This is a genomic window from Paenibacillus tarimensis (assembly GCF_021532315.1).
Classification (GTDB): domain Bacteria; phylum Bacillota; class Bacilli; order Paenibacillales; family Paenibacillaceae; genus Paenibacillus_I; species Paenibacillus_I tarimensis.
The window spans coordinates 569,277-626,947 of record NZ_JAKGAO010000004.1; the positions used below are offsets into that span (position 1 = coordinate 569,277).

Genomic DNA, 57,671 nt, shown 5'->3' on the forward strand with positions numbered 1-57,671 from the left:
ATATGGTCACCCTTAGTTGTGAGGGTGACATCGATATTGATGCTAGTGAAGTGTTCGAGGATGGTATTCAGCCGGTTGTGTCAGGCTATTCAACGATCATCTTTGATTTTGAACAAATTTATTTTGTTGATTCATCGGGTATCGGGCTTATTATCAAGCTCGTAAACGAATTGCAGGAGGCGGGGAAGACCGTACGTATTGAACGGATCCGTCCTGAAGTGATGGAAGTATTCGAACTCCTGCAGATAGATGAAATACTGGGCAAGGACACGTTTTTGTAACAGCAGAATGAAGCAGTTTGAGCGGTGAAGCTGATTCCCCTTAGGGAAGATAACATACTGGCATCCTCAACATCTTTGTGCCATACAGCTTGGAGAGGAGGTGAAAGCTATGAAATATCGTGTTCTGCGTGTTGTTTATGGTGTGGCTGTTGTTGCAGCATTGGCGCTGGCTACAATTATTCAAAGACCTTGGAACTAATTATCTGAATAGATCATGGGATCGGACCTCTGTCCGATCCCGCTATTTAACCGGTTGGGATGTGATGTCATGTTCTATTTTCTCATAATCGGTTTTCTGATTGCTGCTTTGAAAGGAAATAATCCAATCACAACGCTGCAGCATATTGAATTCAGAGCATCCTATTTACTTTTCATTGGACTCGGTATTCAAATAGCGCTTGCTTATTATACAGCTGCCACGGGAGAATCACTGCCTTATGTACTCGAAGCCGCTTTTATTGTTCTTGTCCTGTCACTCATGATAAATAGGGGGAAGCCCGGCATTAAGCTCGTGCTGGCCGGATGCTCGCTTAATTTGGCTGCCTTGCTCTTTAATGGCGGTAAAATGCCTGTATCTTATAAAGCGCTGCAGATTGCAGATCTTGAACATTTGAGTGATTATTCGTCCGCTTCGCGTCATCAGCATATGGATTCCCAGCATATTCAATGGTTAGGGGACTGGATCCCTTTCTTTACCCCAATTGGAACCAACTATGTATTAAGTCCCGGTGATTTGGTCATTGGGGCTGGATTAATTATTTACATTGTCCGCATTACTAAATGGAGAGTAACTGTGATATGAAAGAGAAAAATGGGTATACGTGGCTGCTGTGTTTATTGGCTCTAGCTTCTTGTGTTTACATTCTCCAAGACATTAATCACGTCCATATTGTGCAAGCGTTGCCCATATTTATGCTCATCATTTTACTGGACCTGTTTCCGGTTAGACTACCCAGCGGTGATGAATATAGTGGTGGTGTCACAGGTTTTTTGATTCTTCTTTTGGCATATGGTCTCGAAACGGCTTACTTTGGAATTGTATTCAGTACATTCTTTTATTATTTGAAAACCTCCGGTTGGAAGCTGCGTCGTATTCCATACTTTCGTATGTCGTGTACGATTGGCATGTATACCGTATGTATATCCGTAACATCGTCTGTGATAAACCATCTAAGCGGTGCTTCGATGTATATTACATCTGCAGTTGGAGCTTTGACCTTCGAGATTGTGAATATACTTCTGCTTGCAGGAATTTTCACCTCGGTTGCGGGAGCCAAATATTTTGAGAATATTCATTTTAAGCTTAAAGAGCTGATCGTCCCGCTAATTTTGTGTACGACGGTCGTGCCGCATTTTATTCATCATCTCGAGACACGTCAACTGGTATTTGAGACGATCTATACGGCTATGTTTTTAACGCTGATTATTTTCTTCTCAAGGGCCTATCTGCATCAGGCTCAGCTTCGGAAGCGGGCGTCAGAAGAGTTTATTAGGCTATGTGAAGTCAGACAGGCCAAACCCTCTCACGGACATGGCTCGAGGCTAGGCGTGTTCGCCGAGTATGTAATAGATAAAACGGGTTATAAAGGCAGCGGCAAAAATGAGCTTGTCATGTCAGCCATCCTGCATGATATCGGAAAAGTGCAAATCCCCCCGCATATACTTACGAAACGAGGAGCCTTATCGCTCTCTGAGGAAAAAGAATACCAGTCTCATAGTGAAAAGGGTGCTGAGACCATCCTGCATATCACTGGGAATAAGAAGGTTGCCGACTGGATTCGTTATCATCATGAACGCTTTGATGGTAAAGGTTACCCATCAGGCCTAAAAGGCAAGGAGATTCCTATAGAATCAAGGATTATCGCGCTGTGCAATCAACTCGACTATGTATTGGCGGAGCCTGTTTCGGATGAAGCAGCCTATCAAAAGCTGCTGCAGCAATCAGGCAGGGTACTTGATCCTGTATTAGTCAGTCAGCTGGAAATAGAAGACATACGGTATTTACGCAGCCGCATCACGTACACAGTTGAGACAGAAGAGGCAGAAGAGCAGGAAGAGTTAGTGGCTGAGAGTGAACGGGGAGGCTTCATTGGAAGTACGAGCCTGATTAGATACAAACCAGATGAAGCGCTGTCCGGCTTGACGGTGCCTGCCTTGGCAGATGAAATCAAACTCCTGGCTGCACGTGCATTCGAGACTAGACAATATTTCTTCGAATTAATGAAAGACAATGGCAGAACCTTTGAGGTGCATTTTCATCCCGAACCCCATGAAGTCAGTATCATCATGTCGGATATCACGCCTGCGATACAATACAGAGACACCATTCATAATAATATTATGCGTTCTTACAAGGATGTAATTGAAACCTTATCGAACAGTAAGGTAGACATCTGCTTATCCAGGGAAGAAATACAAGAACAGCTTGGAACTTATATTGCTTCCATGGAAGTGAAAGAGAAGGGCGATGTGGCCATCAGCCGAACTTTCGTAGCAGAGCATTATCCTGATCAGCAGGATGCCAAGCGATTAATGCATATCAAATTGGCCGTTTCTGAGGGCGTTACGAATTTAATCAAGCATGCAGTTGGCGGCCGCGTATCCTTATATTGCAAAGAGGATCGAATGCAGATCTTGATTACGGACCAAGGTTCTGGAATTCCTCTACATGAACTTCCAAAAACAGTATTGGTATCCGGATACAGCAGCAAGCGATCTCTAGGTAAAGGGTTTGCGCTTATGCATGCATCAACAGATCACGTATCCTTACACACGTATTCAAAGGGAACATCTCTTCTTCTAGAGTTCAATGCTCTAATGAATGGACAAGGGAACGCTTCTTCATACCAACCAGCGGGTTAAGGTTCAAATTCAATATTCTTAGGAAAGGAGGCCGGTAAACAGGTCTCCTTATTTGTTTGTGCGTAAAATTATACTCTACTCGGTACAATGCTAGTTATAAACTTTGGTTTGTAAAAGAAATTGATAAGAACCCCAGTAAATTTTTTTATTAATACTTTATATTCTTCAATAGTGACTTTATTTCCATGAATCAATACTTCGAAAATCGCCCCATATTCGATAATTTTGAAATTTGCATTTCGATATCCATTTCGCAAATAAAAATTCTTGCGCTTAAGCCGTTGTTCATTATTGTCTGATAATTCATCTATTGCTTCGATATTCAATATGATACGATTGTCTGCGTATTTTTGACTGATTTCAGCCAGTATAGTTGTTCCGTAACCTTTTGATTGTACTTCAGGTGAAATAGCCAAATATAACACGAATGTTAAATTTTTATTCGAGATTAGGTAGGCGTATCCAACAAATACATCATCATCGTAAAAGGCATTAAAATCAACAAATTCTTTTCTTGATCTCCATAATAAAAACCATAAAGGAATTCGCTCATTTTCCGGAAATGATATTTTGTATAAATTTTCAATTCTAAATAAGTCTTTTGAGTGTTTTGTTATCGTTTCTGTCCTCATACTTAAGATGAACCTCCTTTAAAGTAGCGCTCCATAGAATTTACAGAAAAAAGACCTAATGATATGGATGATTAGGTCTTTATATAGTAAAAGCTACTTCCTCAATTATGTTACTTTTGTCGGGACAGTTTACCAAAATCCTTAATCGTAGTTGTCAGATATTCTAAGTCAGGAGTATAGTGGTCACCGTTATATTCATACAGGGTTACATCTGCTCCCACCATTTTAAACCTATTATAGGCATTTAGTGTGTTGAAATGTGGTACGATATCATCGTTCTTACCTGAATGGAACATGATTTTTGCTTTAGGAGTCCAACCGCTAATAAGGTTTAGTTGTTCAAGGACACTAGACAATTCCTCGTTATCACCATTCATGATGATTTCTTGTAAAAACGGTAAGTTTATAATTTCGCTTAATTTACTGGAAGGTGGACTAAGTGCATCTAAAGAACTCTTGACTTCGTAATTCCATACCTTTTCTAAGGGTACATCGATGTTACTAAACTTAAGCAAACTATATAATGTCCAATTATAAATACCAGCATTTTCACCCAAATCGTCGCCTTCAAGATCAAGAGTATCGCTTTGGAACATAGATGGCAAATCATACGGTCCAGCTAATGGGGATGTAGCAATAAGATTGAATTCTTTCGAATATTTTTGTTCGATAGCTTTATGAGTTGCTAAAGCAGCTCCTCCTCCTTCAGACCACCCCGTCAAGAATAATTTACTGTCCGTCATAATTTTTAATTTTTTTGTTAGTTCTTTTGTTGCTCTAAGCATATCTACTGAATAGTTTGCTAGTTCGCTTGGTATATTATACGGGTGGTCCAAATGTTTAGAAACATTATACCCGGCATAATCTGGAGCACTCACGACATATCCCTTTGATGCAAAAGTTAGAATCATCATTCTTGTCTCACCAAAATCAGCATCAGGCGTAGCCGCCTGTCCTTGGAATAAGGAAGGTGCATCATTAGATCCTTCGCCACCAGGCATTGGAATAGGTAGCATTGTACCGTGGTGGTATTGCAAGAAAGAAGGTTTTTCTTTACCACTAGGAATCGTTACAAGACCTGATAATACAACGGGTTTTCCATTTTGTACTGACTTGTAAGTAATAGAATAGAGAGAAACATCATAAGCCAAGAGTCGTCTTATATTTTTCTCAGGATTTAATTTATTAATTTGTTTTGTAGTTAAATCATTTACCTTTTTATAGCTGATCAATGACCCTCTTTCATCCTTTGTGGAGATAGGTTGGTTTTTTGAAAGATGAATGCTCTGATATGTTGTTAATTCCGTAGCTGTGTTTTTTTGATCCTGTGCACTTGCAGGAATGCTAACTCCAGCAAGCAGTGTTGATACGGTTAATGTAGATAGTAGTAACTTTTTCATGTGACAAATCTCCTTTTTTAAAAGGCATTGAGAATGCCTTCGGTAATGTTTATAATTACACTATAGAGTCTATACCAGGTATAGAGTAAAGGGGTTTTTATGAAAAACATATTTTCCATTGGTGAGACCGCAAAAATTAATAATGTATCAGTTCAGGCATTACGACATTATGACAAAATCGGATTATTAAAACCTTCATACGTCAACGAAGATAGTGGGTATCGTTACTACAGTCTTGATCAGTTTATCTATTTAGACATCATCAAGTATGCCAAGATTTTTGGCATTCCATTGAAAGAAGTGAGAGATACACTTGTTTCAGGCGATATGCAAGAAATATCAATAAAGGTTAGAACTTATCAAAACATGCTAGAGAAACAGATTGATACATTACTTAGTGTACATAGAAGATTTACAAAGGTTGCAGAACTCATTGAGTACGGTATAAAAGCTGTACAGCAGCAAGAACCGTATCAAAAAAGGATTAGTGAGAGACGTATAATAAAGTTAAAAGATCGTGATGAAGTGATTAACTTTGAGTTGAATAGCAGGAAGATTGAGACAGACATGTCTCAATCTAAATTAGAATTTGCTTTCGAAAGTGGTTATTTCGTTGATATTCCGGAGTTTATCAATCTTGGTAAAGAGTCGTTTACATCAGCATATATGACGATAATGGCAGAGGGAGATATAACAAATTTTATGTCTAACAATGAATATGTCGTTAGTTATATTCCAGAAGGGGAATATGTTTGTCTCACATACAACGAACATAATAAAAAGGAAAGAATAAAAAAGATGCAGGAGTATCTTAACGAAATTCACTTGAAAGAAACTACAGTTATCCTTGTATCTGAACTTTACGATAACTTCGATAACCAATCTCATGAAATACAAGTCTATTTACATCCTTAACAATATACCCAACAACAATCCTAGCTTGGACTGCAAAACGATTGCTGAGCGGGTTCAAACAAAAACAAAAAACCGTTGATGATTAAGTTCCAACGGTTTTGTTTTTTGAAAAACGATTTATGGGCGAAATCAATGGAAAAGGGCAATGTACGGGAAATTGGCGTTTTCTTTTGTGACCACATAATACTTTTGCACAAAATCCGTATTTTGTACATATGTATACATCTCAAGAAACAGGGCTATCCGCCCTGTTGTTGTTGATTTTTCCCCCGTAGTAGCGTGCGTATATAATGTCATACATTATATACGACTTTCTCAAATCTGCAGTTTTTAAGTTTCGTTCTTTCTTATTTTAGATTCTGTGAATTAACCAACATATTCCACCACCGGCGTTCTCATTTATCCTGAGTTATGCAAAGAAGCTCCCGATCGTGCCGGCAGCTTCTTCGTTCCTCGTTAGTTCAATGAAAACGGCAGCCGATCAATGGCCGGCTGCCGCGGTGTTCATTCAGCTATCGTTCCTCGTTAGTTGAACGATAAAATTCAAGGTACCAATCAGTCCGTCTTTCCTTGATTAACCCTATGGCTTCGTCCAATGCCGTTCCTTCAAGTTGCGATAGTAATTTAAAATTTATTTCTCCTGTTCGAATCCAAATCAAAGCAAGGGACTCACCGCAACTCCCTTTAACCATTTCGCTACAAGATGACACATCCGTAGCGACCGTGCATAAAGCTTGAATAACTTCGTCTCCTTCGAAATTACCCAAATCGATTGCAGCATCATCACGTTCATCTTCCCTAGCCATTACATCCAAGAGGACATTTATGAGTTGCTTCACCTTTGATTCCAATTACACGCCTCCTTAGGCGTAATTTCTTTTTTCGCAAATGAGCCGATCCAGACGGCAGCCTTTATTGAGCTATCGTTCTCCGATAGCTTATTCATTTAAGGGTCTAGATGCATTATTTGAGATTTAGCACATACACTTTAACGTATTCCATTAGAAGGTAGGAGAGTGTTTAAATGCCGATTTTAGAAAAATTATCTTTATCCGAGTTGCCCGCATTAGACTCCAGTCCAAACAGCGTAAGAGAAAGGTTTACAAAGTTATACGGATCTAAGCCCGATGGAATTGCGCTTAATAGTGAGACCTATTTTGAGGGTGTGAATCCTGCTATTACGGAGCAATATGGCCATCCTTGTTATAAGACACTCGGTCCCTTTACATACGAGGTAGGGAACGGAAAACCGCCAGAGCAAGCCGTTGTAGGTTATGAATATGCTGTAAATTACGGTAATGACCCTGCTGAAATTACCTTATCTGTAACTGGGAACTGGAATGAAGTGCAATCTTGGTCATCTGCGACTACAACCAGTCTTACTCTCTCCTCCAAGTTTACGATTGAAGGTGTATTTGAATCAGGGGCCGAATTTTCCGTCTCAACCACAGTAGGACAATCAAGTTCAACATCTGTAGAAAGATCTTCTTCAGCTACTGTAACGGTAAGTGTACCCCCTAAAAGCAGAAAAAAAGTGACAATGGTGGGTACGATGAAGCAAGAAATCATGAATTTCCATTCTCCGATAAAAGTACAAGGAATGTTTGGAGCAAACTTCCCTTCCAGAGTAAATGGTCATTACTTTTGGTTTAATGACGCAAGCTCTGTTCTAAATAAAACTTCTGGTGAAATTCGTGGAAGCGTCAAAAATACTGCCGTATTTAACGTACAGACTGAAATTGGAGAATCTGAACCGCTTTGAATCTCTTGCCATGAGGGCGTATAAAAAGCGGATGTAGGAATTTTTTTGTAAATGGGAAACATGTCACCCAAGACGGCTCGCGAGGCTTTGGATTCGCGGGCTATTTTAGTCGTCAGCCTTTGAAAAATAAGTTCTAGACTTGCCCATTAAAAGAAACAGCGGCAGACCAAGACTTGAAAAATAAAGTCTTAGACTGCCGCTGGTGTCATTCAACTATCGCTCCCCGATAACGTAATGATCAAAAATTGATTAAAAGTTTGTCATCTTAAAGCTCCATGGGCAAACAAGCATGTACTCCTTTGACCCCATTTACAATTTGGGTAATTCTAAGATCAATAACAGAACTTCCTAAAGCCATCGCTTCTACACGATTTACTCCATACATCTCTCCCATTAAGTTAAGCATGTCGTTTAACGCCAAAATCGTTGCTTCATTGAGATCTTCATGAAATCCAAATGTAATCCATCTACCTCACCATCGCCTTGAGCAGCGTGACCATCCCCGACAGCAAAAAAATCACCATCTACAGATATAGGTAAATATAATACACTGCCTTTTGTAAGATCCTTACAGTCGATGTTACCACCGCAGTTTCTTGGAGGAAATGTTGAATGAAATCCTCCCTCCTCTGGGGGCATGCCCATCACGCCCATAAATGGTTTCAACTGTACAGAGAAAGTTCTGCCATTCACCGTACATCGGCCGGTCATCGAGTTACGATCTAACTGCCAGTCTAATGTTAGCTCTTCATATTCAGTCAGGTTGGTATTAACATTCTGCCAGTTAGGCCAGTGTCCTGCTGATGTATACCCATAGGATCCAGGTAACATGTCATTAATTCTTACTTCCAAAGCCATGCCTCGCCGTGCTCCGTTTATCATAATGGGACTAATTAATGCATGTCCTGACTTCTCGGGACGATGATAAGGCTTAACACGAACTCCTTGGGATTCATATCCCCACCCAGCGTCAAGTGTCTGAAAACGAACTGTATCTCCATTTCAATAGTTAGAATTGGTGCAACCTCTGTTGAAAAAAAACCAATCAGTGAATCCTGCTCTAAAAAAACCTGATGTATTGTCAATGTAATCGCCTCCATTTGAGAGAAACCAATGACAATTAATTTGACCTAGAACCACAAACCCCTTTTTTATCCAGTTGATATTGTAAGTATCCTGCCCGTCCCTCAGTTTTAAGGGTTTCTCTCACATATACTCACTCATTCGCAGGATTTCACCACCATGGATTAGATATGGAGGCGGAGAAAGCTGGGGGCGAGAGCCGTGGTGTCGACAACTTTAGTCGAATATATTGTTTACATCCTGTCTATCATATAATGTATATTTATGCGGATGCATATTTTTGTACCTGGGCAGCTTATTTTTGTATATAGAAGGTTATTCAAGTATATTCTTGTCCCAAAACAATTATTGTGAAATTAAGCTTTTCAATTCAAGTATGTTCATGTCGCTACACAATTTTTTAGCCTCCTCAACACTCCTGACTCATTCAATACGCCTATCGTACGTTTGCAGTTCAAACGCAACTCGATCTGCAAGTTCTTCTGTAGGCAACTCCAGTAGCGGCTCATCAAAAACAGCTGCGACGCCCCACACTACATCACTCGATTCAAGGAGAATGTGATAGTTTCATCGGGCTGGTAATAAACACGCGTCAAGCGCTTGATGATATTTTAACTTCATATATCCTTTTGGGATAATTATCTCGGACTTATCCATGACAAGATAAGGGGGAAATGCTTTGACTCTATTTATCAAACGTAACATCATAAGGTGCTTAGGCTGTAATGATATATTGGAATCAACACATAGGTATGATTACCGAGCCTGCAGATGTAGGCGTGTATCGGTTGATGGTGGTTTGGACTATTTAAAGCGAGGATTCCCGTCTCCCCCCCCCTGAAGGTTGGTATGAAGAACTGTCTGATTACGATAACTTGGTTGAGAAAGCGAAAACAGTTGAGTAACGAAGCAAGTCGACCCAGCCAGCTTGCTTGACCGCGTCATGAGCCCGTTTTCCCGGGCGGAAACCATAGCTGTACCTTATATGATGTTCCACATCTTATCTTTTTGATGGAGAAAGATACTTCTTTATTTTGTCTCTATTCGAAATGGATTCATTTCCGTCAAGTTTGAACGAGATCTGAGAGATTTCCGCCATGAGTTGCTCTGCTTCAACATTCACCGCGAGGTCTAATCGACTGAACAACATTGATGCAAAGTATAGCTGCTCTAACGCTTCCTGTTCTGATGGATGTATCGAATGGTCATGAGCTAGCCTCGCCTGTAACTAAGCCTTCTTCGACCAACGTCCGCATCATCATCAAGCTCGGCTGCTCTTCATTTACTTCAGGGAAGAAGACGACATAGTCCTTGCGTTCAACTGATACCGCATCACCCCAATATTTCGAAAGCCCTTGAAGGTTCTGCAAAGCTTTCAGTTTACGTTCCGGTACGGATGGGAACTGATCAACGATTTGTTGAATAGAATACCCCTCCGAATATCCGTTGGGATTACCGATGCATAGTGTTGCTACCGGCTCTTTGTTAATCGTACGGTATCGGGTGAATGCCGACACCTTCATCAACTGTGGCAGAAGTTTACGTTCAGCAGGTAAATCTTCCAAACACTCGCGGATGATTTTGAAGTCACCGCAACTTGGACAGTTTATCAGATAAACCTCTGACCTGTCTCTCATTTGTACTGCTTCGTTACCACAAAGCGGACAATTTATCTTCGATGTCAATACCGATCACTCCATTTGTTAAATTCACATGCATTGGCATATGTGAATATTCACCAACAGGAGCCTTAACTCCTGCACCGAAAACACGAATCGACACGAACCCCGTTTGGAGAGAGAAAATATGCGGCTACCCATATTGTATAGCCGCATTCAAAGATTTCTTACCGACTCCATTCATTAAAGGCTTCAGTTATTTCATTTTGCACCGCGGCAATGTCTACAAGTTCTTGTCATAACTCGGCAATGTGCCCATGTTCTTGTCATTGACGCAGGACAAGAACATGGTTACATAAATAAAAAAATCCGCTTAAGTAGCGGAATCGATTGTACGAATGTTCTTGTCATCCGACATGTTGTTGTTGTCTATAGGAGGATCTATTATTTATTTTTTATTTAAGTAGTAATCATGAAGAACGAGTACTCATTCCCGAAGATCAATATGCAATAGGGTTTTCGATCGTAAGCTGAAAAAGCTCCGTTGATCTTAGAAATGTAAGTCCAAACTGTCTCGTAATTTCGATCTTTCTGAGATCGGTTGAGCATGGTCTTCCTCTTTTCATAGTTTTAAGTGTATTGGCGACATTCATTTTCTGTTCGATAGCTAATATATCATTCGTTTTTAGTCCGCTAACAGTATTCAATACCCTTCGACTTTTCCTTTATTTGTTACCCCTTTTCCTTTTTATTGAGCAAATCTGCCCGTTAGCTTAATTTTTCCCCCTTATTCTCACACATGGGCTCATAAAGCAAAAAAGTCGCATTCATCGCGACTTTGAATGGGACAATGTTCTTGACTTCCGGCAAAGGATTTCGGGGGTGTATGAATAGGAGTGTATTTGATCTGGTCCCCAGCCCCAATTTCCTCTTGCGGATCGGACGCAAAAAAACGTACTTTGTTCGCATCCTTGGAACAAAAGACGTTCTTCATTTATCGAAAAATTGCTTCAAATTGCTAAAGCGATTTGTGCTGAAGGTGGTTAGACATTTATACAAAACGCTAGATTTTAGACATATGTCTGGTGTTTACTCTCCAAAGCTTGTTCCTGGAAACAAGGTGTATCGATCTAAATACTGGGTAGATTTCGGTACGATCTTCACCGATTTAATTTTGTTAGTTCCCTCAAATGTGAATTTCCATTTTTCTATTTTGACATTGTAATCATCTTCTGCGGTGACTCGTTGCACAATACGTACAGTTAAAGTATTTTCACTGCGGTCTACAGGTTGCATTTCGACAATGCTGGTCATATTGTAGGTTCCAGTAGGGAAGCTTTCATTGTAAATATCTGTTTTGAATGCCGGTGCGTTTAATGCAAGTACATCTTCCTTCTGTCGATTATCGTAGGCCATAATCCAATTAAATGCTAGATCACGCTGATTTACATAGGATACGCTGCCGGTTTCCGTTTTGAAATTCGGATCGGAATTGACGTAAACTGTTTTACTCTTATTGTTCCATTGAACATTTGCTCCCAGGCCCTCAGATATTGTACGAAGTGGTACATAGACTGTTCCATCAATAATTTTCGGTGCTGTTTTGCTTTGAGTGATATTGCCATGAACAAAGACTTTAGGAGCTACTGTTGCAGCATAAGCACCTGCGCTAAATACGGTTGTGAGCAGGACTCCAGCAAGTCCTATTTTGACATTACGTTTCATTAGTTCTCCTCCAAGCTGTATTTAGATTTTGATATATGTAATTAATAATAGGGCAAAATGGAATAATAATCAAAAAATGCAATTGGGGTGGAGTTACTTCCACCACCAAGTTTCAGAGCATCTGTAGCTTTAGTTTTAGTTTAAGAAAAACCGTACACGGAATTGCTACCCGTCCTCCTTTTTTGGAGTCCAGAGCAGCCCTAATTTCAAAACTCCTTATTCTAGTGAGCTCTATGAACCATCCATTCAAGAACGTGCATCAATTTTACTTTGTTACCGTTTGTCGAGCCCTTTATTAGAAGAATGGTATCCGGCCGAAGCTGTTTAGAAAGTTCTGCTTTTAAATCAGTCATGTTAGTGAAATGTTTAATCTTCTTACGGGCAAAACCGGCTTTCTCCGCTCCGACCCCTATATATCTTGAGTATAGGCCATACGTGTAAAGCTCTATCAGTCCTTTCCGTGCGAGTTTTCGACCCTGTGCCACTTATACTCACTCAGCTCTTCCGGCGTTCCCTCGAGTCTTCCATTCGTGTGTAAGATCATAGGATTATCCCCCTTTTCCCAAAATAAAAAGCCGCTCAAATGAGCAGCTTTATTTCCACATATTGATTCGAATGTATTTGCTAGATAACTTAGTTTTCGATCCTGCTCTCATCCCAAATTACAAAACCTTTGCCGCTATCACCGATCGGCCCTCTGAATTTGACATAGAGTTCTGTTGTTTTATCTGGCAGAACAAGGACATATTAACGTCACTTACCATAAACGCTGCTTCATACTGTGTTTCTCCAAAAATTAAATCATCTTTATTTCGAGTAATACCACTTACATCGTAGCTCGCTGTCATATGTGAAACATTCTTAGGGGATTGTCAATATCCTCGACTACGAACATCGATAATCCACCGGAAGCAGACAAGTTACGTTGTTATCTGTATTTCAGACGCTACAACAAGTTCGATTCTCCGAATTCGATTCTTATCTCTTTCTTGAACGATAAATGTAATTGGTCCATACTGCCACTCTTCGCCTTTCTGCAGTTCGGGATGTCTACTGAATAGCCATCCACCAATGGTGTCCACATCCTCGTCCGTAAGGGGGATTCCTATTAGTTGATTCACTTCGTCAAGTAAGGTATTGCCCTGAACAAGGTATCGGTTATCTCCTATCTTCTCAACTGGTTTTTTCTCATCCGCATCGAACTCATCTCGAATTTCGCCAACAATCTCCTCTAGAATGTCCTCGATCGTGATAAGTCCGGAAGTCCCACCATATTCATCCAGCAGTAATGCGATGTGAACCCGTTGTTGCTGCATTTTTGAAAGCAGAGTTTTGATTGGCATAACTTCTGGTACGGTAAGCAGCGGTTGAATGAGCGATTTCAGATCAAAGTCCGGCTGGTTGTCATAATGTAGAAAGAATTGCTTCGTATTGATAAAGCCAATGATGTGATCCTTGCTCTCGCTTGCAACCGGAAAACGTGTATATTGCTCCTTTTTAATGATCGATATGTTTTCGGACAGCGATTTATCCATATACAGACAGATCATATCTGTGCGGGGCACCATTATCTCTCTAGCCAAGAGCTCATCAAAGGTAAAAATTTTATTCACATAACCGTATTCTGTTTTGTTGATTTTTCCGCTCTCAAAGCTTTCCGATAAAATAATCCGAATCTCTTCCTCGGAATGAGCTTCCTCATGCTCGCTCGCAGGCCGCATGCCTAGCGCTCGGACGAGAAGGTTCGCGGAACCATTGAGTACCCAGATAAACGGATACATAAGCTTGTAGAAGAAAATGATGAGCGGCGCCGTTACTACGCTCACTTGCTCTGCCTTCTGAATCGCAATTGATTTAGGAGCAAGTTCTCCGATAACCACATGCAGAAAAGTGATCAGCGCGAACGCAATGGCGAACGATAAGATATGGCCCGCGTCCTCGGAAATCCCTAAATCATGGAACACCGGGTAGAGCAACTTCTCGACCGTAGGTTCGCCGAGCCAGCCGAGACCCAGTGCGGTAATCGTAATACCGAGTTGACAGGCGGACAAGTACCCATCCAAATTCGATGTCACTTTTTGCACGGCAAGTGCGTTCTTACGGCCTTCGTTAACCATTTGGTCGACACGACTGCCTCGGAGCTTTACAATTGCAAATTCGGTCGCAACGAAAAACGCAGTAAGCACAATTAAGATAACAATCATCACAATGTTTAGTGTCATTTTATCCTCCATTTTTTATCGAACACCTCAGAGAAGAGTTCTTATGAACTTATTATAATACGAAGTTGTCTAAGCTTCAAATCTGGTTTTAGACAGAATATCGCTGAATTCACCCAAAAAATCGATACAACTGGCATGAGTCAATGCCGCCTTATTGTTTTCCTTTTGACATCTGCTCAATAGTCCGATTATTATAGGTTCATAAGAACTCATACGAAATGAGGTAGCTCCCATGGAGACACTAACGTTTACTCGCAAAGATATGGCACAATTGCTTTCATCGCTTAATGGGACCATGAGCGACTCTCCCTTAACTACTATCCAAACTGTTTGGAGAGCCAAGCATCTGAAGGAGCTTGAACAAGGAAATTCAATGTCTGCTTTTATTGCTACCAGTCTCCCGCCGGTTCTAGAACGAATGATTAAATCATCAGATGCTGTTCCTTCGTTTTCGCTGCTCGACATCGTTTCATTAGGCGCACAAATTGAATATACGAATTTCTCCATTTCATCGATCCAAAACTGGGTGAAACGTGATTTTAAAGATATTATCGGGCATCCAGAGGACGGTAAAAAATATTCCCTTCAGCAAGTGGCTTTATTTTTCATAATCGAGGATTTGAGGTCTACGCTCGATTATGAAGCGATCCGCAACTTCTTCCGAATGGTTTTCCCCGAGAACACGCAGCGATTCATCAGTCCCTTGAATTTCTATGCTGCTTATGCAGGCCTATTTGAAGATTTAGACGAGAGGTACAAGAGCTACTCCGGGGCTCGTGCCGATCTAGTCTACAAGTGGGATCAAATGATTCATGAATTAGCCAGGGACTATGTGACTGGTCTTACTGAAAAGACCGATCAGGAAAAGGAGACGATTCAAACCGCTCTGCATGTTGCGTTGATTTCTGTGCATACTTCGTGCTTTCAGGCATTATCGCGTCGATATGTGAATGGCATGGTCTTTTTGCATGATCTCAGGTAATCATGCTTCTATTGCGCAGATTGCATCTATATTTGTGTCGCAGTTAGAGAAAGTGACTATGATTGTGTCGCAAAGAATAAGACACAATCATAGTCACTTTGTTTTGAGAATGCTTATTTTATTTAGATTTGAATGCCACTATATTTGCGTCGCTACACAGTTGTCTAATCATCACGATAAATCCAGACGGCGCGATTCATTCACGAACCCATGCTGTTGTAACAAAGTTTTCACGACTATTATAACTTTCTCCGGAAAAGGCACATCGGTATAACTCGCCTGTAGGGTCAAAATCAAGATTATCATCTGTTTCATCATCTTCTTCTGACATTAATCCAAATACGCTTTTTGTGGTGATGAGCAATCGAAGAAAATCAATAAAGTTACGTGCAATTAACTTAGCAACACCATATCTATAGGAATGCTTTCCCACTATTAATTTGCATAGTCATCCATATTCATCCGTGATAATGCCAATTTGCTCATAATAACGGATCGTTAAAATTGGGAGATCAATATTTTTTGCTACTTCACTTATCTTCATGACCATCTCCCCTTTTTTAGCGCTTGCTTTGAAGTGTAAAAATGAGAGAAACCTGCATGAGCAACTTTACAGCCTACTACCAGAAAACAACGACTTCAATAAACCTGTATTAGCACCAGAGGCAAAGAAAAACTTGCGCCACTGGCCTCCTTCAACCAGACACAAGTCTTGACATCTTCAGCTATAATTGCGGTATTTTTCGACGCTAACAATATTGAATATACGGACGAAATTTATAATAAAGAAGTAGAACTTGGCTACATGCCGCTTTACCAGTAGATACGATTACCACTTGGGCATGAACGGACTTCTTCTAGGATTCCATCGACAGCAATAAACGCGTTTCTTATCCGTTTTTCTTCATTCGGTACTGCCCAGGTGTCATGCCTTCCTGCTTACGGAACAGCCGGATGAAATACGAGGGATGATACCCGACCGACTCGGCGATCTCGTTCACTTTGAGATCGGTCGTGCACAGCAGCTCGCGGCCCCGTTCAAGACGAAGTTCCATCACATAATCGACGAAATTTTTGCCATAGGCCAGCTTGAATGAGCGGCTGAGCGTATAAGGACTGAGGCCAAAACGTTCCGCACAGCTCTCCAGAGAGAAATCTGCCGTATAATCACGTTCGATCTCCTCCTTGACTCGTTCCGCGAGACGATCCGTATACTGCCGCTCGGCGCTGCCAATTTCGCGGCCATAAGGTTCCAATACCTGTTCACGCACAAAGGCGGCCATTGCTTTGGGCTGGCGTATAGTGGCAAGACGTTCATACAGCCCCATACAGTCGATATGCTCGGGTTGAGCGCCGTTCCTCATCATCGTGTGCAGCAGACTGCCGAGCAGATGCAAAGTCAGATTGCGCATTTCCGGCTTCGAGGCCGCTCGGCGTGCCAGCTCATCCATAAATTCATCCGTCAGCTGGGCCGCTTCCTCGATTTGGCCAAGCTTGACACTGCGGAGCAGCTCACGTTCGAGCTCGAATGGATAAGTGCTCTGCTGATCTAGATCCGGCCTCCATTCATCGAGATGCAGAACCCGACAATCTTCGTCCTGCTGAATATGACGCAGCGCAGCTCGCAGAGAATGAAGCAGCTCTGGCACTTCCAGAATTCCGGAAGCACTGCCTATGCACACTAGGGTTTGAAGCCGCAGCACAGAGCGTATCGTACCCGCCAACTCTCCCGCCAGCGCTTTTTCTAGATCCGTCTCGGCTGTACAGCCGTTTTCATCTATGGAATAAGGAATCAGCACGGCAGCGGTCGAATCCTGAAAATTTACAACGATTGCACGTTCTGTATGCTGCTCCACAAATTCATGAGCTACGTTGGCGGCAGCGAACGTCATCAGCAGTTCATCTTCTTCACGGAACTTCGATTCCGGCGGCGATAGCACGCCGACCTGCAGCAAGAAAACTAACATCCGCTCGTCGGGATGGATCGACCATCCGAATCTTTCCATTCGTGACAGCAGTTCTCGCTCGCTCCATGTCTGATAATGACCCTGCATCAGCTGCATCAAAAAGGCGGATCTCAATTCGGGATACGTGTGTTCGAGCCGGGCCTCGGCTTCTCGTTTGGCGTCGGACAGACCGCGCCAACTCGCCTCGATATAGTGAAGCTCGTCGTATGGATGCATGGCATTCTCTATTCCGGTACCGTCAGGTCCGCTTTTGGAACGCTGGCTTATGCGTATTCTTCGGAGCAGCCCGCTCAGGCCTTTTTCTCCACCAGACGTTTCTGCCGTCCCCGCAGCCCTGTCAGCCGAAGGTTGACCGAGCGCCGGTGAAAACTGGCTGCCGAGGATATGTACCAATCGACCTATCGGCCGGTGTAACCGATGCGAAGCCAACCAGGCGAGCAGCAGCGCCAGCAGCATACCGGCCAAACTGACGGCGAGCAGCGAACGTGAGAGCAGCACGACAGGGCGAGTTAGCGCTTCTAAAGGCGACACCGTCACATAAGTCCAATCGACCCCCGGACGCTGCAGTTGGCTATGGGAGACGGAGTAGGTTTTGCCCTGCCATTTGAACAGGTAAGAATCCGGTGTTTCCGAAACCTGCGTTCGAAGCTCTTCACGCAGCGCGGATTCGAAAGTCAGGGTTCGCATCGGATCGTCGGACGGCACATCCGACATGCGGATTAAGGGTGGTCCAGAACTTGCAAATAGAAACGAAGCGCCTTTATCATCGAACAATGCCCGGCGCATTCGTTCTTCAATTTGTTTTCTGTCCATGTTCAACAGGAGAGCTCCATAAGGATCTCCGTAACCGGGCAGCTTCCGGACTAATACGACCTCGCCGTTCTCGGAAGCCGTCCAGCGAAAATCTTCCAGCCAATACAAAGCGGACGGGGCATCAACAATGCTCTGAAACCGCTTACTATCTTCTAAGAACGAAACCTTCCTTAACCCTTCCGTATCCGATAGCAAAAGCGGCTCGTTATGAGCAAGCAGCAGCTTTGCATCTTTCAGCTCCGGATAAGACGCTTTCATCAGTCCCAGAAAGCGATACAGCTCCTGGGTTCTCTGGTATTCCATACGAAGATTTGCTCTTCTCAGATCAGCGTCAAGTCTCGGATCTAGCGCCCAACGGGCCGCGGACTGTTCCACCTGCTCGAACAGTTCGTCCATACTTTCTGCCGAGCGTTTAACGAGTGCCCGGTGGCTGCTCATCACCTCGCGTTCGATATGCTCCGTACCGAGCACATAAGACGAGAAACCGATAACCGCTGTTGGGATGCTTGACATGCACAGTGCCAGGATCAGGCTGTAACGATAAAAGCGTCCTTTTCCTTCCCGGCTTCGACGCGGCAGCCGAAAATTTAGCCAGCTTCGAATATCAGTCACTCCTGTTCCCCCCTGCTCTCTAAATACTATTAACAGTCTACATACGACTAATTTTATTAAAAAAGAGGAACATATACAATGAAGCCCCCGTTTCCGGAGGCTCCCCTGTTTACATGCAGCTTTTGCGTAATAACTCAGCCAGCTGCTTATTGCTCCGCTTGACGGTCGGCATAAGCCTGATTCAGCTCATCCGTAATTTTTTGCAGATCGGAATCGTTTTTCAATTTCTCGACAAAATTGTCCCAGTCCGACAGCGACTGCTTGCCGAGTATAATCTTGGTTTTCATATCCTGAATATTCTTTGCGAGCTCAGGTCCCACCGAAATATTCGTTTCCGAATACAATCCAATCGCTTTGTCAGGAACACTTATTTTTGCACGCTCGTCGATGATCTTTTTGTTCCGCTCAAAAATCTCCAGCGGCATACCGCCCCGATACGCGCGCATATATTTGTCATAATTCATGAAGATTTGACCAAGCGCCTGCGAGCCAACAATATCGGTCTTAGCTTTCTCCGTCGCCATCTTGATTCCGTTCTCTTCCGTATAGTGAACCCCTTCCAGACCGTAGCTGGCCAGCGTTCCGCCTTCTTCCGACGCGCCGTAGTCCATCAGTTCAAGCAGCTTTTTCATTTTTTCTTCCGATACCGTTTTGGGGATCACGAACATTCCGAAGAATCCGCCGTCTTTGTTGGTCCAGCCGTTCATCGAGACAAGCGGCAGAAAATCCGCGTCCGGGTTACTCTTCAAATTCGCTTCCATTGGCTCCCACGCCGCTTCGACGGTGTTAACGGCGGCGCCAGCACGGCCCGTGTTCAGCTGATCCTTGGTCTGGCTCTCTTTCAGTACGGCGAGATCCTCCGAAATCAAGCCTTCAGCATAAGCTTTGCTTAACCATTCCAGAGCATCGCGCATTTCCGGCATCAGGTTAACGTTGACCAGCTTGCCGTCGACATCTTTCCAATCACCAGTATTTTGCGTGAATGCGCTGACGATTGCCCCATAGCTGCCGATATTATTTTGATTGACCAATCCTGTGAATCCGATCGTATCGTCTTTACCATTGCCATCCGGATCGTTTTTCGTAAATGCCTTGAGCACTTCGTAAAATTCGTCTGTCGTTTCCGGAATGTCCATGCCTACATTGTCCAGCCAGTCTTTACGCAGGAACAGGAATGGGCCTCCTTCGACCGGACGTACCCGGGGAATCCCATAATTTTTGCCGTCGGCCTGCTTGGTGTTGATCCAGGACTCTTTCGGAAACCCCGACAGGTTAGGGTAGTCTTGAATATATGGCGTCAGATCCCAGAATGCGCCCTGCTTCACCATCGTACGTACCTGAGCCGAGAAGGGATCGTCGACCAGCATCAGATCAGGAATGTCGCCCGACGCCAGCGTAACGTTTACCTTGTCGCCGTAGCTGTTCGGTGATACCCACGTGATATTGAGATCGGTATTCGTCCTCTTCTCGATCTCTTGAACGATTACATTGTCTTCTCCGGGCGGTTCAGGTGTAAAATACATCGACATGATACTGACCGGCATCGGCTTTCCATCTGCCGGCACGCCGGATTCGGCTTTTTGACTGCTGCAGGCTGCTGTAACCAGGGACAGTGCCATAATGGATACCAATCCCAACTTTACTCCCATTTTCTTTCTCATTTGAATCTCCCCTTTTATTCGGATATATAAATTATTTTGCCTGAACCCTGTGCTTACTCTTTCACCGAACCGACCATCGCGCCTTTAGCGAAATGCTTTTGCAAAAATGGATAGACCATCAGGATCGGAACGGTTGCGATTACAACGGCGGCCATTTTCAACGTTTCCGACGGAATCTGCTGCTCGGCGGTTATCTCGGCCGCTGCCGTTCCTCCCGAAGCCGTCGACGAGTCGATCAGCATGTTTTGCAGTAAGACTTGTAGAGGCTGCTTGTTGAAATCATTGATATAGAGCAGCGCGGTGAAGAAGGTGTTCCAGTACGCTACAGCGTAAAACAGGCCAAATGCGGCCAGTGATGGCAGTGACAGCGGCAGTATGATACGCCACCAGACTCCGATATCGTTGCAGCCGTCGATACGGGCCGCTTCTTCCAGACTGGACGGGATACTGTCGAAGAAACCTTTCATCAATAATACATACCACCCGCTGGTCAGCACCGGCAGTATCAACGACCAGATACTGTTGATCAAATTGAGATCGCGGATTAACAGGTACGGCGGAATAATACCGGGATTAAAAAGCGTGGTCAGCAGAATCAACAGCATCATCACCCGCCGCCCCTGCAGTCGTCTCCGCGACAGGGCATATGAGAGACAGGATGTCACAAATAAGCTGAGTGCCGTGCCGACGGTAGCCAGAAACGCACTGTTGCCCATTGCAAGCATAAAAGAATTGGTGGACAACAAATACCGGTAAGAATCAAGACTCCACTTACTCGGGAATAGCGTCGCTTTGTTGCGAATGAATTCTGCCGGGTCACTGAACGACACGACCAGCACATAATACAAAGGAAACAACGTGACCAGACCGATCACAGTCAGAAAAAATAGATTAGCCGCATTGAATAGACGATCGCTTTTGGACTGGAGCATAAAAAACCCGCGCCTCCTTTCCTTTCTTCACACCGGTTGGAACTTCCTATGAACCTTTTATTAATAAACACCGTCTTCGCCGAATTTCTTGGCCAGCTTGTTCGCTCCGATAACTAGGATCAGACCTACAACCGATTTGAATACGCCGACGGCAGTACTGAAACTGAGTTGGCCTTGCTTGATACCAAGCCGGTACACATAAGTATCGAATACATCTGCTACTTCGGATACGGCGCCGTTCATCATCAGGAAGACTTGTTCGAAGCCGACGTCCATAATATGGCCAATCCGCAATATAAGCAGGATGATGACGACCGAACGGATGCCCGGCAGAGTAATATGCCAGATCTGCCGGAAGCGTCCCGCTCCGTCGATCTTGGCTGCTTCGTTCAACTGCGGATCGATCCCGGCCATCGCGGCAAGGAACAATACCGTACCCCAGCCTGCTTCCTTCCAGATCGACTGGACGGTCAACAGACCCCAGAAGTAATCGGGATTGGTCAGAAAATCGATCTTGTTCAGACCGGCCGCCACCAGAAGCTGATTGATGATGCCTTCGCCGGTAGACAGAAGAAGAAACGTAATACCGACGATAATGACCCAAGACAGAAAATGCGGCAGATAAACGATCGACTGAATCGTTTTACGGAACTTGTTGCCGCGCAGCTCGTTCATCATGACTGATAACAAAATTGGCAGCGGGAAGAAAAAGACCAGTGACAGCAAATTGATCGCCATCGTGTTTCGGAACAAGATCAGAAAGTCGGGATTCGAAAAGAAACGGATGTAATGTTCGAAACCGACCCACGGACTTGCCCACATCCCCTGATAAGGCGAATAATCTTGAAACGAGATCACGATGCCCCACATTGGCACGTACTTAAATAGAATAAAGAACACGATGCCCGGCAGCGCAAGCAGATACAAAAAGCGATCGCGCTTGACGCCTTTCCAGATACTTCGTCTTCGCTCCGCAGCCTGACTCTTCCTGTATGCGCTTTCTATTTTTCTTTGGACGACTGTGTCCATTTGGGAAGCCATATCTCCACACCTCCATCTGCTGGTTTACCTTTCACCCGGATCATCCGTGTTCCGGCATGCTCGGGAGCGGTTAATGTCAGCATAGGGGCTGAGGAAATTTCCGGCAACCGACGCTTTTTGCGGCAATCTATGTAACGAAGAAAAGCGTATCATATGTTGTACGCGCTAACAAAAAACAAGAAGGAAAAGTCCACAAATAAGCTGACCCCCCTGCGAATTTCCGGGCATTGACTTTTCTTGCAAGCGTGATTAATTCGCTTAACCACGCGGATTATGGCACTAGTGTATCCTGCTGAGACATTTCCAAAGGTTAGCTTTCCATAACACAAAAAGCCGCGATCTACGCGGCTATTCCTGAGATAATGTTTCTTGTCATCCTTCTTCATTGACTCAAGGCTTATGTTTCCAATGTCTTTAAATAAGCGGATATGTAGTCCTTACTGTAATGAATATGCCGATTGTCTGCTTCTAGCTTGCTGAGCATGATTCCGCCCTCAAGCGCGGCCATAAGAAAAGAGGCTACGCCATCTTGATCGATGTTGGATTTGAATTCCCCATTCGTTATACCCTCTTGTAAGATGTTCTTGATAAATGTGATGAAGCTGCGCATGCGATCCCGGGTTTTCTCACGCAGTAATGGGTGACCATCATCGTGTTCTATGGCGGCATTCATCAACGGACAGCCTCCTGCAAAAGGAGGCGATTCAACCACGTTGCTGTACAATTCAAACATACTGATCAGTTTTCCCATAGCTGATTGCCGGGCATTGACCGCTGCTGCAAATTGCTTGAATACAGTGTCGGCGGCATATTCAAAGGCTTCCACTGCAATTTCATCTTTGTTGACGAAATGTTTATAGATGCCCCCCTTCTGAATCCCCGTAGCGTTTGTAATTTCAGTGAGAGAGACGCCGGCATAACCTTGCAGGTTAAAAAGCTCGGCTGATTTGCTAATGATGTGTCTGCGGGTTTGCTCGCCTTTTTTCATATCCTCCACCTCCGGCTTGTGTCATTCACTGAAATGGGAGTGATGCTTTGCAGCTTCAATAATCGGAATTAGTTTGATATCGTTTTTTTTCTGAACTTGGTAAGTAAAATGCTCGATCATTTTCTGATTAATCCCAAGGCGCGGGTATTCTCCAATAATCTGCTGGATAAGATCTTTTGGAAAAAGATCGACCCGAAAACCTGCATCAACCATCACCCCTAAATGTACCAGAGCAATCTCGGGCTGTTTTTTTTCCGCTTCGACGGTGGCATGCAGTTCTACCGCTTTTTGTACAATTTCCGCTTTTTCAATTGGATAACCATGTTGAACCAAGAAGTGGCAGGCCGCTTCTCCACCCTCGATTTCAAACGTACGCTCTCTGTCTGCGAAGGGTTCGGTCAAACCCAAATCATGCATGATGGAACCAAGATACAGCAATTCCATATCAATGTTCAGTTCATTTTTTTGAGCGATCATATAGCCGAAAGCATATGTTCTCATCAGATGATTGAATAAGGTTTGGGTTGAAAGCTCTCGCACATAATGAGTGGCATCTTCGGACAACTTGCTGTCTGGAACAATAAACAGGGAATTCATGTATTACTCTCCTTTTGTGTTAAAAATAATACGTCCTTCCTATCCAGCACAAAAAAGATACCGATCGGTATCTCTTTAGATTAGCATAGTTGATGATGGTTGCGAAACCGCAGCTACATCTTCTTAGAATGCCTGCTCAAATTGGCCGTTGCGTCTTGCCATTACCAAAAAAACCTGCGAATATGCAGGCTTTTAACCTCTATTGAATGCGTAATTAAAAAAACCTGCAAATGTGCAGGTTCTTCGGAAGATCTCCTCAGTAACAGAGCGCCCCACGCTAAATACCTGCACAAACGCAGGTATTTAGCTGCATGTGGAGATTTAGCGGGAAAATTCCTGCACTATCGCAGGTTCTCATCATTAGTTACCTTGCTGCGTAGTGCCAGTGAGTACCTCGCTGAATACAGGGCATATGGCTTATCACTCGCCTGCTCCCCCTACCCTGTCGTGCCGTGCTCAACAGAATCCATTAGTCTTCCATCTTTCATACGGATTACACGGTCAGTTGCTGATGCAACGATCGGGTCATGCGTGACGATCACGATGGTCACCTGCTTGTCTGTGTTTATCTTACGCAGTAAGGTTACGATCGCCTCTGATGTCACAGATAATTCGAAACCGTTACGATGCCCCTCGCGAATATGACCGTTATCGTTTAAATCATCACAATTGCCATGACCCTATTTATTCTTCCTCGTATACCGAAGACTGCATCCGGTGCAGCTCAGCATACAATCCGTCTTGACGAATAAGCGTCTCATGTGTGCCTGTCTCCGCGACCTCGCCATGGCGAAGAAGCACGATATGATCCGCCAGCTTAGCGGTGCTAAGACGATGCGAGACGATAATGACGGTTTTGTTCGCTGCAAGCGTCCGCAAGCTTCGGATCATTTCGTATTCGGCATATGGGTCCAGCGCCGAGGTCGGCTCATCGAATAGCAGGATATAAGCCGACTCTTCGCGCATATAAGCTCGCGAAGTTGCGATTCGCTGCCATTCGCCGCCGGAGAGGTTTATTCCGTTGAACAACCGCCCAATCTCGGTTTCATATCCTTCCGGCAGCTTCTCCGCTACGCTGCTGGCTCCCCCGATCTGTGCGGCCTTCCTGATCAAATCCGGTTGCTTCATCTCCGGCAAATGTCCGATGCCGATATTGGAGTTCATATTCATCTCGTAACGTACAAAATCTTGAAAAATCGCTGTTGTGTGTCTTCGTAGTTCATGTATCCGGTAATCCCGAAGCGGATTGCCGTTGTAATAAATGGTGCCGGATACCGGTTCATAGAAACGGAGCAGCAGCTTAAGCAGCGTACTCTTTCCACTTCCGTTCTCCCCGATCAGAACCGTAATATGGCCGGCCGGTATGGTCAGATCTTCAATATGCAGCGTATCTTGGTCCTCACGATAAGCAAATCGCACCCGTTCGAACCGGAAGCCCGACGCTGCTGCCGGAGCGGGTTCTTCGCCCGTTTGCTCTGGCAGCTCAGCATGGAGAAAACCCATGATAGAGCTGATATTATTGATCTCTCTCGCCCCTATCGCAAACACTCCGAATAACTGGGTCACCCCTTCGCGAAGCTGATACAGCGCCCCGATAAACAGCAGTAACTGACCCGGTTGCACCTTCCCGGCCATGGCGTTTCGCACGATAAGGATCAGTGCTAAGCCGCAAATGATTGCTTCGAATAGCCCCCAGGCCATATTGTGCAACGTCCATTTACGCTGATCTACGGCGAGCACGGCGATCAGTTCGCGGGTAGCCGACTCGTATTTTGCTTTGAAATACGGGGTCGCGTTGAACAACTTGATCTCATTCGCCGCTTCATGCTGAAGGGGGAGCCCCATGAAATATTCCGCCCGCCGCCGCAACTCCTGAACCTGCGGCCTGCCCTCGAAGGTGACATTATTGAGCCTTGCTTCGACAAACAGGCGCGGCAGCGCCAGCATTACAAATAGCAGTGGCGCATAAGGAAGCACCGTCCAGATCAGCAGTGATCCTGCGGCGATCTGAACAATCCCCCCCAGCGCATTCGCCGTCATGTCCAGCCAGAGCGTGATGAAATATTCGTTGTACCTCGCGACCTTCAGCTTGGTATGGAAACCCGCCTGCTCGAAAGGAGCAATGTCGGTCAAATCATTCGCCTTCTGCATCAAACGTTCGTCGATGTTCCGTTGAATTTGAGCCGTCAACAGTTTCTTGTGCATTTCCACCAGCGGCTGGATCGCATCGACGACGATCGTCAGCAGAATAAATAGAATCGCGAGCCAATAGATCGGCCCGAATGCGGACAAGAGATTAACATCCCGGATGAGTTCGTCGATGATGAACGTACTAAGCCAAATTAGAAGCGGACCAAGCAGCGCCTCTGCGATTGTCATTGCGAATACGATCGCGCACCGTCTCGGGTCTGAACGATAGATCAGACACAGCCCCCACCACGCCTGATGCAAGGCGCGGAGCTTATTATGCATCCGCTCGGAAAGCGGCTGCTTGCAGCTGGTACATGTGCGCATATTCTCCACCTAACTTCATCAGCTCTGCATGCGAGCCTTCCTCAATTATTCTTCCGTCTTGCAAAACGAGAATCCGATTCGCCATCTTGACCGTGCTGAACCGATGCGAAATCAGAAGAACGGACTTCCCTGCCGTCAGCTGGCGAAACTGTTGAAACAGCTCATATTCCGCTTGAATATCAAGCGCGGCCGCAGGCTCGTCCAGAATGAGGAGGTCTGCGCCGCGATAAATCGCGCGCGCGATGGCCAGTCGCTGCCATTGCCCGCCCGACAAATCCACACCGCCCCACTCCGGTCCCAATAGAGTATGATAACGATGCGGCAGCCGCTCGATAAAATCGTCAGCCTGCGCCTGCGCGGCCGCCGACGCCAACTCTGCTGCGTTCAGGCCGGGATGACCAGTAAGGCAAATGTTCTCCTCCACGCTCACCGCATATTGTCCGTAATCCTGGAAAACCGCCGAAATGCGATCTCGCAATTGTTGAATAGCCAGCTTCTCGACCTCCACGCCATCGACGAGAATCGAACCGCTGGTTGCCTGATAGAAGCGGCAAATCAATTTCACCAGCGTCGTCTTACCGGAGCCGTTCGCGCCGACAAGAGCGACGCACTCCCCTGGCGCAATGGAGAAGCTGATCCCCTCTAGAGCAAACTCCCTTGAAGGCTGTTCGATCTCCGCCTGCTCGTCCGCATCCCATTGATCCTGCCAGCCTTCACCCTCGCATTCCTCATTTGCTGCTTCCTCATCTTCCTCCGCTGCGTCTTGCTCGCATGCTCCATCGTTCTCGCGCGAAGATTCGTATTTGAAATAGACATCCCGAAACTCGATCGCCATCGGTGTCCCTTTAACAGTCTCTACAGGAAGTGCGGGCGCTGCGATGTCCGGCTCCGCCTCAATAAACAGCCGAAAGTCGTCCCCCATGCGCCACAATTCCAATGCATCGGCCCCGTCCTTGGCCGTCTCCCGCAGCGCATGGGATAGCTGAAAGACGGCCAGCAAATACATGGCGATCTCCCCCAGCGTAACGTTCCCGCTCCCGATCCTGTACGCGATCCACATATAACCCAAGCCCGCAACGCCTCCAGACAACAGCCCTGTCATCACGGAGCCGTATGCGAATCGGCGCTGGAGCCGCTGATATCGCGTATAAATCCGGGTGAACATCTCCCTGTACATGCGCTTAAAATAATCGCCCGCGCCAAACAAGCGAATCTCTTTGGCCGCTCTGCGTCCAAGCAGCAGGTCGCGCGCATAGTTCATTCTGCGGCGTTCTTCCGCCGACTGCTTCTCATATTCCCAGTCCATTTGTCCGTATCGGTTCTGCTTCAAGGCAAACGGGATGGTGCTGAGGACGAGCAACAGCGCAAGGATAATGGATAAGTTGCCGATAAGGACGATGATGCCTGCCAAGGAAACAAACCCGGTTACGAAGCTCATGCTAATCGTGATTAACTGGACTGGAAGCCACTCTGACGCATCACGCAGCGCCTCCAGTCGGTTGCGGTACGCCTTCTGATCGAAAAATTTCATGCCCGGCACCGATTCCCAAGCTTGCAGCAACATCAGGTTAATCGTAAGCATGGACCGCTCCGATAAAATTTTTCCCGCCCAGATCTGGAGCGAAGAAAGAATAACCAGCACCACCATACTGCCGGCATAAGCGCCTGCCCAGAACAGGCTGTGGCTCCCATGAGAATCACTGACGGTTAATCCGTCGATGATTTGCTTGGACGCATAGAGCTGCAGGACAGGCGCAAGCCCGCTTAGCAGCATGCAACCAATAAGCGAGAGAACGAGCAGTGGCCCCGATTTCCAGATAAGCGCACCCAGCAGCCTGAACGTCCGCCACTGTTCGGACAGCAAGCTCAGCCGCACTTGATGCCATTTCGTATTCTCCATCTGATTCGTCACGATCGTTCACCATGTTTCCGTCATTATTTGGTGCATCCGATGCGCAGGCCCGGATCGCCTACGGTCTCCAGTTCAGCAAGCAAACGCGGATTGCCCGGCCTTGCTCGTTCCAGGACATAATGTCGCCCCATGGCCATCTCGCGCAGCCAGATTTCCATATCGATAACCATGCGCAGAAATTGATAGGACATGCCCAGATCGTTGTTGCTGTCATCGGATCGGATCAGCGTGCTGACCAGATGGTCCCAGAACTTTTGCTTGTCGATGACCTCCAAGTGATGAAGCTGGATATCTTCGGACCGATCGAAGAGCTGAAGCAAATTTCTTCGCTCGTTCAGCAGACTTTTCCGCGCCATGTGCGCATACGTCGTCTTTGTAACTCGATCATACAGATAACGTGGAAGTATATCCACAAAAGCTTTGCGGAGCAGCATTTTAGTGCCGTAATAAAGCTCGATCTTGGCACGATCGATATCGTAATGCTGTTCCGTTGGAACAGAGAACGAAAGCTCGATAATTCGCTTGTCGAAGAAGGGATGCATATTCTGCATCGACACGCCGACCGCATCCAGGTAACTGGCTCTTGGCCAGGTATAGTCGTAGTGATATCTTCTCCCCCAGCTAGCGAGCGGCTTGCTCTCCTTGTATCTGGTATGCTCCGACTGTTTGGCCTGGCTCTCACGAGCCAAATGCTTCGCCGTGAAATACTCCGGCATAGGATATTCCGTATCTGACCAGGCAAGTTTCGCGTACATAATGTCATTCACGATTGGAACGAGCGGTGCGATCCCATAGGTGAGACCGAGCTTCAGCGCTTTGCCCAGCCGTCGGTCGGACCAACTCCACAGCGCTGATTTGAAAACAGAGAACTTCCGCTGGCGCAGCAGCGAATCCAATACATAGCGCTCTCCCGTAAAGAGAAAGTCGCCGCCTTCGCCCGTGAGGCCTGCATCGGTGTCGAATTCGTTGGCAATGGCATTATAGGTTTCGTTGATCAATACATTCGCTCTAGGGTCAGGCCCATCCAAATACCATAACGGGTCACGGCCCAGCTCTGCGTTGGAAATTTGAAGCGTTTGATCGCCCAATATAATAATGCCCGGTATGCCCAAATCGTTGTAGAGCTTTCTCACCACATCCCGGTCATTGCTTTGCACCATATCCTCGCCTTTGAACGAGATGTTCACATTAATGATTTTATCCGCACGTCCCCCCGCGATCGCCGCAGCGAGCACGTTGGCGGAATCGAGTCCGCCGCTTACCTCGACAATCGTTTTGGAATGGTGCAATCGGTCGTTGACCGATTCGATCATGCGTTCCCGGAACTGGGGAATGGCATCCGCTTGAAGAAGGGGAAGCTGAACCAGATCATTAATTCCCCAATAAGATTGAATCTGAAGCTGCCGTTCTTCCCATCTCGCGATACTTGCGGAAGGAAGCTTCCGAATTTCCTGGAAGAAGGTACTGTCGTCAAAGCTGTTCTCCCCGATCGAATATTGCGTGGTCAAGTAAGAGAGGCAGCGATCAAGATCGATCTCGAATGGCACCGCCTCCGCGTGCAGCAAGGCGCGTAAATCATTCGAAACATACAATTCACCCGTTGGGCTGATCCAATAATAGATCGGCCTTGTTCCATACAAATCATTCGCTATGTATACCTGATTACGGTAGGAATCCCAAGCCACGGTTGTAAAATCGCCGTGACATCCGCGCAGCATTTTACGGGGATCATCGGTCATCTCGCGATGCAGAAGCGCCCGGTCATGCGGCGCCAGCGGCTCCAACAGCTTCGGCTGTGACGGCAGCCTTATCCAACCGTCGAGCGCAATCGGCGCCTGCAGCTGCTCGGCTGACGGCTTTCCGGTTCGACGCGTTTCGTACCGATAGGTGAATTCGGCCATGTGAAAGCGATCGTCATTGTAATTGGCATGACGGGTCATCGTCGGCTGCAGCCAATCGGACAGACAGCTTGTCCAGCAGCTCCAATCCCTCTCCGTCCCGCCATGCAGAGCGGTCCATATTTTCATGGGATCGATAGGGCCCACCTTTCCGCTTGCTCTTTCAATCGAAGGACCTTGGTGATGTGCAGGTCGCCATACTTTTCTTGCGGGTCGAGCATTTGACCGTCAGGCATTCGTACCCAGGCATGAGCGAACAGCTTCTCGTCAATCTTCTTCAGGCCGATCAGCAGTTCCGCATCTACCCCGTTGCAGAACAGAAGCGCTTGCATCGTTACTGCCACCGAAACGCAGGTCGCGACCAGTTGATCTTCCTCATCCATGCTGATGAAAGCGCGTCCGATTTCGTATAACTCCTTGTATGAAGGAGGTGTCGTCTTACGCCGCGCTGCGCTCTCGTACAAGGGGAACAGCTGGATACCCAGCTTGCGGTAAGCAGAGGAGAATTCTTCCTCCTGCAGCATAGCGCGAATCATGGCATGAATGAGCGGCGTATAGCATTCGTTAGGAGCCATTTTGCGAAAAAAATTACTCCTCATACGCGGACACCGAGATCAGGTCTTTCTGCCGCAGATGGGCAATTGCTTCTTGAAGCAGCACTTCTAGCGTCTCGGACGGATGCTCATAAATCTGCCGCCAGCGGGCAAGAATCACCGAAGCGTGCTTAGGCCCATCTCCGAGCTCCTGCCATAGCGCCATCGTCGCCCCTTCCAGTCCGAAGTATGCGCCATTGTTCATATCCAGCAGAACAATTTCGTCCCCTAGATCTGTCGTGTAGACTTCTTCTCTCTGGCCTAATAACATCTTAAACCCTCACCTACCCTAGAATGGGAAATGAGAGAGTGGTTGAATGTCCACTCCCTCGTACATAATAAGTAAATTAGCCCTTCTTGCCTCTGCCGAATTTGCCATCGCCCGGCTTGCTTTTCTTCGCAAGCGTGATATTCATGAACGTGCCGTATTCCTTGACGAGACCCGCTTTCAATGTCATGCTATTCACCACCCTTCCTATGAACTGCCTTGCATTCCTAATATTACCGGAGACGCAGCCGGAAGGTTATCCATGTTTTTGATTCGGGCATGGCTAGGGACAACTCCGATTTCCTCTTAGGCAAACAAGTGAGAACCTCCTAAATGGATCTGGGAGATTCGCGCTTGTTTGCTAGATCTGGGATGGGATGTCTTCAAACAACAGCAGTCCTTTCTTCAAGGCGATCTGGGCGGCCTGTCTGCGGTTTTTCACCTGCAGCTTGCGATTGATGTTCGTAATGTGATTATCGATCGTTTTCTCTTCCACGCACAGAATGCGGCAAATCTCGGCTGTCGTTTTGCCGAGATGAACATAGGAGAGTATCCGCCTCTCTTGGGGCGTTAGCAGCTTTCGAGCTTGCTCCTGCCTTAATTGCTTAAATTGGCTGCGGATCGCTTCCGCGGAAGAAGCGTGGATCGCGGCGCATCCGTTATGAGCATCACGGATGGCTTGGGGAATCGTTTGGTAATCCGTGGACTTCACAATGTAGTTTATCGCTCCGAATAAGTAGGCATCCCAAATCACCTTCTCGTCATCGAGTGAAGAGAGCATCACGATCTTCCGCTCGCGGTTGCCTTCCAGCAGCTCATTAATCGCATGAAGCCCGTCGATGGTATGGTTAAACATAATGTCAAGAAGAATGACGTCCACTTCGAGATGCGGAATCATCTGCAAAGCGACCTCTGGAGAAGGGATCGCAGCCACCAGCAGAATATCAGTCGTTTTGCCGATGATCCACTTGATTCCCTCAACCCAATCCGGATCATCCTCGATCAATAACACCCGGATCGTCAATTTCAATCACTCCCTTGTTATAGATAAATACAGATAAACAGTTGTCCCTACACCTTCCGTGCTGACAATTTCAAGCGCGCCCCCGTGCGCATGCATGATGTTCTCGCAATAAAATAAGCCAAGTCCAAAGTTGCTTCCTCTGCGTTTGGTCGAGAAATAAAGCTGCTTAATATAAGGCAGGTGCTCGCGAGCGATGCCCGGACCGTTGTCGGTAACCGTAATCTTGACCGTGGCGCCCTCCTGCACCAGTTCCACGTCGATTCTACCCCCGCTTTCCTTCATTTCTTCGATCGAATTCTGCAGGATATTGTGCAGCGCCTCCTCGATATGAACGGGGTCGTAAGCGAGCAATAACGTCGTAGGACGATAAGCAGTCTGAATATTAACGTCCGGTGCCTGTTCCCTGCAGGAAGCGACGGCCTGTTCAATCGTCTCTATCAAATCGAGCTTCTGCTTGCGTAATACGATATCCGATGTCATATGATTGACCCGTTTCAGTATCCCCATCGCATGCTCGATTTTCCTGCGCATGACAAGCGCATCCCGTTGAAGGGAATCAAAATCGTGGTCGCTCGCGTAATCGCTTATTTTATCCGCGAATAGACCGAGCACGCCCAAATCGTTTTTTATCGCATGGTGGATATACGAGGTACTCGTCTGAACCGCCTCCTTCAGTAGCGTGAGCTCCCGCGCGGATTGGACAATCGTGAGCTGCGTATCCATTCGGACTAGAAGCTCTTCCCTGCTCAACGGTTTGATCAAATAATCGTTCGCGCCGCTGCGGAAGCCTTCCAGAATTGCGGGCATTTCATTCTTGGTAGTAAGCAAGAGAATGGGCAGCTCGCTCTCGGAGAATGTCTTCCGAATCGCGCGACACACATCGTACCCGGTAATGTCCAACAGCTGGATATCCAGCAGAATGAGGTGGAACTGTTGACTGGCTGCCCGCTCCAGCGCCTCTTTCCCGGTTTCTACTACGGTAAGGTTCCATCTTCTGACTGACAGATACTCCCGTATAACCTGCACATTCACCGGGTCATCTTCGACGATCAGGATTTCGGTCTCCCTTTCAATCGGGGTCGTCCTTCGCTCCTCCAGCGCTGGTGCCGCTTCTTGTCTGTATGCCGGTTCTGCACCCTGCTCGACAAGTGAGCTCGAGCAAGGTTCCGCAGCCGCCGGCAGCGTAAATCTAAAGGTCGTCCCGCTGCCCGGAACGGAGGAGCAGGAGATCGAGCCGCCCTGCAATTCGATCAAATATTTCGTTATGAACAGCCCTAAACCGGTGCCCGCTACCTTCTGTTTGCCTTCATAGCCCGCTTGTTCATAAGCATGAAAGATCCGATCCAAACTTTCCTCCGGAATCCCGATCCCCGAGTCGCGTACGGCAATCTCGATCACATCGCCCTTCTGTCTAGCCTCGATGACAACCTCGCCCTCCGGTGTATATTTAACAGCATTGCCCATCAAATTGTACAGAATCTGCTCCAGCCGCTTATTTTCTGCCATCACCCATAGCGGACTTGAGATATGATCGACAATTTCTACGTTGGCCTTGGCCAAGACTCGGAGCACATCAGCGACTTCACGGACAGTCCGGGAAACATCTACGGGGTGCGGATGCAGCTCGATGCTGCGTTTTCTTAATCGTGTGTAATCCAGCAAATCTTGAATAAGCCCGCTTAGTCGTTTGGCAGAAGATAATATCATTTTGATATTCTGGAAGGTTCGCTCGGAGAGCTGTTCGCCCGCCTTGCCTAGGATGGATTCACACAGACCGATGATGCCGTTTAGCGGTGTGCGTAATTCATGGGACGTACTGGCTAGAAATTCATCTTTAACCTGGTTGATTTGCAGAAGGAATTGATTGTTCTTATGTAAGTCCTCGTTTCGTTTCTTCAACTCATTGTAGTAGAACACGGAGACCATTTCGTTAAAGGCGCGCGTCAGCTGACCGATTTCGTCCTTTCGCCCGGAAACCGCCTCCGTGCGCAGGTCCCCTTCCTTGACCTGATGAATTTTCCTGACCAGTTGTTGCAAGGGGGAGACCAGATATCGTGTCATGAAATAAGTCGCAAGCAAGCCGAGCAAGATGAACGTGATTGAGATGGCGATCGTTCTGTGCTGATTTGCGGTGAACAGACGATGAATTTCGGTTCCGTCCATGTCGACGCCGAGCACCCCGATAAAGGCATTGCGGCTGTCGAACAGCGGCACGAATGTCGAGACGTTGGCCCCCCATTTTTCCGAGTAGGTCAGCCCGCTAACCGTGATTTTTCTATACTTGAAGGCTTCTTCCAGATCCCGGTAATATGTTCGCTCGACATGCGCTGGCAGCGAGACCTCTGATCCTTCATGGTTCAATGGGAAGCCGTCGACGACGTACATGAATTGCCCCTTAGCATTCTCCGCCATTGTAAATAGATAGGTAAGCCCGTAACGCTTCTTGATAATCGAGAGCTGACGCCGTAATTCCTTGTATTCCTGCATCTCCAATACGGCGTTATTGCTTTGGTTGGCGGCTTGTATTGCAGCGGTTAGTTCCGTCACGCGCCTAAGCTTCTCCATATCGATTCGCTTCACAATGGAAAGCGCGATTTGCCTGGTCTGCGCCCCGAGTGTAGCCTCGACGAGCTTATGGGAAGAGGTCGATAGCATGTAAAATAATAATATATTGGACAATATGACGATGACAGACATCATCAGCAGCATTCTTACCTGAAAACTCATCCTACGCAACATCCTTTGCCCAACTTATCAATATATTACAAATCAATTACTCGCGCACTATAACTTCCATTTCCTTCTATAAAACCCCTTTAATGTTCGGTTTCAGCCCTTTCGCATCCCAACAGGAAGTCGGAAGGGCGTTATTTGTTTTTTTTCGAGACACTTCCCATGCTCCGCACCTTGATTTTTCTCAATGAGATCTGTAAAGAAGGAACTGCCTGGCAGTGATGAATACATCTTGTCCGTCGCCAGTAACATACTGTGCGCGCTTGCTTCTGGAACGCCGAATATCTGATGCGCAAGCTTATCCGAGATAATAACGGTCCCTTGTGCCCGCAAGGTTCCGCGAAAACCTGTTAATCCGCTCTCCTCTGCTACATCACGAATCGTGACTGGCACTTCTTGCCCGGTAAACGAGATTACCATCGTATCACCGGCACTGAGACCCAGCCGCCGTGCTTACGGGACCGATACAATCGCTTCTGCTGTTGTTAGGGGATCCGTAGACCATAGCGGCTGCTGCGGTTCTAATCCTAGGGCATGTTGAAAATCAAATCCCAACGCAACGATGCTGCCTTCCCTCGCTTCAGCATCACTCCAGCTGTGCACAGAAACCACCTGAGACATGTAGGGAAGACTGGCAATATTACGGGTTTGAAGTCTCATCTTAACTTTTTTAATCTGAGCCTCGGTGAGCTCTAGTCCGTTACGCGGATAAATCTCTGTACCAATCACACCAAAGTGCTTCTCTTCCCATAGCGATTTACTATAGGTAATGGATGAAATGACAAAATAACAAGAGAAAATCAAAATGACGCCGATTGACCCAATGCATACGGTGAGCAGCGTCTGCCGTAACTGAGCAGAGAAATTCTTGGCTCCCATTTTCCAAAAAATGCCCATCGTTTCACCACTTTCTCACACGACGCCTAATAATCTTCGTCCCTTTAATACAAACACAAATTGCAAATCTAACTACTCAATCAGTCAAGCTAATTCTAGCACAAGTAGTATAATATGGAAATAAAAGAAGGTTCAGCCCGACCTGAATCCGTGATAAACGAGCTCTTCACACTTCCAACAGACACAATTTATGGATAAAGATATTCATGACCTCCTCTTCTTTCAATTGAACATCGTAGAACCTCGTTGGAACGGCAGGAATGTCTTATCCAGGCACGCTTAAGAAGCCCTGCTTTTTACAGGCAAGACGGGAATCTTGAATGATGCTGGCTATGCAAAAGACGTGAATCAAGCAAATGCTTGGTAAATTCGTCGTACGGTGTTAAGCCAGGGGCTATACTGACCGAAGTTAAACGAAGTCTGCCGCGCATGACGGCTTACCCTGGCCGCAATATAGATAATATTCTGAATGACCGTGCGGATGCGGCGGCGTTTCACCTGTCCGCGAATCGGCGCATCGTCTTCACGCAGGCTTTCCTGACCCATGATGCGCAGAAGGTTATACGCGAACAGCCCCGCATGTAAAATCAGATCATTGGTGTCAAATTTACCAGCGGGCAAACGCTCCAGATCTGTTTTGAGTTCGCTATGAAATTTTTCGCTTGTACCGTGATCGCGGTAAAGCTCAATGACACGCCATGGTGAGCAGGTAAGGGATGTCCAGTAGACGTTAACTTCCACTTCCGGGAGCAGGAGCAGCTGTCCGTCACGGTCGATCGTGCGTACAATGACTCGAAACACTTGCCGCAAATTGCAGTCAAAGCCTTTCTGCGGGAAGACGATGGCGCCAACATATTCGGTTTTGCCGGGGCGCTGCTCACAGAGGATTCCCTTGTCTTCAGCGATGCGCAGCCAGCTGTCCTTGGATGCACCTCGCAGATTGACTTTAATGATATAGTCGACATCCGTTTCGGCGTGACTAACCTGCAGATTCTCCAAGCTATCATGGGCGGAATCCATCCGGACGAGAAGGCGTTCACTCGTCATGCGACGGGCGTAATGGATGCTTTCTCGCAGAAAGTCAGCCCCATCCTTCTGGCTGTGTGTACTGCCCTCCCGAAGCTGTACATTTACGCCGTATCCCTCCTGAGCCAGGTAGGCGAAGATCGGCGCATAGCCGAATGTCCCTTTGTAGGTCAGTGAGACACCATCTTTGTTCGTGCCGGAATTGTCAAAAGGGGATACGTCAATATCTAGGGGGATAAGAGTATGCTCGCCAGCGGCGACGCCGGTTACCGGCGCGTTCACGTTACGAATCAGGTGGGCAGATTCCTGCAGCAGAATCTCATTCCAATTGGCGTCCATCGTTTGAGCAGCCGCATCCAGACGCTGACGAAGCGTGGGACTCGATGGCACCTTACGGACACCAAGGCATGTTTGAAAATACAGGGTCTTTGCGGAAGGGCTCAATATGATCAAAATCGCTTTTGCCTTGGCAGAGAAGGCCCAGGTAACTCTTCATAACATCGCCGTTTCCGTGAATCGGATTCTCCATTCCTTTAACAAGGGATCGATTCAGACGCTGGGGAAGTTGAGTATGGGAAAGCAACGCACCGATCGAGGCCAGACCTGCATGCGTCGTTAAGAGAATTTCCTTAGACTGGGTGAACTGGATCTTCATTATTAACACCTCACAGGTGAAAGTAGGTAATCATCGATTACCTTAACTTTTCGCCACCAGAGATGTGATTTCCTTCCAATAGCTTGTTTTTCTAGTAACTCATATCACGGATTCAGGTTATGTGACAGCACGAAGCCTCGTGAGCGACGGCATGAACAGTAGCGTCAGTACAAGTTGCTCAGGGGCAACAGCAGAGCGATCGCGCCGGTCGTTAACGCAAATAGCCGCGATCTACGCGGCCATTACTGAGATAATGTTCTTGTCACCTGACATCTTCCTTCTTGATTTTCCTTTTGTTCGGAGCCCCCTTAAAGGAACAGGTCCAGACCGCCTCATAACTCTAAGTGCAGCAAGGGATGAGCGCGGCCCGACGGGTCAAGCTCCGACCGCCTGACTTGAACAAAACCAAGCTTTTTGTAAAACAAATACGCGCCTTCGTTTTGTTCGTTCACATCGACTTGTAGCTTCTCCCCTTTTAGCTGTTTCACATGATGAAATAACCGGGTTCCAACGCCCTTTCCGTGAAAATCGGGTGCAACGAACAACATTTCAATCTTGGTTCCGTTCAGTCCGATGAACCCGATGGGTATCTCTTTGTACCGTTCTACCCAAATCTCGACTTCTCGCAAGGCTCCGCTTCGAACAATCTCGTCATAGAATTGGATATCTTCCGTCGTAAGAAAAGTGTGAGTATGTATGACTGCCCGCCGCCAAATTTCCACTAAAGCATCATGGTCTTGTTCCCGGTACGGCACGATGTTTGCGTGTAACATGATTCGGTCCTCCTAAAGCGTTTATCCGGCCGTTGGGTTTGTACCTCTTCAGACCATCCGCTCAATATATATCTTAAACTGGTCTACCGTCGTAAACAGCTCGTCGGGATCTAAACTCCGCAGCAGCTCCGCATCGGCGGTTTCTGCCCAGGCGGCGGACGCCACTGAGACACCGGCTGCTCTAGATGCCGTTATATCGCTTGGTGCATCGCCGATATACAAGCATTCCGACGCATCGACCCCAAGCTGGAGCAATACATTTTGAATGCCTTGAACTTTGCGGGGACCCATCGGAGATCCGGTTTCTATGGCCTCAAAATAGGATCGCAGCCTGAACTGCTCCAGCGTTATATCGGTGCTTCGGCTGCCCTTCCCGGTTACCAACGCTAAACGAACATTTCGTTGCTTAGCGTATGCGAGCACCTCCTCGATGCCCTTGAACGGAGCGTTGCACATCGCATGCATTCTTCGATAATGATGCAAGTAACTCTCGATTCCCCTATCGTAATGACTGGGCAGTAACGCTCTTACTGTCCCTTCTTCGGAAGGACCGAATGTATCAATAATTTCTTGGTCGCTCAGCTCTCTGCCAGCTAGCGGTTCGATCGCCATCTTAAAAGCGGCGATGCACAGAGGCAACGTATTTCCGATCGTACCGTCGAGATCAAATATCAGACATCTGATCACATACTTCCCCTCCCATTGAGTCATGCCAACTTACGCTGTTTACTCACCAAAATCTATAACCATTAACATCCGCCAATCCTCCATTAACCCGGTATAGATGCGTAAGTTGCTAAGAAATGATGTTCTAACCGGCGTAATGATTGAACCACTCCATTCTCTGACTGAGTCCTTCCGTGGCCTCATAACGAATTTTAACAAAGGGAGGTACATCGCGACTATTCCTCGTTCGGTTACTTTTGACGGACGAGAGGTATCCGTTCGGGTACTGTCCCTCCCATATGGAATGCCTGAGTATGATTGCACCCTCAAGCGCAGCCATAAGATCGTCTTGCCATTACCAAAAAAAACCTGCGAACATGCAGGTTTTTAACCTCTCTTGGAGGCGTAATTAAAAGAACCTGCAAATGTGCAGGTTCTTCGGAAGATCTCCTCAGTAACAGAGCGCCCCACGCTAAATACCTGCACAAACGCAGGTATTTAGCTGCATGTGGAGATTTAGCGGGAAAATTCCTGCACTATCGCAGGTTCTTATAGTGTTACTGGCTTATCACTCGACTGCTCCCTCTACCCTGTCGTGCTGTGCTCAACAGAATCCATTAGTCTTCCGTCTTTCATACGGATTACACGGTCAGTTGCTGATGCAACGATCGGGTCATGCGTGACGATCACGATGGTCACCTGCTTGTCTGTGTTTATATTGCGCAGCAAGGTTACGATCGCCTCCGATGTCACAGTATCCAACGCTCCAGTAGGCTCATCAGCCCAGATGACGCGAGGATTATGGACAATCGCGCGGGCAATTGCAACCCGCTGGGCTTGTCCTCCGGACAGCTCATGCGGCATAGCCTTCAACTTATCCGTTAGCATGACATCTTCAAGTGCCGCCTTTGCAGCCTTGTGGGCAACTGACGTCTTAGCACCCTGACTAATAAGCGGCAATGCCACATTATCAAGGACATTCAACACGGGAATCAGATTGTACTGCTGATAGACAAAACCCATCGACGTCAATCTGAGCGTGGAGACATCTTTTTCCCTCATTTGGTGTATTGCTTGCTGGTCGAACCAAATCTCACCGCTGTCTGCTGGCTCAATCCCTGACAGCGTATAAAGCAATGTGGACTTGCCGCAACCAGATGGCCCCATAATGCTCACCATTTCGCCCTTATGGATATGTAAATCTACCCCTTGTAAGGCGACTGTGTGGGTAGTCGCTTCCATGCCATAGTTCTTACGAACGCCTTTGGCTGCAATCATTTTCTAGGAACCTCCTTGCCGCATACGCAGCAAACGCTTCATAGTATTGTGCATCTGATACCTGTATGTTCCATCAGTCCCGCTCCACCATGTTACTCTGTCCGACTGGTCTTTATACGTCTTAAACCGGCTGTGCTGAATCGGTTGAACAACCAGATGAAGATCAGCAGCCCGATGATGAGACCGGTCACTTTCAGATAAGGGAACGAGAAATCCACCCCCATCCACGCCAGACGCATCAGCATTTCCGAACCGAGCCTTCCGACTATAACACCGCTAATCAACCCGACGACCCCAATCAGACAACCCTCTACGATAAAAATCTGTCTCAGCGACTTTTGACTTACCCCCATCTGCCATAACATAACCATATGGGGAACCCGCTCCTGTACAGACCGGATTTGAATCACATACATGCCGAGCAAGGCCATTAGCATCATGAATGACATAATATAAGAGAACAGCGTGAATTCAGCTTTAACGATCATCGTAATGATTGCCTGGTCCTCGCCTGGTGTACTCACCGTAACACCAGCTGTTTTGGTGAAATGGTATTTCAGTGTCTTGATGGGATCTGCCGCCGGCACACCTGTATCAGTCAACTGTAACAGCGCATAGCCTTTGGGGTCCCCAGGCCACTTATAAGCGCCGTTAGTACTATATTTATTGTAGAGTTCGTCAGTCACTATAAATACGCTGCCATAGAAACGGTTATCATCACCAATGGCGAACGTTCCCGCTATCGTGACCATTTCCTCTCCAATCAGGTGCTTCTCTTTGCCTCCGCCTTTCAGTAAACGAAGTGGAACCTGGTCGCCTGCTTGATACGTGCCCTTCAATGTATCACTTACGAGAATAACAGATGCTTGATCGCTCAAGGCCTGATATACTTCTGCATCGCTCTGAAATTGCGGCGCACGGGAGGTGAGCGGCAGTTCATAACCTTCCCCTAGCCACTTTCCCCACACCACTTGCGAAAATGCCCATATGTTATCATTTGTAGGAGGGGTTACTTCGTTAAGAGCAAGTGCATTGTCTGAGGATGAAACGAATATTCGGTAGGTATCCATGTAAGCGGCACCTTGAACGATTTCTTGCACTTCACTCATACTTTCCGTGATCTTATTTTTCTCCCGCTCATCGGCATAAGACATATAGGCGCCGGCAGTCATAAAAGAATCTCTCTTGTTAACAGCGGCGTAATCTTCGACATTGGAAGCGAAGCTTATCATCACAATCAGACAGCAGGATAATACCGTAAACAATAACACGATGCCAAAAGAACGACTAAACCGCATGTGCGGATACTGCGTGCCTAACGTAACAGCCAAACGATCCAGCCACCGGTGCGGCAACAAGGAGGATGCCCGTTTCATCCAGGGTACAAAGAGAAACATCAGATAAGCTGTTGCAATAATTCCGACAAGCCAGCTTATAATCGAACCGAATACTTTAGCATCAAGCCTAGTGACATCTGTAACCTTCTCTGTGGCGAAATAATTGAAATAAATGAAGGCCACGATGACAAGGAGAGAACCTAAGATTTTAAGAACACGCTTTCGAGCCGGATTAACACGATTATCCTCTTTGCCCATGAGATGCAGAATGGACGTGCGCTTAATGAAACGCCCGACAAAACAAGCGAGTAGTAAGAAAACGATAAACATAGTGAGCGCAATCCAGATTGTTGCCGTCACATCTACGTGGGGTTGGATTGGATAAGCGTAAGCGGCATACTTCTCCAGTAATTGTTCGATATAAAATAAATTCACGGACAACAGTCCGAAACCGAGCACATTCCCGAGGACGACGCCCGAGATGGTAACGACCGCACACAATAACGCACACTCACTCACGTAGATGACAAAGCACTTGCGGCTGCTGAGTCCAAGCGACCGGAGTACGCCAAGATAAAATTTACGCCTTTCTTTCAGAATATTAAATAACTGCGCTAACAGCAGGATTCCAGCGAACAACGAAACAGCGACAAAGAACAAAAATGGAGGCGTGAAAATACTCTGCACCATCGACATATGGGACAGCGCTTCTTTTTTGATTGGTTTCTCAATGAGATCCGTAAAGAAAGAAGTGCCGGGTAATGAAGAATACATCTTGTCCGTCGCCAGTAACATACTGTGCGCGCTTGCTTCTGGAACGCCGAATATCTGATGCGCAAGCTTATCCGAGATAATAACGGTCCCTTGTGCCCTTATGGTTCCGCGGAAACCTGTTAATCCGCGTTCCTCTGCTACATCACGAATCATGACAGGAACTTCTTGCCCGGCAAACGAGATAACCATCGTATCACCGGCACTGAGACCCAGCCGCTGTGCTAACGGGACTGATACAATCGCTTCTTCTGATGTCAGGGGATCCGCAGACCACAGCGGCTGCTTAGGTTCTATTTCCCGGGCATTCTGAAAATCAAATCCCAACGCAATGATGTTGCCTTCCCTCGCTTCAGCATCACTCCCACTGTGCACAGAAACCACCTGAGACATGTAGGGAAGACTGGCAATATTACGGGTTTGAAGTCTGGTCTTAACCTTCTTAATCTGAGCCTCGGTGAGCTCTAGTCCGTTACGCGGATAAATCTCTGTACCAATCACACCAAAGTGCTTCTCTTCCCATAGCGATTTACTATAGGTAATGGATGAAATGACAAAATAACAAGAGAAAATCAAAATGACGCCGATTGACCCAATGCATACGGTGAGCAGCGTCTGCCGTAACTGAGCAGAGAAATTCTTGGCTCCCATTTTCCAAAAAATGCCCATCGTTTCACCACTTTCTCACACGGACGCCTAATAATCTTCGTCCCCAAATACGAAAACAACTAGTAAATCTAACTACTCAATCAGCCAAGCTAATTCTAGCACAAGTAGTATAATATGGAAATAAAAAGAAGGTTCAGCCCGACTCCTTTGGAGTGTCCCTTCTCTGTTCTCAAGTAGAACTACGTATAATCAGTGAACTCTTGTAGGTTTTGGCTATAGGAGCAGATTGCATCCCCTTCAATCGCCGGGTAAGGCATTCCGTAACATCCCGGACCATTTCGGGAATACAATTGGTTAACGTGGTTAATTCCGGTGTTGTCATCAATCCCACAGGATGGTTATCAAACCCGATGACGGACAGTTCTTGAGGCACAGATATCCCCCACTGCTCTGCTGCTTTCAATAAACCAGTCGCTACAAAGTCACTTCCCGTTATTATTCCATCTGGCCATTGGTCAGAAGTAAATAATTGTTCCCCCAAGGCATAACCATCCTCCATCGTCACCAGGCCCGTATAACATTGTGATTTGGTACACGGAAGACCGAACTGCTCGTGAGCCAGTTGAAATCCGTTCCATCTCTTCTCTTGCAAGGGTGTCAGGTGATCCATACAGAAAACCAGATTACGGCGTCCCTTGGACAGCAAATATGCTGTCGCCTGCAAGACCGCATCTTCTTCATCCAATCGAAAGGCATCGAGAAACTCTCCGTCCATCGCTACGTTGCATATGATCCCAACGTGAGAACCTATATATTCTTTAATCTCTCTCTCTGAGAAATGGGAATGAGCAATGATTACGGCATCCATTTCCCGGCGTAACAATCGGGCATACACCTCACGTTCATACTCACGGGATAATTCGGTTTGATAGATGACAAGCTGGTACCCTATTGAGCCCAAAGCTCGGCTTAATGCACGAACAAGCTGACTGAAATAGGGATGCTCCACATCCGGGACAAGCACGCCGATATGATGGCTGACCTGCAGGCGCAGCTGAACCCCATAAGTGTTGCGGACATATCCCAGCTCCTTAATGGCTTCTAGTACTTTTTGTCTGCTTTCAGCTGATACATGCGGATGGTCGTTTAACACACGGGATACTGTCGACTTAGAGAGACCGCTTATGCGTGAAATATCAATTATGGTGGGCAAGATAACACCTCATCTAATGAAGTATTGACCTGGGAACGTTCCCTGCTGCTAAGATACCGTTAACAAACTCTGGGAGGGTCACACATGAAGGTTGTCTATACCCCTGCTGTAACCGAATATCTGATATTTTTTGATTTTGACGAAACGTATTACCCGCATGAATGTTTGCCTGACCAGCTTAACAAGGCGTACGAACTGGAGCATTACCTCCAGCAGCTTGCCAGAGATCATCATGTTAAGATCGCTTGGGTCACCGGAAGCAGCGTTCAGCAAATACAAGCCAAGATGAAAATAGCCGGCATGACGCAGCTTCCCCATTATATAGCGAGCAATCTCGGTACTGAGATGTGGGAAGCCCGGCCTGACGGTCAACTGGTCACTATTCCTTCATGGGCCAAGATTATAAGGGAATCCGGATTCTCTCGAAGAGATGTAGAAGATTTAATTAGCGAGTTAAAATTAACCTATAACATTATCCTTCACGAACAGACTCAATTTGGTCAATCCGGATATAAAATGAACTACTATTATTATCCGGTATTAGCAGCCCGCACCCAATATGATCTAAGTATCATCAGGCACCTGGCAGCCAATCAAGGCATCGGAATTAATATCAACAGCTGCAACCCCAAGGCGGGTGATCCGGAGAACGCCTATGATGTTGATTTTATCCCCGCAGGAACTGGAAAGAAAGCGGCTGTGCAATTCTTAGTCGATTATAATCAGGTGCCTCAGTCCAAAACATTGGCCTTTGGTGATAGTGGTAATGACATCGAGATGCTTCGGACGGTTGCCCATGGATATCTTCTCCAGAACGCAACGGCAGAGGCAAAGTCCTGCTACCACAACATTGCCACTTATCCTTACGCCGAGGGGATTTTGCATGTATGCAGAAATTTCTTTGGCAAGTAATCCATAATATCTAATAAAATAAATCCCGGCAAGTTAAGGTGAGACTCCAAAAGGCGCCCGATCATATAAGTCGGAACAGCCGTACCAGAATCTCTTCCTGTTGCCGGGATATCCTCTACTATTCCTTCAACATTGAATACTTTCGATAAGCTTTATAGTAACTGCTGCCTAAGAAGCCGACCATAAGGGCGGGAAGCAGCCTCAAGAGGGCAAAAGGCGTTTCAAAGATAAATGCTTTCCAAAATAATGCACCTTCCATACTCCAAAGACCTTCAGTTTGATATATACCTGTATTTTTATAAAGCCCAAAAGAAAAAGTCAGTAAGACTATACCTGAACCAAATGAATAACTCATCAATCTTTTATAATAATTACTCATTGATTGGCGGTCCGAGAAGAGCTCATTTTGATCATCATCTTCTTTTTGCCAATATCGAATTCCAACAAGCCAAGAGCCAGATATATAGGTCCAGCCGAAGTCTTCATAAATTCCTTTGTAATCTTTGAACTTCCTCTTAGGCAAATAATCTTGATAATCCAGACGCATTACATATCTCTTGTCGGTTCTTTCGAAGGTGTATATCCCTAGTCCGCTTATATTTGTACAACGATAGCCCTTTTGTAATTGCTCATTCAGCCACTTCTCCTCTTTTTCTATATCAAAAAAAATCTTAAATTTCTTCATTCCATTCACTTCCTTCGTACAGGGATAAAATATGCGATAGCCTGCTTCGTTCCTTTTCCAATATGTTCCTTCCTTCCGCAGTTATCATATAGACTCTTCTCCGGCCTGACTCTCCGACAGGCTCAATCCAGCCATGCTTCTCCAAGTTTTCAACCGCACCGTATAATGTACCGGCGGCTAATATAACAGTACCGTTACTCATCTTCTCTATCTTTTGCATTACGGCATAGCCATGGAGCGGCTCACGCAAAGCTAAAAGAATATAATGCATAGTTTCTGACAATGGCAGCAGCTTATGCTTCATATACTCACCTCCAGCTATTCAGTTGAACTATACAGTTGAACTAAATAATACAATAATACAGTTCAACTGAATAGTCAACGGGTTTATCGCTAAGTGGCATAGCCGCTTATTAGTCAGGGTGCTAAGACGTCAGTTGCCCACAGCATTCCATTGGGAACGAACAGTACCCGAACGGATACCTCTCTTCCGTCAAAAGTAACCGAACGAGGAATAGTCGCGACCTACCTCCCTTTGTTAATATTCGTTTTGAGGTCAAGGAAGGACTCAATCAGAGAATGGAGCGGTTCAATCAGTACGCCGGTTAAAACATCTCTTGGCGATTCAGCATCGCAGCTTTCTTATACATCAGTTATAACTAAACCATTTGCGTGGAGAGGATGAATGAAATGAGTCAAGCTGTATCCAATTTTGAAGCTGCAGGAGGCAACAATGTTCTGGCTTTTGTTGATTTGACAATTCTGAACTGTAATCTTAAAGGCGTCTATCAGTATCAAGTAATCAAGGGACAAAACGGAGAGGACGAAAAGAAAACGAAAATTCTCGTCATGCCTACCGATCCTGAAGCTCAGAGCATGACGCTGACGGAGCTGGTTACCGAGATTAATAAGATCATCGAGTCGTTTGGCGGTGGTCAAAAGGTTACCGAGGAGAGCATGAAGTCTACACTTGAATCGCTGGGTCTGAAAACGATCGCAGATATTCAAGTTCAAATCCGCCAACTCTTCGTTTACGTTGATTCTTCCAGCATTAAAGCTAATTCCAAGCCTTGTGAGTACGCCTTTAACTTTGTCATTTTAAATCCGGTTCAACCCGATGCAAGTTTGAAGATCTTTAATATCAAATCTCTCGGCATAGCCGTCTATAACACTAACCGGGAGAAAATCATAGAACGAATGCAGCTTGAAGATATTAATCAGCTCTTAACTTAAACCAAGGAGCCGTCAAAACATGAAAGCTAACGATGCTGAATCCGCTAAATCATTGACCGTTGTGCTGCACAGTGAGTTTAACATCGGGGATGCACTTTTTCAGATTGTTTTTCTCAAGGCCAAAGAAGGACTTGTCGTTGCGGGGAAATGGATCAACCAGGGAATTCCTTTCCAATTGAATGAGATCGCCGATAATTTTGATATCGTATTTCCGGAGTTTTTAAACTTTGAACTATTTGTTGAATCTGTTGGACTTGAATATCTCTCTTCGGAAGACAAATTACGCTTCGAAGCGATCATTCGTCACTTTGGCAATTTGTCGCTGGAAACATGGAAAAGTCCGGCCAATCTGACGAGGAGCTATGAATTGGCTTTGGATTATGACCGGAGGCTGGAGCTTTCCAGTCTCCCTATCATCGGGCGATTCTGTAATCCCGGAGACGGATTCATCTTTGAAGGTTTGCATTTGCGCTATACAGCGGATGTTGAATTTATATTTTCTATTCTTGCAAGTCTGGTCATCAAGCAGCGTGCTGTAAACCTGGATATAGATTATACCCAATCTCTAAAGAATAATCTTGCATTGCCTCAAGCATCAGGAAAATCATCTCAGCCTCAGAAGAAAACCATCCATTGGCTTGACATTCATAAAAGCTTCGGCGTCCTGTATTTCTCCAAAATCGGAGTTAGCCTGGCGGAATCGGAGCTTACCTTATATCTCGACGCAAGCTTTACCGTTTCGTTAATCAGACTAGACTTTTTTGAGCTTAACGTTTCGACTTCTCTGAAGGATCTGAATGACTTCGACTTTGGCCTGGGCGGTTTGATGGTCACAATGGAAAGACAGGGATTCAGCCTGACGGGGGGATTATATAAGTCACCCGAAGAAGCGGTGCTGTACAACGGGGTTCTAGGCTTGAACATCGGTCAATACAGCCTGCAAGCCATCGGTTCCTACGGCGAGATGCCCGGAAGCGGTGAGATGACATTTTTTGCTTACTTGATGACGGGTATACCCCTTGGCGGACCGCCTTTCTTCTTTGTCAACGGTTTGGCGTTTGGCCTTGGAGTGAATCGTTCTTTAAGATTGCCCGACTTGAGCCAAGTCCGGTCCTTCCCTTTGGTGGGAGCGGCCATGGGAGACAATACGGCACTTAAGCCCGATACCCCGCCGCTGCTGGCTTTGAGCGCAATGAGCAAGACAATAGTACCCGCTTCTGGCCAGTATTTTATATCGGCAGGCGTCCGTTTTACGACGTATGGCGTTTTGGAGAGTTTTGCTCTTCTTACTATTGAAACGGGGAATCGCTTGGTCATTTCCCTGCTCGGTTTATCCAATGCATCCATGCCGCCTAAAGTAACAGGAGTAAGCCCTATTATGCGGGCTGAACTAGCACTGCAAGCGGTCTTCGATCCGGGAAATGGCGAGCTGCTGGTTAAGGCGGCTTTGACAGGCCGTTCATTCCTGTTTGATCCTGCATGCAAACTAACGGGCGGATTTGCGATCGGCTTCTGGTTTAAAGGAACATATAGTGGCGATTTCATCATCACCTTGGGCGGGTGTCATCATCCAGCATTTCATAATGTTCATTACCCATTCATACCGCCACTCGGGGTTTCTTGGATCATAAACCGCAATATTTCTATTAAGGGTAAATCCTACTTAGCCGTGACTCCCTCTTGTTTAATGGCCGGAGTCAGCTTGCAGCTGCTGTTTGAGTCGGGAAATCTGAAAGCCTGGTTTTATGCAGCGGCAGATTTTATTCTCAAATGGAAGCCGTTTTTTTATCAAGCCAGAGTACAGATATCCGTAGGCGTTTCTTACCGCATTAAGATATTCGGCATAGGCAAAACGTTTAAGGTGGAAATGGGAGCGGGTTTATCGCTTTGGGGACCCAGATTTTCTGGAAAGGTCAATATTAACTGGACCATTATCTCCTTTACCATCGGTTTTGGTGATAACCATCCGTATGAGACAAGAACAATCGGATGGGATGAATTTGCAGATAGTTTTATTCCCGGATCTTTCGGAAACGGTAAAGCCACGCTTGAGCCCGGGACTTCTGCGGCAGCCCGCGAAGCTCAACTCGGAAGTGTCACCATTAGCAGCGGTCTTCTTAATCAATATCAAAATGCGGATGGTAAAGTCGTTTATGTCGTAGACGGCTTCAGGGCCGGCTTTACGATCGAGCAGAAGACGCCTTGCTCCGATCTGTTCTTTAATGGAAAGAGGCTGCTGCAGAAGAAATCAGAATTCGGTATTGTGCCGATGGGACTGAGCAATGTTCAAATGGAACAGCATGTTAGGATCACAAGAGTGGGAGATGAACAATCCCTGCCATTACTTCAAGCCGTCCCAGAACTGAGGAATATGCCCTCCGCCTTGTGGGGCAATAGGTCGCCAGCCCCGGATACTCCTTTGATTAGGGATTTGCCCATAGGCATGTCCATTAACGTAGAAAATCCTGTTTCATTAATTCATATCCTTCCCAGGGAAGGAACCTACGCCGAATCTGTTCTTAGCTCTTCCGAGCTGGTAGTCCGAACAGCGGTTTATCTCCCTCCCGTGTATGAACCGGCACAGGTATATCCCGCCGAGCCGGAAACCGTCATGAACATTCTAAAGGACACGATCAAGAATAACCCCCATCGTGACCAGCTTTTGACGGATACAGCGGAGGCTTTTGGAACCTGGAATCAGATACAAGCGCGAACGCTGGCCGTTGATCCGCATGCCGTACTATTCGCGGTGCCCGTTCTTCGTACGATAGGCAGCCCAGGAAGCTAGGTCATACCATTACACATAGATAGGAGCCAGAATTATGGGAGAGTCTATCCGTTTCTCGCAAAGGTGTGAACCGCCGTTGAAAGCCGGAACCTACCGTATTCAGGTTGAACAGGTTACCAGCATCAACTGCCGGCTCGCAAGTGAAAATACCGACTTCAAGGTTACTTCCGAAAGATTTTTCTTATCTCCAGATCAGATCTATTCCGTCTACCCGCCTAGAGAGGCTGTCGGCAACTATGCGGAATGTCTTCCCCATATCGTACTGAATCGCAGAACCCTTCCCTGGGAGCGGGCTTTGCTTAAAGGCCAATCACACATGCCCTGGCTCGCTCTTCTTGTGTTCGACGAGACGGAAGACATCCGGCTTCACGAAAGCACTGTTGGAAAAGCCCTGCAGGCGGAAGCTGGAGTTTATGTCCCTTCTCTCCTTCTCGAAGAGCATGAAAAACCGGAAGATCCATGCACCTACGTACATATTCCGACGAAGCTCTTATCAGAACTATTACCGTATCCTGAAGCTTTATCCCTGCTCGCTCACGGTAAGGGCGTAAGCCTGGATCGCAAAGTGACTGATGCTGCCGTTAAGGATGACTGGTTTGCTACAGTTGTCACGAACCGGTTTTGTCTGGAGCCCGACGAGGACCGCCAGATCATTCGTCATACCGCTTGTCTCGTATCATTGGAAGGATACGAGACCTGTCTTGCCAGCAAACAAAGCCGAATTGACACATTGGCCAATGTCCATACGGCCAGGATGATCGTGCTGGCTAACTGGCATTTCTCGATGGCCCGAAGAGACTTTGATTACGGGTCGGCATTTGCTTCACTGGATGCCGCTATGCTGTCAACCCCTTACCATGGAAATAACGAGCAAATTCAGAGGCTGTGCAGACTCGGATACTATCCGATGAATCAACATGTACGGGACGGAAGCCAAGTTGTGTCGTGGTATCAGTCTCCGCTAGTTCCTTATGATGAGCCGAAGAAAACGGTCAAAAGCGTACGTTTTGCTGATCAGCTGCTTGCTTATGATCCGGAATTAGGCATGATGGATATTCGCTATTCCAGCGCATGGCAGATCGGAAGATCTATGGCGCTGTCGGATCAATCTTATGCCCAAAAGCTGTATTCGTGGCGCCAGAGCAATGAAACGCTCGCCCGGACCTCGGTCTATCAAGGTCTCTTAAGCATGCATCTTTCTTCTCCTCTACATGATAAAGGGGTCCGTGATTGGGAGGAACAGCGCTCAATCGGTTACTCATTCGTTAAAAAAGCTCGAGACCCCGAAAGCACCGGCTCACAAGCCAGCGCAAAAAAAATCCTTATAGAGCAGCTTAATGAGCGATACAAAACTTTGCTGAATGAGGTGGTTTCTGATGCAAGCCCGGACGGATTGGGATAATTCGCCACATGTTATTCGCAGGCAGGTTCGCCGTGTGTTGGGAGAGCTTGCTGCGCTTGCGAAGGATCAGCCTGTTAGTCCGGAACCCCACGACGATGAATTGATCGCCTGGCTGAGCCAATTATGCTTGCTGGTGAACTTGCCTTTTCATTACTTGATCCCTGCAGAATCGATGCTGCCGGCAAACTCCATTCGTTTGTTTTATGTGAATCCTAACTGGCTTCAGGCACTAGTTGACGGAGCTTGCAGCTTGGGAAGAAATGCGTCACTGGACCTGACCCACGATCAAGAATTAATAGATGCAGTAATTACCCAAATCGGTAAACGAGTGAAGGCTGTCCGTCCCTTGCTTCAGAACAAGACCGTTACGCCCAAAGAATTAGAAGATGAAGTACAAGCCATAGGCGGATTTCTTCTGCGTTCGCCTTTGGTCCGCGGCTGGAGAGGGCTGGAATTTAAAGCCCTCTCTTCTCAAGGGACCTCCCTGCGGGCATTGCGAATTGAACTTTTGTCCGATGATGTGCTGATCGGACTGTTTGAAGGAGTCCCGTATACACTTGAAATGGCTCAGCCGCCGGAAGGTTTTTTCTTCGGATTCAACCGAATTAATGGAGAGTTTTCGAAGCGATTGAGAGATTTGGATAGCGGCGAGCTGCTCTCTGAATCGGACTCGGTTGAAGTCGTGCTGCAAAACAAAGATATGCGAACCATCGATGTATACCAAACGGCAAAGAATATGGAGACATATTTTCAAAAGGAGGTCACTTCCGCCGAGTTTGCGCTACAGATGATTAAAACTCCCTATATCGGCAGAGTGATCCGGAAAGACGAATAAGAGTACATGGCATTAACGGCTATGAATATGGAATGGAGTGAGGTGCCTGGGAATGAGAATACCAACTTTGCCCAAAAGTAATATACTGTGTGTACCAATGAAGGTCCAAGCGATGATGGTCGGACAAACTCCGTCTCCTACTGTCTTTGCTGATATCGCTGATAATTTTTCCAGAATCGCCAGAGATCCATTAGGCGATCAAGTCCCCCCCCCCAACATGGGCGAAAAGACACAGGAAAAGCCGGGAATCCATCTGAGCTGGATATTGCCTAAAGGCCTAAGACAGGGAGTGCAAAACGAGGAAGATCTTGAGCCGGCATATCCTGTGGTGCCTAACCGCTGGATTGTTTCCCGGCTATGGTCAACTAAGAGACAACCTGACCAGGTATTATGCAGGCACTGGATCGTCGAAAGTGATGCGATGGAAAAAGAAAGAGGCCCGAATTTCGGAAATGAAGATAGTTTGACTTATCCCAAGCTTGATGATCCCCTGTCCCCTTACCGGATATTGGGCCGCTCCTTCCCTTTTGAAGCGAATTTGAACGAGCCTCTGGAAAGGCTTCAAAACCTTAACGCACTGGGGCCTGGTAATCCCGCCTTTTCTGCCATGTACCCCTACCATGTCAATGTATTCGGCTTTTATGATGAACTGATGGACCAGTCTGGGAATCGCCTGGAAGATATCAGCGTCAGCTACGTCATACGGGGCTATTACCACAATTATCCTGCCTTGATCGAATCGGAGGAGGTTTGCAGGAACCGATATGGATGGATGCCTCCGGAAGGTTTGATCTATCCCGCCTTCCCCGTTCTGCACGGCGTTGTAACCGGCCTGAGTTGGGTCGATGACGGCAAGGATTACAACGGCCGGTTTATCAGTAGTCTTCCTATGCCGAAACTGGCCGCTGGCAATTCGTCCGTTGAAGCGGTTTCTGCTTTGCATGCTGCAAATAACTTATCGAACGAGCGTTTGATGCGTGTCTTATTACATGATCAAAGTCATAAGCTTATGAACTTGAACGGCATCTATCATGCAGACTACACAGACCATGAGAGGCGGTTTCAAATTGCTGCGGAACAGAACAGCTATGTACTGCAAAGCAGCATTAGCGACGATAATCAACAGGGTCCTCCAGATTTATCCCCAGATGAGCAGCGTCTCTTCCGGAACCTGCAGCAAGGACTCCGTAACCGTTATAAACATCAATCTGATGCAGATGCGAAACGTGCGGCGATCTACGATCTCTGGTGCAAATATATTATTACTGCCTATACCATTACACCTATGGGCAACGAACCGGCAAAAGAGCGGATGGAACAATATGAGTATGAATTGGCGAGGGAAATCCAGTCGCTGAATCTTACGGAATCCGCGTTGGAAGATCTCGGGGAACACCTCAAGACCCTGGAGCAACAATTGTCCGATTCTATCCAGAGCTTCTATGATTTGCAGCAGACGGCGGGCGACCGGTTCTACGAGCCCAATTCGCCGGTTCTCCTCCTCTCGGGCGCAAGTCGCGGGAATCTCTTCGATTCGAATCCCGCTGACGGAGGGCTTCTAAAGTGCAGGCTGCTTGGCCAGACGATTAAATCTTTGAAGTTTGATTTTAAATTCAGGGAAAATCTTTATTCGCTATCCCTTCATACAGATCAGCTCCTTCCCAGGGGGCAAGTTAAAGGGGTTTATCCTGAGCTGCTGCTTGAAGCGCTGCTGTTCACATCGGACATTGCGGAGCTCCTGGTACCATTAATCGGTCAGCAGCTGGATCTCCTGCCGTTGTCGGAGGATGAGCATAACTATTTGCTGAAAGTCGTTAATCAAGTGCTGGAGGACTTCACTAAGAGAGGTATACAGCATGAGCTGCCTGACCCGATGTTTCTGAATGTATGGAGAGAACCATGGAATCCTGTACTCCTGTGCTGGCGGGGACTGTATTATCCGGATCAAAATCTTGTCGGCAGCCATCCGAAGCTGGATAACTGGAATTTTCAAGGAACGGATTATGTGTATCACACTAACGAACCGGATACCCGGGAGTCAGTGGTCATGGAGGGCAGGATTTTTTTGACCCCCCATATCGCAGAACAGCTTCATGCTATGACGCTTAAGCAATTGGGCGTAGAGGATGCGCAGACGTATGGTGACTTGACTCAATTAGACTACCTCTCTCAGACCTTGGAAGGCTTCAATGAACGTTTTTTGATGAGTCAGCTTGCGCTGCGTTTTCCTATCATGGTGTTCAATAACGGAAGTGCGGAGCTGGCTGACCTTGTCAGGAACGCGCTTGGTTCATTTGCTGCAGAAAAACCGTTGTTCAACTCGTTCTTTTCCCCTTTAAGGGGAGGTTGGTTTAAGCTGGATAAACTCAGATTGATTGATACATTCGGTCAATTTCAGGAGATACGATGCGATCAATATGCGATAGCTGAAGATATGAGAATGTCACCTGTTCCGATTGGACAGTACATGATGCTTCCTCCGCGTTTCATGCAGCCCACCCGGCTCGAATTCAACTGGATTCAGGCACGCAGCGGGGCAAACTGTGACTTTAATCTTCCGGATTCTCCAATTTGCGGCTGGATGATTCCTAATTATTTGGATCAAAGCTTATTGATTTACGATGAAGATGGTTATATGCTCGGAAGTCTGATTGTAACGGCTTTTGACGGGGATCGAATCCATTGGAGAAATGCGCCGGGCACGCCGGAAAGAGAGCCATTGGGGGGAGGCACGGCAGGACTGCCCGATGGAATAAACCCGGATATGAAGGCTTTTCTGAATGAGTTTCTGCGCCGAAGCCGAGAACATCAGGAGGATGTGCTCACCCCGTTTCTTGACCTGATCGACTCGGCCCTGTGGGAAATCCATCAGCCAGATTCCGCAGGTTCTAGCGGTCTTAGCCAATATGCAGGAAAGCCGCTTGCCTTGGTGAAAGCATCTGTAAAGCTGGTTCAGGCCGGGCCGCCTGAAGTTTATAAATTTTTTGATACCTTCAAAGGGCCAGATTCCCCTCCGGATATCTCTATCCAACCGTTTAAAATGCCTCTATGGATTGGCGAAACTCATCACACGGGAGATGGCGCGATTGGTTTTTTTGTCCATGATGGTCAGACCGGCTATAAACAGTTCAACAGCTCTTTTGCCGATACCGGATATGCGTCCGATTATTTCAAACATAATCATCAGGTTGATGTTCCTGCTGATGATCAAGCAAATGGTACAGCTTTATCCCTGATTATGGATCCTTATGCAAGTATACATCTCATTAGCGGTATGCTGCCTGTTTCGGAACATCAACTTCCCCAAGATCGAATTGAAGCTGCATTAAAAAGGCTCTATCTGACCTTTTATCTTGGACCGCTTCTTGCAGGAGGAGAAAGCTATGTCATGCCGCTCACGCAATTGCCCAACAGACAATGGGAATTTATTACGCCCGAGGATGATGGAGAATGGGTTGAAACTACGGATCTCCAGCCCTCCAATGGGAATGCCTTTCTGATTTCATCTCCTCTTCGTGCAGTGGAAGGCTGGCTGAAGTTGAAACTAGCGGAATCGTCCGAATCGGAATCCCAATAAGCAGACAATATGATATTTAAAAAAACTCTTCCTTGAGATATAGATGGCTGGAATCCATCTTCCCAAAGGAGAGTTTATTTTATATCCCTTCCTTCATGGCCTCGAAGCCCCTCCCCTAACTGCAAGGAGACTACTATTTTATTAGAAATGGTATATTTTTGTCTAACTTCATGTAACCAAATGCCCTACTCCCCGATCTAATCACTAGAACTTGAAAAGTTGTGAAGGAGGACATTCGATGTGCAAATGGAACAAGATGTAATAACTGCCCAAAGAGGGGATCGGGAGGCTTTTGTCCGTCTCATAAAAAATGTCGAGCTAAGTTTATATCGGGTAGCTAAATCAATCCTCAGACGAGATGAGGATTGTGCAGACGCTATACAGGAGACGATCCTCAAGGCATATTCGGGGATAAATGTTTTAAAGGAACCGGCTTTCTTTAAAACCTGGATCATACGGATTCTCATTAATGAATGTAACAAAATACTCCAGAAGCAGAAGACTGTTACGAAGGTTGATGAACACCTGCTCGGTGCCGCCTACTTCTCCGATTATGAGAAAGTTGATCTGAGAGAGGCCGTTGATCGATTAGATGAAAAACTGCGAATCGTTGTTATTCTATATTATTTTGAAGATATTTCCCTTAAGCAAATTGCTGAAACGCTTGGAACCTCAGAAGGAGCAATTAAAGCTAGACTCCACCGGGCAAGAAAAATACTTGCTGATTGGCTCAAATACACTCAGGAAGGGAAGGTTGGCTATGAACCATGTTAATATTGATGAAGAAATTAGACCATTCATTGAAGATTCTCCACATGAACTTCCTGATATGATTAGAAACCGTATCGATCATACATTGGCTTCTCTACCACCGTTAACATCCAAACGTAAACAGCGTCTTACTAGAACTATCGTTTACGTATCGACCGCCGCTGCACTCCTGGTTGTTGGTATTATAGGAGCGGGATTCATCTCTCCAGCCATGGCTAATACGCTAAAACAAATTCCGTTCATCGAGTCCGTATTTAAACTTGCAGGTGATCTGGGTCTGCAAACAGCAGAGGAGAAAAACTTGACCACTCCCATCCAACAAAGCGTTACAATCGACGGGGTAACCATCACGATTACAGAAGTCTTCTACGATGGGTCGCGTCTGTCCGTCGGCATTGTTCAGCACTCGCCAGACGGTATTAAAGAGATATTAGAAGTAGAGCCGGTCATCAATGGAAAAAGTGTGCACTTTCCGGGAAGCGGCTCTGATATGGCACCTTCAAACGACAATATAACAGATACCACTGTTATTCAGTACATGCCAGAGTATGCACTTCCTGATTCATTTGATCTAAAGCTGCTCGTGTTCATCAAAGGCATGGAGGATAAAAGGTTTGAGTTTGATTTCAAAGTTAATAAAACCGAAAGCCGTATTGTTACCCCAATGGTGAGTAAGACGCACCAGAATTTGACGGCAACCGTTCAAGAAATACAGATCTCTCCAGGAACAATAGGTTTGGTCATGAACACCAAACTGCCTGAAGGCAAAACTGTGCCGCAGTACGCGTTATTTGATGAACGGGGAATCAGGTTGCAAACCATACATGAACACGGTTATGGCGAGAAATTGAATAATATGATGAACATGACTTCGGAGCTCAAATTTACCCCATTAGAATCCATGCCTCAATCTGTAACTGTAAAAGCTTATTATAAGACTATCGAAAAAACAGTGGATAATAGCGTCCGTGTTGACCGTATGCCATCTGTTAAGGAGCCGATTATTCTCGAGCAAGGTGAACGGGGGCGTTTTGAGATCACGCAGATTGAGAGGCTTCCAGATAAAACTATTGTTCATTATCGTGCTGTCGGTGACGATCCGTATGGAATGGTATTCTGGATAAACGACGATTCAGGTACAACCATTACACACAGGGGACTACAGGTAGTTAATCAGGAGAACTATGAATTTGTTGTGGAATTCCCT

47 protein-coding genes and 2 pseudogenes (2 of these 49 cut by a window edge) are annotated in these 57,671 nt (G+C 46.5%); 16 read left to right on the top strand and 33 right to left on the bottom strand.

From position 1 onward, the window contains the following. The 3 genes from L1N82_RS03960 to L1N82_RS03970 all read left to right on the top strand — a co-directional run. A protein-coding gene (locus L1N82_RS03960; RefSeq protein ID WP_235286048.1) for an STAS domain-containing protein crosses the window boundary here: on the top strand, positions 1-281 show its 3' portion. The gene continues 31 nt to the left of window position 1, outside the view; the window shows 281 of its 312 coding nt (coding positions 32-312); the start codon falls outside the window, past its left edge; it ends in the stop codon at positions 279-281. Between the two features lie 268 nt (positions 282-549). Continuing rightward, on the top strand, positions 550-1,083 hold the full coding sequence (locus tag L1N82_RS03965; protein WP_235286050.1) for a DUF5317 domain-containing protein: 534 nt from the start codon (positions 550-552) through the stop codon (positions 1,081-1,083). Continuing rightward, positions 1,080-3,143 (top strand): HD domain-containing phosphohydrolase, encoded by a 2,064-nt coding sequence (locus L1N82_RS03970; protein WP_235286051.1) that lies wholly within the window; start codon positions 1,080-1,082, stop codon positions 3,141-3,143. Before L1N82_RS03965 ends, L1N82_RS03970 begins: the two co-directional genes overlap by 4 nt. A gap of 68 nt (positions 3,144-3,211) precedes the next feature. On the opposite strand, the gene L1N82_RS03975 is transcribed toward L1N82_RS03970, so the two are convergent. Both L1N82_RS03975 and L1N82_RS03980 read right to left on the bottom strand, forming a co-directional pair. After that, positions 3,212-3,775, bottom strand: coding sequence for a GNAT family N-acetyltransferase (locus L1N82_RS03975; protein WP_235286052.1), 564 nt, complete (start codon positions 3,773-3,775; stop codon positions 3,212-3,214). Between the two features lie 110 nt (positions 3,776-3,885). After that, positions 3,886-5,175, bottom strand: a complete 1,290-nt coding sequence (locus L1N82_RS03980) for an alpha/beta hydrolase family protein (RefSeq protein ID WP_235286054.1) — start codon at positions 5,173-5,175, stop codon at positions 3,886-3,888. Between the two features lie 99 nt (positions 5,176-5,274). On the opposite strand from L1N82_RS03980, the gene L1N82_RS03985 reads away from it, so the two are divergent. After that, entirely contained in the window at positions 5,275-6,090 is an 816-nt protein-coding gene (locus L1N82_RS03985) for a MerR family DNA-binding transcriptional regulator (RefSeq protein WP_235286055.1), read from the top strand. A 512-nt stretch (positions 6,091-6,602) separates the two neighbouring features. On the opposite strand, the gene L1N82_RS03990 is transcribed toward L1N82_RS03985, so the two are convergent. Then, on the bottom strand, positions 6,603-6,941 hold the full coding sequence (locus tag L1N82_RS03990) for a hypothetical protein (protein WP_235286057.1): 339 nt from the start codon (positions 6,939-6,941) through the stop codon (positions 6,603-6,605). A 173-nt stretch (positions 6,942-7,114) separates the two neighbouring features. Here L1N82_RS03990 and L1N82_RS03995 point away from each other — a divergent pair, with 173 nt between their 5' ends. Continuing rightward, complete coding sequence (locus L1N82_RS03995; protein ID WP_235286058.1) at positions 7,115-7,852, top strand: hydralysin-2; 738 nt, start codon at positions 7,115-7,117, stop codon at positions 7,850-7,852. 411 nt (positions 7,853-8,263) lie between these two features. Here L1N82_RS03995 and L1N82_RS23380 read toward each other — a convergent pair whose 3' ends face one another. Continuing rightward, complete coding sequence (locus L1N82_RS23380) at positions 8,264-8,710, bottom strand: acetamidase/formamidase family protein (RefSeq protein ID WP_328284420.1); 447 nt, start codon at positions 8,708-8,710, stop codon at positions 8,264-8,266. 904 nt (positions 8,711-9,614) lie between these two features. Here L1N82_RS23380 and L1N82_RS23645 point away from each other — a divergent pair. Continuing rightward, the gene (locus tag L1N82_RS23645; protein WP_456238737.1) at positions 9,615-9,776 is read left to right on the top strand and encodes a DUF7695 domain-containing protein; all 162 of its coding nucleotides are present in this window, start codon (positions 9,615-9,617) and stop codon (positions 9,774-9,776) included. A gap of 364 nt (positions 9,777-10,140) precedes the next feature. Here L1N82_RS23645 and L1N82_RS04005 read toward each other — a convergent pair whose 3' ends face one another. From L1N82_RS04005 to L1N82_RS04015, 3 genes are all read right to left on the bottom strand, one after another. Beyond that, on the bottom strand, positions 10,141-10,620 hold the full coding sequence (locus tag L1N82_RS04005) for a hypothetical protein (RefSeq protein WP_235286059.1): 480 nt from the start codon (positions 10,618-10,620) through the stop codon (positions 10,141-10,143). Positions 10,621-11,643: 1,023 nt separating this feature from the next. Next, positions 11,644-12,279 (bottom strand): copper amine oxidase N-terminal domain-containing protein, encoded by a 636-nt coding sequence (locus L1N82_RS04010; protein WP_235286060.1) that lies wholly within the window; start codon positions 12,277-12,279, stop codon positions 11,644-11,646. Between the two features lie 920 nt (positions 12,280-13,199). Continuing rightward, on the bottom strand, positions 13,200-14,513 hold the full coding sequence (locus L1N82_RS04015) for a hemolysin family protein (protein WP_407946674.1): 1,314 nt from the start codon (positions 14,511-14,513) through the stop codon (positions 13,200-13,202). A gap of 220 nt (positions 14,514-14,733) precedes the next feature. On the opposite strand from L1N82_RS04015, the gene L1N82_RS04020 reads away from it, so the two are divergent. Next, positions 14,734-15,483, top strand: coding sequence for a DUF1836 domain-containing protein (locus tag L1N82_RS04020; RefSeq protein ID WP_235286062.1), 750 nt, complete (start codon positions 14,734-14,736; stop codon positions 15,481-15,483). Positions 15,484-15,679: 196 nt separating this feature from the next. Here the strand turns inward: L1N82_RS04020 and L1N82_RS04025 are convergent, their stop codons facing one another. Beyond that, positions 15,680-15,916: a hypothetical protein gene (locus L1N82_RS04025; RefSeq protein WP_235286064.1), complete on the bottom strand. Its 237-nt coding sequence runs from the start codon at positions 15,914-15,916 to the stop codon at positions 15,680-15,682. A 222-nt stretch (positions 15,917-16,138) separates the two neighbouring features. Here L1N82_RS04025 and L1N82_RS04030 point away from each other — a divergent pair. Further along, positions 16,139-16,294: pseudogene (locus tag L1N82_RS04030) on the top strand (nitroreductase family protein); the annotation flags it as partial. A gap of 79 nt (positions 16,295-16,373) precedes the next feature. Here the strand turns inward: L1N82_RS04030 and L1N82_RS23385 are convergent. The 23 genes and pseudogenes from L1N82_RS23385 to L1N82_RS04140 all read right to left on the bottom strand — a co-directional run bounded on the left by L1N82_RS23385 (position 16,374) and on the right by L1N82_RS04140 (position 44,261). Beyond that, the gene (locus L1N82_RS23385; RefSeq protein ID WP_235286065.1) at positions 16,374-18,875 is read right to left on the bottom strand and encodes an AraC family transcriptional regulator; all 2,502 of its coding nucleotides are present in this window, start codon (positions 18,873-18,875) and stop codon (positions 16,374-16,376) included. Between the two features lie 146 nt (positions 18,876-19,021). After that, on the bottom strand, positions 19,022-20,536 hold the full coding sequence (locus tag L1N82_RS04040; RefSeq protein ID WP_235286067.1) for an extracellular solute-binding protein: 1,515 nt from the start codon (positions 20,534-20,536) through the stop codon (positions 19,022-19,024). A gap of 53 nt (positions 20,537-20,589) precedes the next feature. Continuing rightward, complete coding sequence (locus tag L1N82_RS04045) at positions 20,590-21,468, bottom strand: carbohydrate ABC transporter permease (protein WP_235286068.1); 879 nt, start codon at positions 21,466-21,468, stop codon at positions 20,590-20,592. A 60-nt stretch (positions 21,469-21,528) separates the two neighbouring features. Beyond that, positions 21,529-22,509: an ABC transporter permease gene (locus tag L1N82_RS04050; RefSeq protein WP_328284422.1), complete on the bottom strand. Its 981-nt coding sequence runs from the start codon at positions 22,507-22,509 to the stop codon at positions 21,529-21,531. Between the two features lie 397 nt (positions 22,510-22,906). Continuing rightward, positions 22,907-23,497 carry a TetR/AcrR family transcriptional regulator gene (locus L1N82_RS04055; protein WP_235286069.1) on the bottom strand — a complete coding sequence of 197 codons (591 nt, stop codon included), beginning with the start codon at positions 23,495-23,497 and terminating at the stop codon, positions 22,907-22,909. Positions 23,498-23,518: 21 nt separating this feature from the next. Further along, the gene (locus tag L1N82_RS04060) at positions 23,519-24,094 is read right to left on the bottom strand and encodes an HD domain-containing protein (protein ID WP_235286070.1); all 576 of its coding nucleotides are present in this window, start codon (positions 24,092-24,094) and stop codon (positions 23,519-23,521) included. Positions 24,095-24,531: 437 nt separating this feature from the next. Then, positions 24,532-24,699 (bottom strand): hypothetical protein, encoded by a 168-nt coding sequence (locus tag L1N82_RS04065; RefSeq protein ID WP_235286071.1) that lies wholly within the window; start codon positions 24,697-24,699, stop codon positions 24,532-24,534. A 79-nt stretch (positions 24,700-24,778) separates the two neighbouring features. Next, positions 24,779-26,608, bottom strand: a complete 1,830-nt coding sequence (locus L1N82_RS04070) for an ABC transporter ATP-binding protein (protein WP_235286073.1) — start codon at positions 26,606-26,608, stop codon at positions 24,779-24,781. Beyond that, a complete protein-coding gene (locus L1N82_RS04075) occupies positions 26,559-28,520 on the bottom strand; it encodes an ABC transporter ATP-binding protein (RefSeq protein WP_235286074.1) in 1,962 nt (653 codons plus the stop codon). The genes L1N82_RS04070 and L1N82_RS04075 overlap by 50 nt, the downstream gene beginning before the upstream one ends. A 23-nt stretch (positions 28,521-28,543) precedes the next feature. Continuing rightward, entirely contained in the window at positions 28,544-30,547 is a 2,004-nt protein-coding gene (locus tag L1N82_RS04080) for an asparagine synthase-related protein (RefSeq protein WP_235286075.1), read from the bottom strand. Then, positions 30,544-31,017: a lasso peptide biosynthesis B2 protein gene (locus tag L1N82_RS04085; protein ID WP_235286076.1), complete on the bottom strand. Its 474-nt coding sequence runs from the start codon at positions 31,015-31,017 to the stop codon at positions 30,544-30,546. Before L1N82_RS04085 ends, L1N82_RS04080 begins: the two co-directional genes overlap by 4 nt. Then, positions 31,007-31,282 carry a PqqD family protein gene (locus tag L1N82_RS04090; protein WP_235286078.1) on the bottom strand — a complete coding sequence of 92 codons (276 nt, stop codon included), beginning with the start codon at positions 31,280-31,282 and terminating at the stop codon, positions 31,007-31,009. Before L1N82_RS04090 ends, L1N82_RS04085 begins: the two co-directional genes overlap by 11 nt. Before the next feature lie 76 nt (positions 31,283-31,358). After that, the gene (locus L1N82_RS23650) at positions 31,359-31,469 is read right to left on the bottom strand and encodes a lariocidin family lasso peptide (protein WP_456238738.1); all 111 of its coding nucleotides are present in this window, start codon (positions 31,467-31,469) and stop codon (positions 31,359-31,361) included. Between the two features lie 171 nt (positions 31,470-31,640). Then, entirely contained in the window at positions 31,641-32,303 is a 663-nt protein-coding gene (locus tag L1N82_RS04095) for a response regulator transcription factor (RefSeq protein WP_235286079.1), read from the bottom strand. Positions 32,304-32,309: 6 nt separating this feature from the next. Next, complete coding sequence (locus L1N82_RS04100; protein WP_235286080.1) at positions 32,310-35,030, bottom strand: ATP-binding protein; 2,721 nt, start codon at positions 35,028-35,030, stop codon at positions 32,310-32,312. A gap of 102 nt (positions 35,031-35,132) precedes the next feature. Continuing rightward, positions 35,133-35,456, bottom strand: a complete 324-nt coding sequence (locus tag L1N82_RS04105) for a hypothetical protein (RefSeq protein ID WP_235286082.1) — start codon at positions 35,454-35,456, stop codon at positions 35,133-35,135. A gap of 33 nt (positions 35,457-35,489) precedes the next feature. Then, positions 35,490-35,933: a hypothetical protein gene (locus tag L1N82_RS04110; RefSeq protein WP_235286083.1), complete on the bottom strand. Its 444-nt coding sequence runs from the start codon at positions 35,931-35,933 to the stop codon at positions 35,490-35,492. Positions 35,934-36,281: 348 nt separating this feature from the next. Next, positions 36,282-37,614, bottom strand: a pseudogene (locus L1N82_RS04115) (IS1380 family transposase). A gap of 332 nt (positions 37,615-37,946) precedes the next feature. Then, complete coding sequence (locus tag L1N82_RS04120) at positions 37,947-38,387, bottom strand: GNAT family N-acetyltransferase (RefSeq protein WP_235286085.1); 441 nt, start codon at positions 38,385-38,387, stop codon at positions 37,947-37,949. 48 nt (positions 38,388-38,435) lie between these two features. Next, positions 38,436-39,074, bottom strand: a complete 639-nt coding sequence (locus tag L1N82_RS04125; protein WP_235286086.1) for an HAD family hydrolase — start codon at positions 39,072-39,074, stop codon at positions 38,436-38,438. Between the two features lie 564 nt (positions 39,075-39,638). Then, a complete protein-coding gene (locus tag L1N82_RS04130; RefSeq protein ID WP_235286087.1) occupies positions 39,639-40,331 on the bottom strand; it encodes an ABC transporter ATP-binding protein in 693 nt (230 codons plus the stop codon). Between the two features lie 92 nt (positions 40,332-40,423). Next, a complete protein-coding gene (locus L1N82_RS04135; RefSeq protein WP_235286088.1) occupies positions 40,424-43,090 on the bottom strand; it encodes an ABC transporter permease in 2,667 nt (888 codons plus the stop codon). 187 nt (positions 43,091-43,277) lie between these two features. Further along, positions 43,278-44,261: a LacI family DNA-binding transcriptional regulator gene (locus L1N82_RS04140; protein WP_235286089.1), complete on the bottom strand. Its 984-nt coding sequence runs from the start codon at positions 44,259-44,261 to the stop codon at positions 43,278-43,280. Positions 44,262-44,345: 84 nt separating this feature from the next. Here L1N82_RS04140 and L1N82_RS04145 point away from each other — a divergent pair, with 84 nt between their 5' ends. Beyond that, on the top strand, positions 44,346-45,173 hold the full coding sequence (locus L1N82_RS04145; RefSeq protein WP_235286090.1) for an HAD-IIB family hydrolase: 828 nt from the start codon (positions 44,346-44,348) through the stop codon (positions 45,171-45,173). Positions 45,174-45,291: 118 nt separating this feature from the next. On the opposite strand, the gene L1N82_RS04150 is transcribed toward L1N82_RS04145, so the two are convergent. Beyond that, positions 45,292-45,858: a DUF2812 domain-containing protein gene (locus L1N82_RS04150; RefSeq protein WP_235286091.1), complete on the bottom strand. Its 567-nt coding sequence runs from the start codon at positions 45,856-45,858 to the stop codon at positions 45,292-45,294. Next, positions 45,845-46,162, bottom strand: coding sequence for a PadR family transcriptional regulator (locus L1N82_RS04155; protein WP_235286092.1), 318 nt, complete (start codon positions 46,160-46,162; stop codon positions 45,845-45,847). Before L1N82_RS04155 ends, L1N82_RS04150 begins: the two co-directional genes overlap by 14 nt. Before the next feature lie 386 nt (positions 46,163-46,548). Between L1N82_RS04155 and L1N82_RS04160 the strand changes: the two genes are divergently transcribed. From L1N82_RS04160 to L1N82_RS04190, 7 genes are all read left to right on the top strand, one after another. Further along, entirely contained in the window at positions 46,549-47,091 is a 543-nt protein-coding gene (locus L1N82_RS04160) for a hypothetical protein (protein WP_235286093.1), read from the top strand. Positions 47,092-47,110: 19 nt separating this feature from the next. Further along, positions 47,111-49,879, top strand: a complete 2,769-nt coding sequence (locus L1N82_RS04165) for a DUF6603 domain-containing protein (protein ID WP_235286094.1) — start codon at positions 47,111-47,113, stop codon at positions 49,877-49,879. Between the two features lie 34 nt (positions 49,880-49,913). Further along, positions 49,914-51,281 carry a hypothetical protein gene (locus L1N82_RS04170; protein ID WP_235286095.1) on the top strand — a complete coding sequence of 456 codons (1,368 nt, stop codon included), beginning with the start codon at positions 49,914-49,916 and terminating at the stop codon, positions 51,279-51,281. Continuing rightward, complete coding sequence (locus L1N82_RS04175) at positions 51,256-52,116, top strand: hypothetical protein (protein WP_235286096.1); 861 nt, start codon at positions 51,256-51,258, stop codon at positions 52,114-52,116. The genes L1N82_RS04170 and L1N82_RS04175 overlap by 26 nt, the downstream gene beginning before the upstream one ends. A gap of 421 nt (positions 52,117-52,537) precedes the next feature. Further along, a complete protein-coding gene (locus L1N82_RS04180; protein ID WP_235286097.1) occupies positions 52,538-55,693 on the top strand; it encodes a hypothetical protein in 3,156 nt (1,051 codons plus the stop codon). Positions 55,694-55,939: 246 nt separating this feature from the next. Then, the gene (locus L1N82_RS04185; RefSeq protein ID WP_235286158.1) at positions 55,940-56,467 is read left to right on the top strand and encodes a sigma-70 family RNA polymerase sigma factor; all 528 of its coding nucleotides are present in this window, start codon (positions 55,940-55,942) and stop codon (positions 56,465-56,467) included. After that, on the top strand, positions 56,454-57,671 hold the 5' portion of the coding sequence (locus L1N82_RS04190) for a DUF4179 domain-containing protein (protein ID WP_235286098.1). Its footprint extends 102 nt past the window's final position; the window shows 1,218 of its 1,320 coding nt (coding positions 1-1,218); the start codon lies at positions 56,454-56,456; its stop codon lies off the right edge, out of view. Before L1N82_RS04185 ends, L1N82_RS04190 begins: the two co-directional genes overlap by 14 nt.

Bases quoted from the DNA above. Each gene is read 5' to 3' on its own strand.
- L1N82_RS03965 (WP_235286050.1), top strand. From the start codon at position 550: ATGTTCTATTTTCTCATAATCGGTTTTCTGATTGCTGCTTTGAAAGGA.
- L1N82_RS03970 (WP_235286051.1), top strand. From the start codon at position 1,080: ATGAAAGAGAAAAATGGGTATACGTGGCTGCTGTGTTTATTGGCTCTA.
- L1N82_RS03975 (WP_235286052.1), bottom strand. From the start codon at position 3,775: ATGAGGACAGAAACGATAACAAAACACTCAAAAGACTTATTTAGAATT.
- L1N82_RS03980 (WP_235286054.1), bottom strand. From the start codon at position 5,175: ATGAAAAAGTTACTACTATCTACATTAACCGTATCAACACTGCTTGCT.
- L1N82_RS03985 (WP_235286055.1), top strand. From the start codon at position 5,275: ATGAAAAACATATTTTCCATTGGTGAGACCGCAAAAATTAATAATGTA.
- L1N82_RS03995 (WP_235286058.1), top strand. From the start codon at position 7,115: ATGCCGATTTTAGAAAAATTATCTTTATCCGAGTTGCCCGCATTAGAC.
- L1N82_RS23380 (WP_328284420.1), bottom strand. From the start codon at position 8,710: ATGGCTTTGGAAGTAAGAATTAATGACATGTTACCTGGATCCTATGGG.
- L1N82_RS04010 (WP_235286060.1), bottom strand. From the start codon at position 12,279: ATGAAACGTAATGTCAAAATAGGACTTGCTGGAGTCCTGCTCACAACC.
- L1N82_RS04015 (WP_407946674.1), bottom strand. From the start codon at position 14,513: ATGGAGGATAAAATGACACTAAACATTGTGATGATTGTTATCTTAATT.
- L1N82_RS04020 (WP_235286062.1), top strand. From the start codon at position 14,734: ATGGAGACACTAACGTTTACTCGCAAAGATATGGCACAATTGCTTTCA.
- L1N82_RS04040 (WP_235286067.1), bottom strand. From the start codon at position 20,536: ATGAGAAAGAAAATGGGAGTAAAGTTGGGATTGGTATCCATTATGGCA.
- L1N82_RS04045 (WP_235286068.1), bottom strand. From the start codon at position 21,468: ATGCTCCAGTCCAAAAGCGATCGTCTATTCAATGCGGCTAATCTATTT.
- L1N82_RS04050 (WP_328284422.1), bottom strand. From the start codon at position 22,509: ATGGCTTCCCAAATGGACACAGTCGTCCAAAGAAAAATAGAAAGCGCA.
- L1N82_RS04055 (WP_235286069.1), bottom strand. From the start codon at position 23,497: ATGAAAAAAGGCGAGCAAACCCGCAGACACATCATTAGCAAATCAGCC.
- L1N82_RS04060 (WP_235286070.1), bottom strand. From the start codon at position 24,094: ATGAATTCCCTGTTTATTGTTCCAGACAGCAAGTTGTCCGAAGATGCC.
- L1N82_RS04070 (WP_235286073.1), bottom strand. From the start codon at position 26,608: ATGCGCACATGTACCAGCTGCAAGCAGCCGCTTTCCGAGCGGATGCAT.
- L1N82_RS04080 (WP_235286075.1), bottom strand. From the start codon at position 30,547: ATGAAAATATGGACCGCTCTGCATGGCGGGACGGAGAGGGATTGGAGC.
- L1N82_RS04085 (WP_235286076.1), bottom strand. From the start codon at position 31,017: ATGAGGAGTAATTTTTTTCGCAAAATGGCTCCTAACGAATGCTATACG.
- L1N82_RS04090 (WP_235286078.1), bottom strand. From the start codon at position 31,282: ATGTTATTAGGCCAGAGAGAAGAAGTCTACACGACAGATCTAGGGGAC.
- L1N82_RS23650 (WP_456238738.1), bottom strand. From the start codon at position 31,469: ATGACATTGAAAGCGGGTCTCGTCAAGGAATACGGCACGTTCATGAAT.
- L1N82_RS04100 (WP_235286080.1), bottom strand. From the start codon at position 35,030: ATGAGTTTTCAGGTAAGAATGCTGCTGATGATGTCTGTCATCGTCATA.
- L1N82_RS04105 (WP_235286082.1), bottom strand. From the start codon at position 35,456: ATGGTAATCTCGTTTACCGGGCAAGAAGTGCCAGTCACGATTCGTGAT.
- L1N82_RS04110 (WP_235286083.1), bottom strand. From the start codon at position 35,933: ATGGGCATTTTTTGGAAAATGGGAGCCAAGAATTTCTCTGCTCAGTTA.
- L1N82_RS04120 (WP_235286085.1), bottom strand. From the start codon at position 38,387: ATGTTACACGCAAACATCGTGCCGTACCGGGAACAAGACCATGATGCT.
- L1N82_RS04130 (WP_235286087.1), bottom strand. From the start codon at position 40,331: ATGATTGCAGCCAAAGGCGTTCGTAAGAACTATGGCATGGAAGCGACT.
- L1N82_RS04135 (WP_235286088.1), bottom strand. From the start codon at position 43,090: ATGGGAGCCAAGAATTTCTCTGCTCAGTTACGGCAGACGCTGCTCACC.
- L1N82_RS04145 (WP_235286090.1), top strand. From the start codon at position 44,346: ATGAAGGTTGTCTATACCCCTGCTGTAACCGAATATCTGATATTTTTT.
- L1N82_RS04150 (WP_235286091.1), bottom strand. From the start codon at position 45,858: ATGAAGAAATTTAAGATTTTTTTTGATATAGAAAAAGAGGAGAAGTGG.
- L1N82_RS04155 (WP_235286092.1), bottom strand. From the start codon at position 46,162: ATGAAGCATAAGCTGCTGCCATTGTCAGAAACTATGCATTATATTCTT.
- L1N82_RS04160 (WP_235286093.1), top strand. From the start codon at position 46,549: ATGAGTCAAGCTGTATCCAATTTTGAAGCTGCAGGAGGCAACAATGTT.
- L1N82_RS04165 (WP_235286094.1), top strand. From the start codon at position 47,111: ATGAAAGCTAACGATGCTGAATCCGCTAAATCATTGACCGTTGTGCTG.
- L1N82_RS04170 (WP_235286095.1), top strand. From the start codon at position 49,914: ATGGGAGAGTCTATCCGTTTCTCGCAAAGGTGTGAACCGCCGTTGAAA.
- L1N82_RS04175 (WP_235286096.1), top strand. From the start codon at position 51,256: ATGCAAGCCCGGACGGATTGGGATAATTCGCCACATGTTATTCGCAGG.
- L1N82_RS04180 (WP_235286097.1), top strand. From the start codon at position 52,538: ATGGAAAAAGAAAGAGGCCCGAATTTCGGAAATGAAGATAGTTTGACT.
- L1N82_RS04185 (WP_235286158.1), top strand. From the start codon at position 55,940: ATGGAACAAGATGTAATAACTGCCCAAAGAGGGGATCGGGAGGCTTTT.